Genomic DNA, 57,671 nt, shown 5'->3' with positions numbered 1-57,671 from the left:
GGCACAAATTCGCTGGGAACGAACGATATTAATATCAGCACCAACGGAGCATTTGAAACATTGTATGACGTCAGCAATAGCACCGGGAACCTGTTCCTCAGCGGCCAGATGTATCTGCATCAAAACGACACCTTCAAAAGCCTCTTTATAAATGGCGCTCCACTGGCAGTCGGCACTTATTCGTTTGCGCAACTCAACACGACGTATCCGACGAATTTCCCGGCGACGTGGATTGGGCATTATGGCGCGACTACCATCACTAATGGTTCCGGCAGTATTACGGTGCTGGTGCAGCCGGCTCCGCAAATATCGCAACAACCCACGCCAGCATCCATCCAGGTTTATCCCGGCCAGCCGTTTCAAATCAGCGCGGCAGCCCAAGGCAATTTGCCTTTGGGTTATCGCTGGCGTCAGAACGGAAATTTCCTGGCAGACAACAGCAACATTTCCGGTTCGCAGACGCCGGGGTTGAATGTCGCCGCGACGGTGGCAACCAACGGCGGCAATTACGATGTAGTTGTGACGAATTCAGTTGGTTCAGTGACGAGTTCGATAGTTGTGGTCACCGTTCTGCCGACCGGCCCGGCGACAAACCTGACGCTCGACTTCGGTGGCACTCCGGTTCAACAGCCGCAAGGTTCGGATTGGAACACTCCGACGAACTGGAGCGACGGCAATCCGGCTTCGGTCTCAGCGTTCTCGAACCCGGGCAGCACGTATGAAGTTGTGCCCGGAGCGCGTCTGCGCAATCCCGCGACAAACCTGGTATCCACATTCCCCGGTGGTCTGCTGACCATTGACGGTGATGGCGTATTTGTCAATGGACCGGGAGTGGGAGCAACAACGGCTGAACTTCGTTTCAAGCATCCGGCGGTGGCCAACATTAACTTCCCGAAACTGGTCATGAACGGCGGCCAGATTGATAACGGGGATAACGGCACAGCCATTGTCGGTGGTGAAATGGATATTCTGGCCAGCACGGCAATTTATACGGATTCGACCGCAGGGGTGGATCGCCCGATTCAAATTGATTCATTCCTGACCGGAACGGGAACCATTACGTATCAGGCGTTCGACGCCACGTTCCAAGGAAACCTTAACGTCACCTGCAGCTCGAACACCTATTCGGGTCAATGGAATGTGTTGCAAGGTGTGTTGCTGGGCAGCGGGGCGAATTCGCTCGGCACCAACTCCATTACCCTGGCCAACACCGCCGCGCTGGAGACGACTTATGATATTCATAGTCCCAGCGCGGACCTCGTGGTCAACGGGCAGGTATTCCTGCATCAAAATGACACCTTCAATACGCTGACAGTTAATGGCGTGAGCGTGGCGTCCGGAACTTACACGTTTGCCCAACTGAACACCGCTTATCCCACGAACTTCCCCGCTGCCTGGCCGTTGCAGTTGGGTTCGGCGGTTAATGCGGGTTCGGGCAGCATTACGGTGGTGGGATCGCAAGGCGGATCCGGCGGCACGCCGATGCCGATTGGATTCACGACTTCTGCGGGAAGCCTGACGTTGAATTGGTCGCAAGGCACGTTGCAGGAAACCACCAATTTCATCGGGTCAGGTACCGTGTGGACGGACGTTCCCGGTGCCATGTCTCCGTTGATGGTCGTGCCCAACGATCCTCAGCACTACTATCGCGTCAGACCGTAAGGATTATCAGAGGGGCGTGTGACTGTGGGTCGCACGCCCCTTTTTCTTTAGTATTTTCGCCGGCTGGAATGACAGAAAGATGAAGTATTATTTTAGCTCTCTCGTATTGCTGCTCGGCCTCGTTTGGTTTTCTGCGGATGCCGTTGCCGGAGCCAGTTTAACCACCACCAGCGTTGAAGCAGCGGGCACGGATTGGACTGCCGCCATTTGGAAAACCAACGGGACAGGAACGGCGGTTTCGCCGGTTTCCGGAAATACTTACACGGCGATTTCAAACGGTGTGTCCATCGGCAACGGCACGTCAAACACGCGCATCCGCAATCCGGCCAATTCGGGCGTGCAGACTTTTCCCGGCGATTCGCTCACGCTTAATACAAATTCAGAGTTGCGGGCCAAGCAACCGGGGGCGACTTTAAATTTTCCCGGCGTCTCGGGAAATCCAGGGCTGATTTTAAATGGCGGAATGCTCAACGGCGGAGACGATGCCATCTTTCCGGTAACGGGAGTGATCAAGGTGGCGGGACAAAGTTATATTTCCCACGGCGCGAATGGCGGCGGCGGCGGTATTTCTCCCAATCGCGCCTTTAAAATTTCCGGCATCCTCACGGGTTCAAATAATATCGTGATCATCAATTCGGGCACGACCTTTCCGCAGCAAATCGCCGGGAATTCAAATACATTCACCGGCCAATGGATTGTTCAATGCGGATGGTTGCAGGGCTCGGGTTTTAATTCGCTGGGCACAAACAGTATTACCGTTGATCCGAATTATACCGGTTATCTGGCGGCGATGCCGAATGCGAGTTCGCCAATCGGGCCTGCGTGGATCGAGCCTGATTACGATCTGAACAGCGCGGGCGCGCTAATTTTGACGAATGGCGCAGTGATGATTTTGCATCAGAACTGCGTATTCAGTTCGGTGAAAATCGAAGGCGTCAGTTTGAGCGCGGGAACGCATTATTACCCGGAACTGGCGGCGAATTTTCCGGTGAACTTTGCGAGCGGCGGTTCGGGAAGTTTGACCGTGCAGCCGTTCGGATCGCCGCCGTTGTTTGCGCCGACGATTGGCGTTCAACCGATGTCCACGACATTGAATGCGGGAACGGCCGCGCAGTTGTTCGCGGGAGTTTCGGGCGCGACGCCGCTGGTTTATCAATGGCAGAAAGGCACGAATGGAATTTATGTTTCCGCAACGGACACCGGCGACGTGAGCGGCTCCAAAACGAACGTGCTGAATTTTGGCGCGCTCGCGGCGGCGGACGCGGCAGATTACCGATTGATCGTGACCAATGCAGGGGGCGCGGTCACGAGCCAGGTGGCGACGGTCACGGTGATCGTACCGGATTCAACCAAGCCAAAGGTGGCGTCGCTGAGTCCCGCAGCGGGTTCGACGATCAATGCGTTTTCACAACTTCAGGTTAATTTTAGTGAGAACGTAGTGGGCGTGGATGCTTCCGATTTATTGATCAATGGCATTCCCGCGAATACGGTTTCGGGTTCCGGTTCCAATTATGTTTTTAATTTCAGCCAGCCGCTGGCGGGCACGATTTTGGTTTATTGGGATGTGGACAGCGGCATCACTGACAATTCGGGAAATTATTTTGATACTTCGATTTCGTGGACTTACACGCTGGTTGATAATATTCCGCCGACGGTAGTTTCGACTGTGCCCACTGGCGGCGCGATCGTGAGCCAGTTGACGCAGGCGCAGGTAAATTTCAGCGAAGCTGTAACGAACGTCGTTGCGGGTGATTTGTTGATCAATGGCGCGCCGGCCACGGGCGTGACGGGAAGCGGCGCGGGGCCTTACGTTTTTCAATTTGTTTCACCCGCGCAAGGAACGGTGCAATTAGCGTGGGCAGCAGGAAATACTATCGCGGATATTTCACCGATGGGAAATCGTTTCGCCGGGGGAAGCTGGACAGTGCGGTTGGACACGGCCAATGCTGACGCGGCATTGACCAACGTGGTCATCAATGAATTTCTTGCGTCGAATGTGAATACCAATGGCTTGAGGGATGAAGATTCCGAGCTGGATGATTGGATTGAAATTTATAATCGCGGAAATACATCGGTGAATTTGGCGGGGTGGTCACTGACTGATGCAGCCGATCAGCCGGGCGAATGGATTTTTCCGGCGACGAATATCGCAGCCGGGCAATACATGGTTATTTTTGCGTCGGGAAAAAATCGCACGGTTCCGGGCGCGAATCTGCACACCAGTTTTTCGTTGAGCACTTCTCCCGGTTACCTGGGTTTGTATAATGCCGACTACCCACCGCGCGTGGCTTACGAATATGCGCCGAGCTATCCGCAGCAGCATAGCGATGATTCATACGGAATAAATAACGTAAACGGATTGAGTTATTTTGCGGTGCAAACGCCTGGTGGACCCAATAGTGCGAACACGTTAAACGGTCTGGTGGACGACGTACATTTCACGGTTCCGCACGGCTTCTTCAGCCAGCCTTTCAATCTGTTGCTGACCACGGCGACGCCGGGAGCAACGATTGTTTATACCACCAATGGCAGCGCGCCGAGCATCAGCGGCGGGACCACGAACGGAATTATTTATGCGGGGCCGCTTGCGATCAATCAAACGACGGCTTTGCGCGCGGCGGCGTTTGCCCCGGGGTTGTTGCCGTCGGTTGTCGGTTCGCAGACTTATCTTTTTGTCGAGAGCATCATCCGACAGCCAAACAATCCGCCCGGCTATCCGACTGGTAACGTGTGGACGCCGACGCCCTCGCAGGTGGTGAATGGTTCGCGGGCCTATTACGAAATGGATCCGACCATCGTCAATGATCCGCAATACACCAACGCCGTGCGTGCCGGGTTGACGGCGCTGCCGACGCTCTCGATCATGACTTCGATTGACGACATGTTTGGGCCGGCGAATGGCATTTACACGCACACGTCCGATGCCACATCGGATTCGTACCGCGGGCCGCTTTGGGAACGTGATTGCTCGATGGAGCTGATTTATCCTGATGGTTCTTCGGGCGGGATACAGTTGGATTGCGGTATCGAGATACAAGGCGGGTCGCAACGCGATCCCGCGAAAAATGCCAAGCATTCGTTTCGGTTGAAATTCACCAGCCAATACGGCCCGGGTAAGTTGAACTTTCCGTTCTATCCTGATTCGCCAGTGCAGAGTTTCAACACGCTCGTGGTGGACAGCGGCATCAATTATTGGTGGCATTACGTCGGCGGCAGCGTTCCCGAAGACCAGCGTTATCGCGCGCAGTGTGTTCGAGATCAATTTACCAGCGACCTGATGCTCGCGCTGGGGCACCCCTCGTTTCACGGGAAATTTGTTCATCTGTATCTCAACGGTCTTTATTGGGGAATTCAATATTTGCACGAACGGCCGGACGATGATTTTGCGGCGAGTTATTTTGGCGGCGCCAATACGGATTATGACGTGCTTAAGAACACGACGTTCGGTTTGGAATTGTTGAGCGGAGATGCGAATGCGTGGAATACGGCGCTGGCGTTGTCCAATACCGGCCTTACCAACAATGCGCAGTATGAGCAGCTTCAGCAATACGTGGATGTGGATAACCTGATTGATTACATGATCGTCAATCACTGGGCGGGCAATGACGATTGGCCGCAGCATAATTGGTACGTCATCCGCAATCGCAACACGACCGATGGATTCAAGTTCATCGTATGGGACGCCGAACATGTTTTGAAAAGCGTGACGGAAAATGTGACCACGGTGAATGCCGACGGCAGCCCGGCGCAAATTTATCTGGCGCTCGCGAACAATGCCGAGTTTCGCCTGCGCTACGCCGACCATTTGCAAAAATTATTTTTCAATGGTGGGTTGTTTTATATCAATCCTACGAATTCGTTTTGGGATCCGGCGCATCCGCAGAATAATCTCGCGGCTTCGTATTACATGAAGCGCATCACGGAGATCACCAATGCAATCGTGGATGAATCGGCGCGCTGGGGCGGATACCTGTTGACGACTAATTACACGCGAAATAATCACTGGCTGCGCGAACTGAACAATCTTTTGGGTTTCGCCACCAATGCGCCGCTAAACACGACAAATTATTTTCCGATTCGCTCGGCGAATGTGTTGAATCAATATCGGGCGATCGGACTTTTCCCCAACGTCAGTGCGCCGGTGTTCAGCCAGCAGGGGGGAAATGTGCCGGTAGGTTTTGGGTTGACGATGACGAATCTCAATTCCAGTGGCATCATATATTATACGACCAATGGAACGGACCCGCGCGCTTATGGTTCGGGGTCGGTGTCGCCGAGCGCATTTGCGTACCACAATGGAACGCCGTTGGTGTTGAGTGGTTCGACGGTGGTTAAGGCGCGGGTGCTCAATGGCGCGTGGAGTGCGCTTAATGAAGGGGATTTTGGCGTGGCGCTGCTGGGTGTGCCGATTCGCATTACCGAGTTGATGTATGAACCGAACGGCGGCAGTTCTTTTGAATTTATTGAATTGCAAAATATCGGGCCGACCAATGTGGACATGAGCGGCTACAGTTTCGGCGGTGTGACTTATGTTTTTCCGAACGGAACGATTTTGGCGCCCGGTGGCGTGATGGTCATCAGTTCGTCGGGCAATCCGGCGGCATTTGCGGCGCGTTATCCGGGATTGGTGGTTGCGGGCATGTACGGTGGTTCATTATCGAACAGCGGGCAGCGGGTCGCTTTGCTGGACCAGAATGGCAATACGGTCATCGCGGTTAATTATAACAACGCGGCCGGCTGGCCGGTGGGCGCGGCGGGCGGCGGTTATTCGTTGGAGATCATCAATCCGAATGGCGATCCCGATGACCCGGCCAACTGGCGCGCAAGTACGGCGATTAATGGTTCGCCGGGAATCGTCACGACGGTTACGGCGAGCAACAATATTCGGTTCAACGAAATCATGGCGGAGAACGATGGCGCGGTCACCAACGGCGGCACGTTTCCCGATTGGCTGGAATTGTATAATCCGAGTTCCAACGCGGTGAACATCGCGAACTGGAGTTTGAGCAACAGCGGCAACGCGAGAAAATATATTTTCCCGGGCGGTACGACGCTTGCAGCGGGCGGTTACCTGGTGGTTTGGTGCGATAGCGATACCACTGCGCCGGGACTTCACAGCGGTTTCAATCTCAGCAAAAATGGCGAGAATCTTTTCCTGTACGATGCTTCGACCAATCGTGTGGATGCGTTCAGTTTCGGTTTGCAATTAGCCAATTTCAGCATCGGACGTGTGGGCGCAGCGGGAACCTGGCAATTAACTTTTGCGACGCCGGGCGCGGCCAATCTGCCTGCACTAACCGGCGGGGCGACGAATCTGTTCATCAACGAATGGCTGGCGAATTCCCCCGCCGGTGGCAGCGATTGGATGGAATTGTATAACGCTTCCAATTTGCCAGTGGCGCTTACTGGACTTTATCTAGGGACGAGCAATGAACTGTTTGAGATACGTTCGGTGTCGTTCATTCCAGCCAATGGTTTTGTGCAACTGTTTGCGGATAAATTGGCGGGGCCGGATCATCTCGATTTCAAACTGACGGCGGCAGGCGACGCGATTGTGCTCTATGACTATTCGGGACAGCAAATTGATCGAGTGAGTTTTGTGAACCAGCTTGAAAGTGTTTCGGAAGGCCGATTGCCCGATGGGGCGTCGAACATCGTAAGTTTTCCCGGCACGGCAAGCCCCGATGCGAGTAATTATGTCAGCACTTACTCGGGGCCGATCCTGAATGAGTTGATGGCGCGAAATACTTCCGCGGTTTACGACGCATTCGGCAATCATCCCGATTGGCTGGAGTTATATAATCCAGGCGCGACGAGTTTTGATTTGTCCGGCATGAGCTTGAGCGTGGGCCAAAACCAATGGGTTATCCCAGGCGGCGTGAGCATCATTGCGAATGGTTATCTGGTGATCTGGTGCGATAATTCACGTGCGGCTTCGACAAGTGTCGAGACGGATTTGAATACGGGGTTCGCGCTGCCGGGAGATGGGAGCACGGTGACATTATTTAACACTAATGGGCAGACGGTGGATTCGGTTGCGTTCGGTTTTCAGATTGCCAATGTATCTATCGGCAAGATTGGCGGGACGTGGAACTTATTGAGTGCGCCGACGCCCGGCGCGGCGAATTCGGCGGCGGCCACGCTGGGGAATGCGACGGCCTTGCGCATCAATGAATGGATGGCCAATCCGGTTTCCGGCAACGATTGGTTTGAACTTTATAATCCGAATGCGCAACCGGTATCGCTGGGCGGACTTTATTTGACCGATGATCCGTCCATCACGGACATGACGCAATTTTTGGTTCCCGCGTTGAGTTTCATTGGCGGTCATGGCTGGGTTGAATATCAGGCGGACGGACATCCCAGTAACGGTCCGAACCACACTGGCTTCAGTTTGAACAAAGACGGTGAAACGATTCATCTCTACAACGAAGATTTGAGTCAAATTGATGAAGTGGATTTTGGGATTCAAGCAGAGGGAGTTTCACAGGGGCGCTTGCCGGATGGTGGGAGCAATCTCGTGAGTTTTGTTTCGACGCCTACGCCGGACGCGTCCAATTTTCTACCGCTTCCAAATGTCCTCATCAATGAAGTGTTGACGCACGCCAGCTTGCCATTTGAAGACGCCATCGAGTTATATAATTTTTCGAGCAATAGTGTCGCCGTGGGCGGATGGTTTATCAGCGATGTCGCGACGAATTTTGGAAAGTATCGCATTCCTGACGGCACGGTTTTGGCGGCGGGCGGTTACCAGGTTTTTTATCAAGATCAATTTGATACCACGAATAGTTCGCCGTTCGTGTTGGATGCGGTGAACGGTGGAAATATTTTTCTTTCGCAAGCGGACGCACAGGGGAATCTTTCCGGTTATCGCGCGCAGGTTTCGTTTGGTGCGGCCGAGAACAATGTTTCGTTCGGGCGCTTCGTGACGAGCGACAGCGTGGATTTTGTGGCGATGAGCAACCACACTTTTGGCGCGGACAGCCCGGCGACCGTCGCGCAATTTCGCACGGGGACGGGTCTTGCCAATGCTTATCCTAAAGTCGGGCCGGTGGTCTTCAACGAAATCATGTATTATCCCGTGACGATTTCGGGCGGCGTGCCGACGGAAAATGTGAACGAGGAATATCTCGAGCTTTTTAACACCACATCGGATGAAGTCACTCTCTACGATCCGGTATTTGCCGCGAACTGCTGGAAGATTGACGGCGATGTTCAATATACGTTCCCTCGCGGCGTGACGCTGCCGCCAGGTGGTTATTTGCTGGTGGTGGGATTTGACCCGGTGAATGACTCGGCTTCGCTGGCGAACTTCAGGACAAAGTATGGTATTACTAATAACGTGGCTATCTATGGGCCTTATAAGGGTTCGCTGGATGATGGCGGCGCGACGATTGAATTACTCAAGCCGGGCACGCCAGAAATGGCGCCTAGTCCGGACGCGGGATTTGTTCCTTATGTTTTGGTGGAGAGCGTGAGTTATAGCAGCGCGGGTTTGTGGCCGGGCGCGGCGGCGGGCACGGGGATGTCACTGCAGAGACGCGCGTTGGGGAGTTATGGCAACGAGCCGTTGAATTGGATCGCGTGCAATCCAAATCCGGGCAGCCGGAATTGCATCAATGATACGGACGGCGATGGTTTGCCGGACGATTGGGAATTGGCGCATGGTTTGAATCCATATTCTGCCGCGGGCGACGACGGAGCGAATGGCGACCCGGATCACGACGGCTTGAGCAATTTGCAGGAGTATCTCGCGGGGACTGATCCGCACGATGCGCAGAGCGTATTCAAAATTGCGGCGGTGTCGGTATCGCCCAATAGCGTGAACTTCCAGTTCACGGGGGTGGGTGGACATAGTTATATTATTCAATATTCAGACAGCCTGGCGTCGGGTGTGTGGCAGACGCTGACGAACATTCCGGCGTCGGCGACTAATACGACGGTGCAAGTCAAAGATTCTCCCAATACAAATGGCGCGGTGCGATTCTATCGGCTGGTCACACCGGGTGGGTCATGATGGAGAGTTGGGTGTATTTGTGTGCGAGACTAGCGGCGTGGGAGCGCCGCTCTACCTTGGAAGCATCGAGTTTTGCCGGGAGAAATTGTATGGTGTGGCTGGGTGCGATGATGGTGGTTTTGATTTTTTTGAGTTTGCCGACGATGGCGGTAGAGGTGGTTCGTGACGGAAAGGCGCTGGCTTCCATTGTTGTTCCGCAAAATCCTTTGCGAGTTGAGTCGTATGCGGCGAAGGAGTTGCAATATCACATCGAGTGCGCGACGGGTGCAAAATTGCCAATCGTGGTGGAGAATTTGACGGCGGGTGGCGCGCATATTTATCTGGGAAATTGTGCGGTCACGGTGGCGGCGAAGATCAATCCTGCTAACCTTCCGGGAAATGCCTATGTTATTCACGCCACGGAAACCGATTTGTATATCGCGGGTAATGATTCGCGGGACGATCCGCTGGACATTGATACGCACGAAGGCACGCTCTTTGGTGTTTATGAATTTTTGGAAAATAAAATGGGCGTGCGCTGGCTTTGGCCGGGGAAGCTGGGCGAGATCATTCCGACGGAGAAAAATTTGTCTTTGGCTCCTGCGGATGCCACGGTGAAGCCATTGCTCTGGTTTAAAAATTGGCGCGAAGCCGCGACGACTGGTGAAAAAATCTGGCTGAAACGGCAACGCTTCGGCAGGAGTATCCAACCGCAATATGGGCATTCCTTCGGCGAATATTGGGCGCGCTTTGGCAAGACGCATCCGGAGTATTTTGCGATGCTGCCGGATGGCACACGGCGGCTGGATCCCGGTTCCGATTCGGATCCGCAGTATGTTCATATATGTCCTTCGGAGCCGGCGCTGGTGAATCAAATCATTTCGGATTGGCAGGCGAAGGGTGCGCGCGAATTTTTGAATGTCTGCGAAAACGACGGCTGGGCCGGGTGCGCGTGTCCGCGATGTTTATCGTGGGATGAGCCCGACCCGGATAATCCCGTGCCGTTTGACCAAAGATTGGACGCCGCCAAGCGGGCTTTCGCGGGCGAGGAGGGCAGGCGGGACGAGTGGATGCTTCAACTGGGTTCGATGTCGGATCGTTACGCGCGCTTTTGGAAAATCGTGGCTGATGAAGCCGTCAAAACCCGGCCGGATGTAAAAGTCGTCAGTTATGTTTATGACAATTATCGCAAGCCGCCAGTGAAGGCGAAGCTGAGTCAAAACGTGCTTTGCGGAGTGGTCCCGCAGGAAAGCATTTTTGGGTATAGCAAAACCGATTCGGCGGTGTTCCGCCAGGATTGGAGTGGGTGGGAAAAAACTGGTTGCCAATTATTTCTGCGCCCCAATTACACGCTTCAAGCGCCGAACTTTCCATCTTTTTATGCGCATACTTTGGGTGAAGACCTCAAGTTTGCGATGGCGCATGGATTGAGGGGAACGGATTTTGATTCGCTCACTGGAAAATATTCCGTGCAGGGGCCTTCGCTTTATATGCTGGCGGCTATGCTGAATCATCCCGACGCTTCTCCCGACGCGATCCTTGATGAATTTTATAATGCCTTCGGTCCAGCCAAATCATCCGTCAAAGAATATTTTGAACTTTGGGAATCCATTTATCCAAATTATTCGGCTGCGGAACAGGCTGATAAAATCAAAGCCAAACGGAAATATAGCGCCGGGCTTTACGGGCCGTATTATTTGCTCGCGGATGAAATTTATACTCCTGGAGTGATGGGGCGCGCGTGGGCGATTTTGTCGCAGGCGCGCGAGCAGGCGATGGGGCAACCTTTGGCTTTGGCGCGCGTTGAATGGCTCGAAAAAGGTCTTAAACAATCCGACTTGATGCTGGCGACGGGGAAGGCTTTTGAGCATGGGATTGATAGCGGGGATGAAAGTGGTTTCCTGGCGGCGCGACAGGCGCTGGTGGATTTTCGCAAGGTCAATGCGGATTATGATCGCGCGAATTTTGCCGGGCTGTCGGGGGATGAGAAGAAGTGGTTTAAGGAGAAGCGGTGAGGTGGTCTCTATTTGCGGTGTTTTTCGTGCCTTGAGAGCGCGGCGGAGCGGTGGCTCCGTCCTACCGGGTGTGTGGAACTTCGTTCAGGTGTTTGCACGGCTTGACACTCCCATTCGCCGCCCGTACAGAAAGGCGCGCGGAAGGCGTGTTCTTCGATGAAGCTATCGTACCTCATCATTTTGATCGGGATGAATTTTCTTTGGGCGGGCTCTTTGTCCATTTACAAGGCGCTGGCGGAGCATCTCGCGCCAGGGAGCATCGTCACGCTGCGGTTCGGGGTGGCGGCGGTGTTGCTGATGGCGTTGTGGCCGTGGCTGCCGGGAAAGGCGCCGCGCGGCGCGGACCTGGTCAAGACGGTGATCATGGGGTTCATCGTTTTCACACTGGGCCATCGGTTGCAAGTTTGGGGAACGAAATTGAGTTCGGCGGGGAATGCTTCGGTGTTGATGGCGGTGGAACCGATTCTCACATCGGTGGCGGCGGCGATTTTTTTGCGGGAATATATCGGGCCGCGACGCTGGCTGGGTTTTGTGCTGGGGATGTTTGGCGTGGTATTGCTCAATGGCTTTCTGCGCGGCGGATTTCAATGGGCCGGTTTGTGGGCGAGCCTGATTTTCGTTTCGTCATTTTTTTGCGAGTCGGTGTATTCGATCATGGGCAAACCATTGATTGAACGGTCGGGGATGGTCAAGATTCTCGCGCTTGCGCTTTTGTTCGGGACGGTGGTGAATCTGGTGTTTGATGGGGCGGCAACTTTGGCCGCAGTGCGCGTGATGCCGTTAAGACTGTGGTGGATGGTGCTTTACCTGGCGGTGATTTGCACGGCGGTGGGTTATGCGATTTGGTTTGTGGTCATCAAGGAGACGGATGTCAATATTGTGGCGCTCACGGTTTTCGCGCAACCGGTGGCGGGGGTGTTGATCGCGTGGCTGTGGCTGGGCGAGGCTTTGAACTGGGGGCAACTGTGGGGCAGCCTGGCCATCGTGGCCGGATTGGTGGTGGGACTATCGCGCCAAGTCAAGACCCCGGCGGCGGGTTGAAGGTTACGGGAAAAAGGAGGAAATATTTTAGCGCAGAATGCTTGTTCGCGCACATTTTTCTTGCGAAAGAAAATTGGGTGAAGCACATTGTGGCCAGCTTAACCAAACGCCGTATAAACCCGGTTAGGCATTATAAAGAAAGTGTAGGACGCGAATGAATTCTATCCGTCGGTTTTCGTTTTTTCAATCCCTCCGGCTTTTTTAACCATAGGGTTTGAGCATCAGCCCGCCCGGGAAATCCATTTCAGGTGAGCGATTTTGCTCACCGTAGATAATTTCCCGGATATGCAAGCGTGGCGGATGCACTGAGCCCGACTCACCTGTGATTAAAAAACCCGACTTTTTCATCGTCGGTGCGCCGAAAAGCGGCACGACGGCCTTGGATAAATACCTTTCGCTACGTCCGGATATTTTCATGGCGCGCAAGGAAATGCACTTTTTCGGCGCGGACCTGGGTTTCGCCCCGCAATTTTACCGGCGTAATCTCGACGCGTATTTGGCGGAGTTTGACGGTCAAAACGGTCAAAAGCGCGCCGGTGAAGCTTCGGTGTGGTACTTGCGCTCGCAAGTGGCGGCGACGGAAATCAAGGCCTTCAATCCCGATGCTCGCATCATTATCATGCTACGCGATCCGATCGAGATGCTGCATTCGCTTTATTATACTTTTCGCTGGGATGGCAATGAGCATTTGCCGACGTTTGCCGAGGCGTTGGAAGCGCAGGATGATCGGCGCGCGGGACAGCGCATCACGCGGCAGACTTATTTCGCGCCGGGGTTGGTATATTATGAGGCCGTTCGTTATACCGAGCAAGTTCGCCGCTATTTCAATATTTTTGGGCGCGACCGCGTGCATGTGGTCATCTATGAAGACTTCGCCGCGAATGTCGCTGAGACTTGCCGCCAAGTGCTGGAATTTTTGGAAGTGGACCCGACGCAAATCCCGGATAATTTCAAACCGGTCAATTCCAATAAATTTGTCAAAAGCCGTTTCCTGCGCGCCATGTTGAGTGATCGTTTTGTGCGTTCATCGGTGCTGGCGATTCGCCCGTTGCTGCCGCGCGCGGTTTTCGGCGCCATGCAAAAAGTGGATGCGCGCATCCGCAAATTCAACAGCCGACACGGTGGACGGCCGCCGCTCGATCCCGAATTGTGCCAACGGCTCAAGCGCGAATTTGCCCCCGAGGTCGAGCGCCTGAGCATCCTGCTGGGCCGCGATCTTTCCCGCTGGAAACATGACTATGCCCAGTTGGATGACCTCCCGCCTTCGCGTCCGCGGATTCCCACCAACGTCGCGCCCGCGACGGCACCCACCGCCCGTGTGGAAAATGTCGTCGTCTGATCCATGACGCTGCCTGAGTTCATCCTGTGGATTTAAAATCTTCATTTCCCGCCGGGCGGGCGAGCAAACAGTTAGGTGTGATGTTTCTGCTGCTCGCATTCATCATCACCTGCCTGTTCGGCCTAACGTGGCTGCCGAGCCACACGCTTTTTTCAAATGACGGTCCGCTGGCGCGGCTGGTTTCCCAATGCCATCATTTGCCGGAAGCATTTTCCGGCGTGTGGGAAGATCTCAATACCATCGGCTATCGCGAACAGGGCGCGCTCCCCAACATCACTTACGGACTTCGCCTGGTGGCCGGCCCGGTGCTCTTCTCAAAATTTTATGTGCCGCTCGCGCTGATGGTACTTGGCCTGGGGGCGTGGTCTTTTTTCCGGCAATGCGGATTGTCCCCGGCGGCGTGCGTATTGGGCGGGCTGGCGGCGATGCTCAATTCGGATTTCTTTTCCACTGCGTGCTGGGGGATCGCGGCGAATCCGCTGGTCGTAGGCATGAGTTACTTCGCGCTCGCGGCATTGATGCGAACGACCGCCTGGCGCGGCTGGGCCCGGGCGATGCTCGCCGGTTTTGCTGTCGGCATGGGATTGGCCGAAGGTGCGGACGTGGGAGCGATTTTCAGTTTGTATGTCGCGGCTTTCGTCATTTACCAGGCGTGGATTGCGGACGGGCCACGCGTGAAAAATCTGGTGATGGGAGTGGGTCGTGTGAGTGTGGTGGCGATTTTCGCGGCGTTTCTCGCGGCACAGGCGATTTTTGCGTTGGTCAATACCCAGATCGAAGGCGTGCATGGCATGGAGCAGGACACGCAGACGCGCGAAAGCCGCTGGGCGTGGGCCACGCAATGGAGCCTGCCCAAAAACGAAACCCTTAGTCTGGTCGTGCCCGGGTTGTTTGGTTATCGCATGGACACGACGGACGGCGGCAATTATTGGGGTTCGATTGGCCGCGATGTTGCCTGGGACAAATATTTTGCCGGTGGCCAGCAAGGAACGGCGCCGCGTACGCTCATCCGCCAAACGGGCAGCGGGCTTTACGCGGGCGTGGCGGTGGTGCTGCTGGCGGTGTGGGCGGCGGTGCAATCGTTTCGCAAAAAAAATTCGGTTTTCAATCTGACACAGCGACGATGGCTTTGGTTTTGGATCGTCGTGGCGTTCATTTCATTGCTATTTGGCTACGGCCATCACGCGCCGTTTTATCGGATGCTTTATGCGCTGCCGTATTTTTCGACGATTCGCAATCCGATCAAATTTCTCAGCATCGTTAATTTTGCGCTGGTCATCCTGTTTGCTTACGGCGTGGATGGGCTTTGGCGGACGTATCTCGAACGCGTGCGAGTCGGACAACCCCGTCCGTCGGCGAACCAAGGGCGGTTCAATCGCATTTGGATTTACAGCTGCCTCGGCGTGCTGGCACTCAGCCTCGTGGGGTGGGGGATTTATTATAATTCGCGCGCGGCGCTGATTGAAAATTTGTTGAACACTCAGTTCGCCGAGACCAAAGCGCATGTGACTGCGGATTTCAGCATCGCGCAAGTCGGCTGGTTTGTTTTATTTTTCATCATCGCCGCCGGGTTGATGGCGGCGATCCTGCGCGGAATGTTTGCCAATAACGGCGGCTGGGCGGTGGCGCTGCTCGGTTTGCTGGTGGTGGTGGATTTGGGACGCGCAAATTTGCCGTGGATCATTGATTGGAATTACGAAGAAAAATACGCGAGCAATCCGGTCATTGATCTGTTGCGGGACAAACCTTACGAACATCGAGTGGCGCTGGAACCGTTCCGCGCGGCGGCCGCGCACGGGTTGTTGGATGAGCTTTATCATTACGAATGGGCGCAACAACACTTTCAATATTATAATATTGAATCGCTCGACATCGTCCAACTGCCGCGCACGCCGCAGGATTTGTTGAACTTCCAGCACGCGACGCAATTCGACGGCACAATCGCCTCCGCCCCGAAAATTGTCCGCCGCTGGGAACTCACCAATACCCGTTATTTGATGGGCGCGGCGGAATATATCCGCGCTTACAACGAACAATTCGATCCCGTGAAAAAACGCGTGCGCATCGCCGCGCGCTTCAAGATCGTGCCGCGTCCCAACGCGACATCGCCACGGCGGCTTGAGCGCGTGACGGCGCAGTTCGCGCCGGATGGCGATTATGCAATTTTTGAATTCACCGGCGGCTTGCCGCGCGCCAAGTTGTATTCAAACTGGCAGATCAATACGAACAATGAGGCGATTCTGCCGTTGCTCATTGCCCCGTCATTCGATGTCACGCACAGTATTTTTGTAAATGGCGGTTTGCCGGCCGGCGTCGGTAGTCCCGACACCAATGAGAACACGGGCACGGTTGATTTTGCCAGTTACGCGTCGAAGGACATTGTGCTCAATGCGCATGCGGCGAACAATTCCGTGCTGCTGCTCAATGACCGTTACGATTCCAACTGGAAAGTATTCGTGGATGGAAAATCAGCGCCGCTGCTCAAGTGCAATTATTTGATGCGCGGCGTGTATCTGGAGCCGGGTGATCATAAGGTAGAGTTCCGTTTTCTACCGCCAGTGGGGGCGTTGTATGTCAGTCTCGCGGCGCTGGGTGCGGCCCTGGTGTTGATCGGGATCGTTTTGATGCCGCAATCGCAAAGCAAAAAGGCTCCGGAAAAAAATCAAAGCGCGCCGTCCGCTTCAACACCCACTGTTCCGCGTCCACAACCGGTGATTGCGGTTGCCTCTCAGACCAGTCCAAAACCTGGCAAACAAAAACGTGCCGGGGCAAAGTCGAAGCGTTGAAGAAATTTTCGTTGGAAAGATTTGCGACACAAAGGCTCGCAATGCCGTTCCCCGCTGGTTTTGTAATCACTAGCCAAATCCATATTGCAAAGCGCAGGCTTGTGCATTAACCTGCGCCAGCTTTCATTAACGATTAACTATATGGAAACTTCAAATCCTCTGTTGAAACGGGCGGATGTATTTGCCCAGGAAACGACCGATAACATGACGTTCGATGGCGCGTTGTTCAAGACCGCCATATTGTTGGTCATTTGCGTGGTATCCGCGTGCTTCGCGTGGGTCGCGCCGGCTGCCCTGCAACTTCCGCTCATGATCGTCGGGATGTTGGGCGGTCTGGCGATGGTGCTCGTGACGATGTTCAAATCATCTTTGTCGCCGATTTGCGCGCCCGCGTACGCGGCGCTGGAAGGCCTTGCACTTGGCGTTATTTCATCCATGTTTGAAACAGCGTATCACGGCATCGTGCTCAATGCGGTGGTTCTGACCTTCGGAGTGCTGGCGTTGATGTTGCTTTTGTTCACCTCGCGCGCGATTCGCGTGACGCCCGGTTTCCGAGTCGGCGTCATCGCCATGACTGGCGCGATTGTGCTGGTCTATATCGTGGACATGGTCATGCGCCTGTTTGGTGTCCATGTGCCGTTCATCAATGACAGTGGCCCGGTGGGTATCGCCATTAGCCTGGTCATCAGCGCGGTCGCCGCTTTCAATCTGCTCTTGGATTTTGATGCCATCGAACAAGGTGTTCGCGCTCGCGCGCCAAAATATCTGGAATGGTATTGCGGCCTTTCGCTGCTGGTGACTTTGGTGTGGCTGTATCTCGAACTGCTTCGCCTGCTCTCGAAACTGCAACGCCGGTAATTCGGCGGTTGTTTATTTAAGTTTTACGACGGCGCTCAATGGGCGCCGTTTTGCTTTTGGCGATGGGCGAGGGGAGGAATCAGCGTTAGGTGCTTTCCAGAATTGCCACCGCAGTCGCGTGCTGTTCGGTGTGGCTGAGGCTGATTAATACTACGCGTCCGCCGCGCGACTTGAGCAATTCCTGGCCACGCCCGTGCAGGATGACCCACGGTTCGCCGGAATCACGCCGAGCGACTTCCATATCCTGCCACGACAGTTGCGCTCCGATGCCGGTGCCGAACGCCTTCGAGATGGCTTCCTTCGCGGCGAATCGCGCTGCTAAAAATGGCGCGGGAAATTTGTGCGAGAGGCAGTAAGCAATTTCGTTCGGCAGAAGGATGCGATTGAGAAACCGTTCGCCGAATTTTTCGTGGGAGCTTTTGATGCGCGCAACTTCGATGATGTCTATGCCCACTCCCAAAATCATAGCGAGTCCAGTCTAATTTCCCGCGTAGCCTTCCATCAGGCGCAACATTTCGCGTACTGCGGTTGCCATGCCCACTGTGAGGGCGCGGCTCACGATGCTGTGCCCGATATTCAATTCAATCATGTGGGGGACAGCGTGCAGCGACGGCAGGTTTTCGTAATTCAAACCGTGTCCGGCATTTACCTGTAAACCCACCGCGTGCGCCTGTTTTGCGGCGATGATCAATCGTTCCAGCTCAACATCGCCCTCGCGTTTCTGCTGGAAATGTTCAGCGAATGCGCCCGTATGCAACTCGACAAATTGCGCGCCGGTCTTTGCCGACGCTTCAATTTGTGCGGGATCAGGTGTGATGAATAAACTCACTTCGATACCTGCATCCTTCATTTTTTTGCACGTCTCAGTGAGTGACGCCAAATTTCCCGCGACGTCGAGACCGCCTTCTGTCGTCACTTCCTGGCGGCGTTCGGGCACGAGGCAGACGATCTCCGGTTTTAATTTTAAGGCGATCGCAACTATTTCCGGCGCGTTGGCCATTTCGAAATTGAGACGTGTCTTAATGCTTTCGCGCAAGCGCCAGACATCGCGATCCTGAATGTGTCGGCGGTCTTCGCGAAGGTGGGCGGTGATGCCGTGCGCGCCCGCTTCTTCACAAAGCAACGCTGCGGCAACCGGATCGGGTTCGCCATGTCCAACGCCGCGATACCGCGCCTCGCGCAAAGTAGCGACGTGATCAATATTGACGCCGAGCTTGAGCATGGTTAGTGAGCGGCCGGCGGAAACATGCCCGGCCGGCTCGAAATATGCGGATAGATTGCGTGCAAGGGAAACTCAGGCGAGTCGAGCCAGTATTCGAGCACATTCATTTCAAAGCCAGTAAGGCCGATAGGGCTGTTGCGCACGAGGGTCAATTCATTGGGAGCAGTCAGCGAAATCTCAGTTCCGCAATTTCCCATTAATTTTCCCGCGGCACGAATCCATTTTTGCGCGGACAAATCTCCCCGCGGCATCGGCAGCGTGGAGGCGATGAGGTAAACCTGCATGATATTTTGCCACTGGTCGGCGCGCGCCTGATTTATTTCCCAATCATAATAAAGGAGCTTGGGCTTGGACGCAATTTCTCGCATGAGTTCAGGCGGCACGGGTTTTGCGCCCGGTTGCAGACGGCTGGGGAAAAGGCCGCCAAAAAGATAATCACCGGTAGGGTCGTGAATGGCGCGCAAGTAGGGAGCAAGAAAAGGAATCTGCCGGATCATCACTTCATTATTTGTCCACACGGCTTCGCCGGGGACGGCGCGTTTGGACAGACTCGCGTTCAGTTCAGCCATTAATCCAGGAGCGATGTGCGCAAGATAATTGCTCGCCATTGGAACCGGAATGGAGAGGTGAGTCTCAAATGGAACCTTGTCCACCGCCCAGGTGGTGAACTGGTTCGGAACCGGATTCGCGCGCAACGGTTTCATTTCCGGCACTTGCCCGAGCCAGGACGCAAGGCCTCGCGCGGCGGTAAAGCTGACGATGGTATTGGGAATAGCGTTCGTGGGAATCTTCCACGGCTCGAGCGTGATGCCAAGGGGCGCGGGATAGGACATCACCAAGGTCGGGCGGATGTAATCTTTTCGTCCCTCAACAGCGAGATGCATCTTCGGTAATTTTGCGGGCAGCAATGATGGCAAGTCCATCGTGTGGCTTGCCTGATAAGCGGGGAAATCCAAAACCGCATCCATCCAATCGTCCTTGGGGAAATTCGCAGTCAGGCGTTTCTGTTTGATGAGTTGCAGGAAGCGCGGCTGAAGACGCAGATCCTCCCAACCCCACCCAAAGAGCGCCCAATCCCCCGCACGCAAATAGCGGATGACATTCGGATCGTGATGTTTTTTGAGTTCCCAACCTGTAAAGCCCTCGCCGCGAATCGGTTGCACGGAAATGCCCGTCCACGCCGCCAGGATCGTCGCCAAATTTGTCTCCCACGCAGCGGCCCGCGCATTGTTTAGTTGCACCGCGAGCAATAATTCAGGCACCGCATTCGTTGGCCCGCGCACTTCCGTGTAAGATTCATTATGCAACAAATCGTTCAGCAACGATTCGAGCAGATTGGTATAACTGTTTTTGTTTTGACCGTACAGTTTGTGCTCGAGCAAACGGAAAGGCGCGCTGGCGGCTTTGGCCATTAAATTATCGCGCAGCACGGCGGTTTCAGGGAGCGCGCCGAGTTCCTTAAGCTTGGTCGCCTTCGGATCGGCAGCAATGCGGTCAATGCCCACGAAATGAAATTTGCCGATGGTATCGCCGTCGAGTTTGGCGAGCGCCTCATCCGCGCGCGCGTTGCGCGAACCTCCCGAAAAAATCGCCATCGCGAACAGAAACAATAAAATTTGATTACGCATAGGAGCCGACTTTTGTGCCACAGCGACGCGTTTTTGGCAATGGAAACCGAATGAGCGCGCCGGATAAAAGTTGCGCTGCGGCGTCAAATCTGGTTTTGATGCCGCGTGCTCAAGTTTCGTGGTTTTATTTTTTATTGGTTGCCGGTCATCATTTGGATGTGCGCGATCTTTACGGCGTCGGGAGACACCGCTTCCTACAAGCATTCTTCGCGCATCATCGAGCCGCTGATGCACTGGCTTTTTCCCAATGCGTCGGAGCATACCGTTAATTTGGTCGTGCTGCTGGTTCGCAAATGCGCGCACCTGACCGAGTATGGAATTCTCGCTGTGCTTGTATGGCGCGCGCGGCGAAAACCGTTTCGCGGCGACCGGCGTCCGTGGCGCTGGTCGGAAGCCGCCGAAGGGCTCTGGGTAAATGTCTTCTACGCGACCACGGATGAATTTCACCAGACGTTTATTCCTTCGCGCGAAGGTTGCATCCGCGACGTGTTGATTGACAGCACCGGCGCGGTTTTTGGTTTGTTACTGTTGTGGCTGATCGGCCGCTGGCGCAAATGGTGGTGAACGAATGCCGGCAATGATTTCAAGGAGTTCATTTCACGACATTGAATGAGACAACGCCCGCTCATTCCGGTGGCGTTGTTTTATGTTGCGGGAATTCTGCTGGCGGCGATGCCGATATCGCTGGCGCCTTTGTTTGGGCTCACGTTCGCCGCGGTGCTGATGGCGCTGCTTTGGGAAAAAGCGCGGCGCTGGCTGCTGTGCGCTTCATTGATTTTGGCGGGCTGGTCGAACATGGCCATTCACACAGCCGTTATCTCCCCGATTGATCTGCGAAATGAATTCATGCGACCGGAGGAAATCGTCACCTTGCGCGGAATGCTCGCGGAAACGCCGTACCATCGCGTGCATGAAATCAAGAATATCGAGACGTGGAGTTCGATGGCGCGGCTGCAAGTTTCGCACGCGCAGCGCAAAGGGGAGGATTGGATTCCAGCCGTTGGCGAAGTCATTTCAAGCACGAAAGAATTTTTGCCGACAAATTTCTTCGCGGGGCAAACGGTCGAGGTAAGCGGTGTTCTTCGACAGGCGCGGGGGCCGGTGGCGGAAGGATTGTTCGACTACCGCAATTTTCTGCGGCGGCAGGAAATTTATTATCAATTTGAAATCAAAAAAGTTTCTGACTGGCAGATTGTGGCATCGCCATCACGACCACCACTCGCGGATCGTTTTTGCGCGTGGGCCAGGAAATCGCTGGCGCTGGGCTTGCCTGATGAAGACGAATCGCTTCGGCTCGAATGGGCAATGTCGCTTGGCTGGAAAGCGGCGCTGACGGACGAGGTCGAAGCGCCCTTTATGAAAAGTGCCACGTTTCATATATTCGCCGTAGATGGGCTGCGCGTGGCGATCATCGGGGCGATTCTGCTGGGGTTGGTGAGCCTGCTCGGTGTGCCGCGAGAATGGCGCGGGTTGGCGGTGATGCCGTTTCTGTTGTTTTATGCCGCCATGACCGGTTGGCCGGCTTCGGCGATTCGCGCCATTGTCATGATCGCGGTGATTTTTGGCGGATGGGCGCTCGCGCGGCCCAGCGATTTCATCAATTCACTCTTCGCCGCCGCGCTGATCATTTTGCTATGGCAACCCAACCAGCTTTTTCAGGCGGGCTTCCAACTTTCGTTTTGCGTGGTGTTATCCATCATTCTGATCTCGCCGTTTTTCAAGCGCGTCGGCGAATGGATTCTCCGCACTGATCCATTGCGGCCGGAATCGTTGCAACCGTGGTGGGAAAAAATTCTTCGCGGCGGCTTGCGCGGCGTGGTGGATTTATTTCTGGCGTCCCTCGCGGCGTGGCTCGGTTCGATTCCCTTGGTCGCGCTCTATTTTCATTTGTTCACGCCGGTGAGCGGCCCGGCAAATCTCATTGCCGTGCCTTTGTGCATGCTCGTCCTTATTTGCAACATGACAAGCCTGCTGTTTGTAAGCTGGCTGCCGTGGCTGGCGATTATTTTTAATCACGCGGGCTGGTTCTTCATGGAGTGCATTCGTGCGACGAGTAATTGGTCGGCAAATTTGCCGGGCGCATTTTTTTACGTCGCGATGCCGGGCCTGTTCACCATTGCGCTTTATTATTTTATCCTCATCGGTGCATTGAGCGGGTGGTTTTTTCGCGAGCGTTGGAAATGGAAAGTATCGGTTGCCGGATTAATGATTTTTGTGTGGTGCGGAATGTTGGTGAAAGAAAATGCAACCGCCCGCGTGACCGTGCTTCCGCTCAACGGCGGGCACGCGGTGTATCTCGCGGGCTGGGATGATTGGCTGATTGATTGCGGAAATGAACCGTCCGTGGATGCGGTGACGACACCGTTTCTCGAAGCGCAGGGAGTGAATCGCCTGGCCCACTTCATCATCACGCATGGCGAGATCGGTTATTCCGGCGGCGCGAAGGACGTGCTGAAAGAGTTTCGTCCGCGAGACATTCGCATAAGCCCGATTCGATTTCGCTCGCCGGAATATCGGGAGTTCACGGAACAACATTCGTCCATGCTCGATGCTTCATTGCGACCGAACCTGCACATTCACCCCTGGACCGTTCCTTATCCGCCGCCGGATACACCGTTCCCAAAGGCGGACGACAATTGCGTGGTGTTGCTGGGCAATATTCAAGGCACGCGACTGCTATTGCTCTCTGATCTCAGCCATACCGGCCAAAATGCGCTGCTGAATTCCGCCCGCGAAAAACTCCGCGCCGACATCGTCGTGGCCGCATTGCCCGGTGAAGGCGAAGGCGAGCCGCTCGGCGATGCGTTGCTCGATGCCATTCACCCGGCGGTCATCATCATTGCCGATTCGATACAACCCGCGATCAAACGGGCAGGGGAGAAGTTGAAAGTGCGTCTCGCGACCCGCGGCGCGCCCGTGATTTATATGAGCGCGAGTGACGCCGTTACCGTCTCCAGCAGCTTTGGCCACTGGCGAATTACAGCGATGGACGGGCAAATTATTTCAGGCACGAACAACGGCGCGTCACGTTAAGTAGGTAACGTCACTCTGCAAAATTGACCGGAGAGGTAAGCCGCCGACTGAAAGCGGAAGTGCAAAAAATTCTTGGCATTATTGAAGAAAGCAAAACCTGATTATTCCTTTTCTAGTTTCGCTTTCGCATCCGCAATATAGGAAATCGGTTCCTCGCGACAAAGCTTCCTAAATTCGTGATTCCGCTTAGCAAGTTCCAATGTGAATTGACCAATTTCGATACCAAGAGCCGTCGAGAATGTAGCGATTTTCTCAATCGTTGAACCGAAGAGAGCAGAAAGGAATGACGCGCCCAAACAACTGGCAGTCAGCTTTGAACTGAGGACGAACGACATCGCTTTCAGCTTCGTTTCAAAACCCCACGATTTCACAACTTCGTTGTAATCGTTCATTCGCCTCAACAAGTCATCCGCAACATAGGACTTGTCCTTACCGACATAAGCATCATAAACAAATAGCCTAAAGCGTCTCATTTTTACCATCGAATGCTTATCTTTCCTGAACTCCATGATTTTCTTAAGAGTAACTGAACCTGTATCAATCATTTTAATCTCACTGAAATTGATGGTAGGCGTGACATCTTTATTTTGTGGGCTGCCAAAAAATATCGGCTGACACTCTATATGAGAACCATTAAGGCTATATTTTTTTAATATGCACTCATAATCTCTGCGCAAGCTGCCAGTGGTGGCGTTTGCTTGTTCGCCCAATCGCGCCTTGAACGAATCCAAAGCGTGGTTGTCATCTAACTTCAAGGATTTCATAATCCGCAACATGTAGAAACCCATCAGCCCTATGTCGAAGGCATATAATTCCTTAATGAAAGCCATACTTTGCCTTAAGTCCGGACGAAGCGTCGAAAACATATCGTTCACGCTTTCATTGAACTTCTCCTTTGTACCTTGTTCCTCTAGTATTGGTAATATCTTTGCGATGTCTTCTTTGCTCGTAGCTTGCGGTGGAAGCAATGTCGAAAGTGCGACGGCGGTGGGTCGCATCGGGATGACATAATCAAAATAGAGCAAGGCATCCTTTGGATTAACGAAGGTGATGGCAGTTGTGTTGTATTCTGACATACATCGCTTTTTATCATTTCCGCATCCACTTCGCAATCCGCAAAATATTACAGCGTTTTTAAATATTTCTTAATATCTATATCTATGAAGAATAAAAAACAGAGAACCAGCGAGGAGTGGATGCAACTCGGTATTCCAAAAAAAATTATCAAGAAATTGCCGATTACTGCCGCTCGGAAGGCTACGCGATATGCCGCTGGGTAGTCAAGGTTACGACAAACGCAATCAACAAGAAAGACTGATATGGCCGGAAGACGAATGATAAAAAATGGAAAGTCCACAACCACCGCTGCAATCAATAAAGCACTTTGGGTAAAATGGAAAATTTACTGCCACGATAATCATCACAACCCAACGGACTTGGCGGAATCGTTGTTATGGCGATGGGTGAAAGGCGCACAATGATTCTTGCAATATCAATCGCATAAACGGTGGGCATTTTGATTGGATGGTTTATAACCAGCAGACATTATGAAAACATTTGAAGTGAAACTGCAAGTGAAGGTAATGGAGGATGGTAAAGTCATTTCGCATACGAAAATATCATATCTGGCGGGGGCGTAAATTTTGATGCGCCCGCAAACGTGAGCAATGCCCTTGTCTTCTGAATCAGCTGTAAGCCAGCGGCCAATTAAAGCGATGGACGGGCAAATCATTTCAGGCACGAACAATGACGCTTCACGTTAATTTGCGACGCCGCGAAAATTAAACTTTCAACACCGCCTCATGCATGAAAAGGGAGATCCATTCTTTCGCGGTGGTGAAATCCTGCGCCTGGCCGCCGCGCAATTCGGTCGCGCCATCCGGCGTGCGGATTAATTTTGCCTGGCCGAAGTGGGTGATAAGTTGGTCACGTTTGGCCCCGTGACGAGGCTTGATACGATTATTCATGCGCCCACTGTGCGGGAGCGCATGAGACAAAGGGTGTCCAGGCCAGGAATTCTCTTAAACGAAAAAATTAATCCAAATCCTCAAAACGCTCAGGTGTCGGCGCGATTTGTTCGGGAGTATTGGCCTCAACCTCTTCAGGAGATTCCACCGGTGCCGGTTGCGGTTGTGGCTGTGACGCCACCGTGGGAATGGGCTTGGGTTGCAAGCTCGGCAACATACTGCGCGGGCTTCTCGAATAGCTCGGTCCGCGATGCAGCGAAGCCAGCGAATCTTTCAAAGTTTCGATTTCATCTTCGGAAGCATTTTTCTCGCGTTCGATTTGGTCGAGCAGTTTGAGCACTTCCTCCATGTCCTCCAACGTGCGCTTGAGGTCCACGCGGATCTGTTCGACTTGCTCCATCGCGCGGCCAATGCTGCCGGCGGGTTGACGAAATTGACGGTCACCACGATCACCGCGGTTGCCACGGTCATCGCGGTCGCTGTTCGGGCGGGGTGAATCAGCGCTTGCCGGTTCGCCGCGCTCATTGCGGTCACGGTCGCCCCGGTCATTGCGTTCGCCGCCGCGATTGTCGCCGCGGTTGTCGCGTTCACCACGGTCGTTGCGTCCGCGCCCAAAGCGTCCGCGTCCCCCGCGTCCACGGCGGCGGCGGTCGTTCGGTGGTCCGCCCGGCGGCCGGTTGGATGATTCCCCGGAAGGCCCATTTGCTGGCGCCGCCGCGGGTGCTGTTTCGGACGACGGCCTTTCCGCAGCCGGTGTCTCGGACACTGGCTTTTCCTGACTTTCAATATTTTGTTCTGAATCCATTGCTTCCCTCCCCGCAAACTTCTGCTTCTCCGCTGGGAAAATCAATGCAATAAATTCGAGAAATGGAAGTATTCATTGCGCCTCGCTGAAGTGTCTCCTTGCAAAATGCCACGGCGGTACGCCCATGCGCAATGTAACTATGGTCAAAACGGCAAAATCAATTATAGTCACCAGACATGCATACAATGTATTGCGGCACGGCTGGGGAAGGGAACATCGCTTGAAAAATTACCTGCGCAGGGGAGTGGGGGCGCTGGCGCTCATAATTGTATGTATTTGTTTTGCGACGGTCGCGCGCGGTCAGACGCCTGCGCCGAGCGCTTCGACAAATCTGCCGGTGGCCGAACGCGTCGTGCTTCCGAAGTCCGTTCCCGATCCCATCGAACCGGTGAACCGCGTCATTTGGGGATTCAATAAAGTATTCATGTCCGCGTTGATTGACCCGACCGCGCGAATTTATCGCGCGATTGTCGCTAAGCCGATTCGCAATGGCATCAATAAGATGCACAAGAACATCACGTATCCCGACCGCCTGATAAATAATTTGTTACAAGGCAAATTCGGTGGCGCGCGAGACGAGACTTACCGGTTCCTGTGCAACACGACCATTGGTCTCGTGGGATTTTACGATCCGGCGGCGGCGAAATTTAAAATCCAGCCGTCCGAAGCGGATTTCGGCCAGACCTTCGGCCAATGGGGCTGGGAGCCGAGTTGCTTTTTGATGCTGCCGGTCTTCGGCCCGAGCAACGAACGCGATGCCCTTGGTCTCGCCGCCGATACCGCCGCGAACCCGCTACTTTATTTTTCGCCATATAGTCTCGAATTGGAAAATCCTCTCACCTACATTAGTCCGTATAGTTATTTTTCCTACGGCGCAACTTACAACGACCTTTCCGACAGTGTGGTGGATTACGTCCGCTTCAGCCGCGCGGAAATGGATCCGTATTCCGAGATTCAATATGCCTGGACTTTCACCCGTCAAAATCGCGTCGCTGATTTTCAGGTAAAGGGCAAACAGGACAAAGCCTCGCTGGAAACCATCGAATCCGTTTTCTTCACATATAAAGACCGCGATTTTCCCGACCACGGGCTGACCCGTTCGGTGGTAATCCCTTCGACCGGCAAGAGTCTGGATTTCACGTTTTGGTTGCAGCGCAAAAAAGCGCCGGTGGTTTATATCGTGCCCGGGTTGGGTTCGCATCGGCTCGCGCAAACATCCGTCGCGCTGGCGGAGTTGATGTATAAAAATGGTTTTTCCGCGGTGTGCATCAGCAGCCCGTTCGATTCCGAATTCATGGAGAACGCTTCGACCGCGAATCTTCCCGCTTACCTCCCGGTGGACGGCAACGATCTGCACGTCGCGCTCACGCTGATTGATCAACACCTGAACCAGCTTTATCCCAATCACCTCGCCGCGAAAGCACTGATGGGCTATTCGATGGGCGCACTTGAAACGCTGTACATTGCCTCGACCGAATCCACCAATCAATCGGGGTTGTTGAAGTTCGACCGTTACATGTCCATCAGCAGCCCGGTCAGCTTGCGCCGCGGCATCGGCGAACTGGACGCGTTTTATAATGCGCCGTTGAAATGGCCCAGCGCGCAACGCACGGACAATCTGGACAATACGTTCCTGAAAGTCGCCGCGCTAAGCAAAGGCACGCTCACGCCGCAAACGACGCTGCCGTTTGACGCCGTCGAATCGCAATTCCTGATCGGCCTGACGTTCCGGCTGGCGTTGCGCGACATCATCTACAGCAGCCAAAGCCGCCACAACCAGGGCATCCTCCACGAACCCATTCGCCACTTGCGCCGCAAGGCAATTTATGATGACATCCTTCAATACTCGTACAAGGATTATTTTGAGAAATTCGTGACGCCATATTATCAGGCGAAAAATATCGGACCGTCCACGGCGGACGCATTGGAAAAGGCCGGCAATTTGCGCAATTACGAAGCCGGGCTGCGCGCGAACCCAAACATCCGCCTGATCGCCAATCAAAATGATTTCCTGCTGACGAAGGATGACATTGCGTGGCTGCGTTCCACTTTTCCCGCCGAGCAGATGACCATCTTCGCGGAAGGTGGACATCTGGGCAATCTCTCCAACACTAACGTGCAGAGCACGATTCTTGGCGATCTCCAGGATTTGCATCCGCTACCGCAAAAAAAGAAATAGTTCCACCATTGCAAAATGCGGCGGATAGGACGAATACGATCTATCCGCCGGATGAGCCATGCAGAATTTAGGCGGCGATCAAAAAATTTCTTTCGTCATGAGATAGCCACACGGCTGTCACCACTTCGTTGAAATTCGGGAGAAAGAATTACGCACGCGTAATTTATTTTTTTGTCTCGCCGAAAATTTCTTCACATTTTTCCATAAAGTTCTTGCGTGCGAAAAAAATAACTCGTACCTCTTGGTTCCGTTCGTACAGCTGTTGGTCGTTTTCAAATCAACCACAAACGTAATGCAACGCAAACCACTCCCCTATGAAACACTCCACGCCGTCCTTTTGTACCCGTAAGTTGTTTCCCTCCGTCCTCAGCGCCGCCGCGCTTCTCTTCTCGGTCCTGTCATCGTCTGCCACCATCAACGCCTCCCTCCAAATGCAGTTGGGCAATCCCACGGGAGCGACCGCCAACACCAACAACCATGATCATTATTTGATACAGCGCACCGTTGAGGCGATTGATTTCAGCGACAATTTGGGCGAACCGAATTGGGCGAGTTGGGATTTGACCGCGAGCGACATCGGCAGCAGCGGACGCAACTCGACATTTTATACCGATACCAATTTGCCCGCGAATTTTTACCATGTGACCACTGGCGATTACACCGACTCCGGTTTTGACCGCGGCCACATGTGCGATTCGGACGACCGCACCGACAACACGAACGACAACAAACTTGTCTTCTTCATGTCGAACATCGTTCCGCAAACGCCTGATAACAACGAAGGCCCGTGGGAAGTGCTCGAGGCTTATTGCCGCACGCGCGCGCAGGCGGGGGACGAATTACTGATCATCTGCGGGCCAAGTGATTTCAATGGCTCGCGCATTTCGCCGAGCGGCAAGGCCTCCATTCCCGGTTACACCTGGAAAATCGCGGTGGATGTTCCCGGCGGTAGCGGCACGGCCTTGAGCCGCATCACCACGTCCACGCCGGTGATTGCGGTGCGCGTGCCGAATATTGCGGGCATCCGCTCGGTCAACTGGTCGAACTACATCACTTCGGTCAATGCCATCCAAACCGATACCGGATATAATTTCTTCAGCGCGCTTTCGCCGACCATCGCGACCGTCTTGCGCGCGAAAGTGTATGGCACGCCAGCTCCGACGCTGACGAGCTTTTCGCCGACGAGCGGCGCGGTGGGCACGAGCGTGACGATTAATGGCACTGGATTTACCAATGTTGCCAGCGTGACATTCAACGGCACAGCGGCGACTTTTTCGGTGGTTTCTTCAATCAAAATCACTGCCACCGTGCCGTCGGGCGCAACGTCGGGAACTATAGCGGTTATTGCGGCGGGCGGCATCGCTACCAGTTCGACGAGTTTCACGGTGACGACCGGTGGTGGCGGTGGCACGGGCGGCCTTACGATCAGCCAGGTTTACGGCGGCGGCGGCAACAGCGGCGCGACTTACAAGAATGACTTCATCGAGTTATACAACGCCGGATCATCATCGGTGAGTCTTAGCACTTACGCAGTTCAATACGCCAGTTCGACCGGCAGTTCGTGGCAGGAAACGACACTCACCGGCACGCTTTTGCCGGGACATCATTATCTCATCCAGGAAGCAGCGGGAACGGGCGGCACCACTTCGCTGCCCACGCCCGAAGCAACCGGCACGATCAGCATGTCTGCCACGGCGGGCAAGGTCGCGCTCACCAAGACCACCACGGTCCTGGCGGTGGACAATCCCGTCGGCAGCGCGAATGTCGTGGACTTTGTCGGTTACGGCAGCGCGGATGCCTTTGAAGGCACGGGTCCCGCGCCAGCGCCATCGAACACGACTGCCGACCTGCGCGCGGGCGCGGGCGCAACGGACACGAATAATAATGCCGCCGACTTTTCGACCGGCGCCGCCAATCCGCGCAATAATTAAATAATTCCTCCGGGTTGTGGCATCGCGCAGCCCGGAGCCGTGAATCCATCATGAACATCACCGCCAAATCTGGATGGTTGCCCGCCGCGTTTATGGCGGCGGCGAGCATTCTGTTGGCGGTGGTGTTGATCGGTTTTAATTTGAAGCCTGGCGTTTCCACGGAGACGCCTACGACGAAACAAGCTGAGGAAAAAATGTCTGCGCCGAAAGAAGCCCGTGTTACGGGATTAGAAAATGGGCGCGTGGATTATCGTTCCGCATTGGAAGAAGCCTTGCGCGAGACGGATCCGCAAAAACGCGGAATCGCATTTGGAACGGCGTTCGCGCGCTGGCTGGATGACGATGTCGAGGGCGCGCTGGGTTACGTGCGCGGCATGGGGCAGGGGCCGCAGTATGACGAAGCCCTGTTCATGGTTCTCAAGCGCATCTCAAAAAAAGATCCTGCGCGCGCGCTGTCGCTGGCTGGCGAAATGGCCACGACCGCCGAGCAGCGGGAAATTTATCATCCGCTGATGGTCCAAATGGCCTCGTATAATTTACTTGCCGCTGTGGATTTGATTCCGACCATCCCGGCGGGCGAGAGCCGCGACAACGCCATCTCCACCGTGGCTTCGATGTGGTCGGACAAAGACAGCAATGCGGCGCTCGCGTGGGCGCAATCGCTAAGCGATGACGCGGAGCGAAAAATCGCGCTGGAAGTTTGCGCGTGTTCACTCGCCAGTGAGGATCCGCAACACGCATTCAGCGTCGCCACCGAATCGCTAAGTGGAGACGCGCTCGAACGGGTTGCGGACATTGGCTTACAACGAATGCTTCAAACCAATCCCGAAGCCGCGAGCAAAATTGTTCCACAACTTCCCGAGGGAGAATTGCAATTACATGTTGCTATGAACGTCGCGCGCGCGCTGGCGAATGAGGGAACCGATACCGCGCTGGCGTGGCTGCCTTCGCTTCCCGCCGGGCCCGTGCGACAGGCCGCGCTCAACAATGTCCTCGACATCTGGCAACAGCAGAACCCGGCGGACGCCGCCGCATACGTCGCGCAGATGCCCGCGGGTGATGATCAAAATGCCGCTGTCGCCCACATCTCGCACGCGCTGGGCGCAGCCGACCCGGATTATGCGATGCAGTGGATACAAACCTTGCCGAGCGACGACGCCCGCCGTGCTGCGGTTGAAAATATTGTTTCCGGCTGGGCGGAACACGATCCCGCCGGCGCGACTTTGTGGGCACAAGGTCTGCCCGCCGATTCGCCGAACCGCATCGAAGTTTTGCGCAGCGCTTATTCTTACTGGCAACTGATAGACGCCCATGAGGCGGCTGCCTTCGCCGCCAGCTTGCCCGCGGCGGACGGCCAGCAATTAGCTGGCCAGTGATTTTTCGTCGCGCCGATACGCAAATGAAATATTTCAGGAGCGACTGAAGGATTTCAGCCGGTGAATTTTCGGGAATCGTGAACAGTGTCGCGATAAGTGAGCAGGGGCGCGATTTCATGCGCGGCGCGCAGGCCGCTTTCGAAGGCGCCGAAGACAGTTCCGGTTTGAGCGTCGCTCACGGTCGCTTCGCCAGCGAAGAAAAGGGTTTCGGCGATGGGGGCGGCAAGGAGTTTGGGCAGGTCGAGTCCGTTGACCGGAATATAACTGTAAGCGCCCAGGGCGCAGGGATCGGAGGCCCAATGATGGTGATAGGTGGCGACCAGTTGCGAGCGCAGCACTGCGGGGTTCTCACCGTAAATACCGCTGAGGATTTCCAACGCCAGCATTTCAAGATTTCGGACGTGCGAAAGGAGGTCGGCTTTTGGGCCGCCCGCCCAGCCGGTAAGGACGGGCCCGCGCGGATCGGTCCACCAAGTCGGGATCAATTCACCGGGAGCCTGGACGAAACCCATGTCTTTGGGCCACCAACGCTCGCGAAAAACCAGGCCGATTTTTATCACGTTGCCGAATTCCAGTTCGCGCACGACCGATTGTTTTTCAGAAAGAAGCGGATTGAACGTGACAGTGTGCGCTTTCCAAATTCCAAGCGGCAAGGTGACGAGCGCGCCGGTCGAAATAAAATTTTTAGTTTTGCGTTCGTGCGAGGCGATGACTTCCACGTGGCCGGTTTTCCAGCGAACTTCACGCACGGTCGCGCCTTTGATAAGGCGTCCGCCTCTCGCCTGGATTTCGCGCGCGAGAAAATGCACGAGCGCCATGTAGCCCACGTCTATCCGCCCTTGCCAATCACCATCCATCTGGTCGGCGGAGAAATGGGCGCGCAACAGGGAATGCGCGCTGATGCGGTCGGGATACGCCGCGTCAAAACCTTCGACGAAGCCCGTGACCAGTTGACTGGTGCGGGCATCGAGATTTTGCGTGGCGAGGAATTGGTCAAAGGCTACATCCGGCGCGCGCGGATCCACTTTGGCGATGACTTTGTTCACCATGTCCCACAGTTTCACGGTCTTGAATGCGCCGTCTTCAAAATGCTCGTAGCGGCTGGAAACGCGATGCGTCGTGAGTCCCGCCGCGCCGATGGCCTCGATCAGCAAAGGACTGCGGCCATGGACAAATTCCGCGCCAAGTTCAATGGGAAGGGACTTGTGCTGCACTGTGAGGATGCGTCCGCCGAAGTCAGGTTTTGCTTCGAGTACGGTCACTGACACGCCATTTCGCGCAAGTTCCCATGCCGCGGCGAGACCTGAGATGCCGCCGCCGATAATGGTGATAGAGATATTCAAGATTTGCCGGTGCGATTGGTGTTTAGCTTGCCGCTTGCCACATAAAACGGGGATTAATGCACATATAAGACGGTTTTGAATTTAGCATTTTCGCAATTTGCAAAAGGTTTTGTGGCAAGTTGCGGCAAATAAATGCTTATCAGCGATCAAGGGGTGAAAGCTCATACTGGCATGATATCCGCTAAAATCTGGCGAGATACTTACTGAACCATGAAAACGATGATCGAAAAATTGAAGCCCTACGCGGAAAAAAACAAATGCGTGAACGTGATCGTGGAAACGCCGAAGGGCAGCCGCGTGAAATACGCGTACGATCCCGAGACCGGTTTTTTTATTTTGAGCAAGGCGCTGCCGGAGGGAATGATGTTTCCGTTTAATTTTGGTTTCGTTCCCAACACCCTCGCGGAAGATGGCGACCCGCTGGACATTTTGGTCTTGAATGAGGAGCCACTGATTTCGGGATGCCTGCTAAAGGTGCAACCAATCGCGATCATCAAAGCGACGCAAACCGAAGACGATGGTGAAGTGCGCAATGACCGCATCATCGGCCAGGCGTTAAGCAAAGAGACGCCGCTGGAATTTCAGGAGGAAAGTTTTGACAAGCGGATGGCGTCGCAGATCGGATTTTTCTTCACGAGTTACAACAAGCTTTACGGTAAGAAATTTAAAATTCTGGGGATCGGCGGAAAGCATAAGGCGTTCGAGATGATTGATCGCTCGATCAAACGCTTTCGGGATAAAAAAGGATCCGAGTAGTGATTTCTACCGCCAGGGGCCAAGCAAAATGGCGGCGTTCATCTGGATCAAATCACCGTGATGAAAGGCGAGTTTTTGAAATTCAGCGCGCCGGGCGTGGACATGCCGGTGGAGCCGTGATGAGCCGTGGTGAAGTTCTTTTGTCAGGAGCACCAAGTCGTGGTCGTTGCCCAGATACTTTCCCAATTCCTTGATTTGGCGCGCCAGTTTGTCGGCGGACTTTGGCCCGATTTTTTTGATCAATAATAACTCGTAATAAAGATTTTTTGCGCGTTTGCGCCAGGTGTGAAGATTTTCGTCGCCGGGCGACTGCACCGCCAAGTGGCGCGCCTTCACTAATTTTTGATAGCCGCGCTCGATGCCAAATTTTATGTCGCGTCTCTTCAGATTTTTGAATGGCCAACGGTTGATCTGGCGCAACGTGTCGCGGAATTGGGATTTTGATAACTGCTTGGATTTGGAAGTGTTCCGCTTTTTTTCGATCAGGCGATTTTCCAGATCGGAAATGTCGTCCGCGGAAAGTTGGTGGCAATGGCGGCGAAGTTTGCGCAGCGTGGCCAGTTGGACGGCGGCATCGCGCGAGGGCGAAAGGCAATGAGCGAGAGCGCGCAACGAGTGGTGCTGCCGGCGATAGAATTTCCGGCCGAAACCATCGCGGATCAGGCGCAGCAACGCGCGAAGTTTTTTTATCGCCATGCGGATTTCGTGGATCGTTTCGGAACCAGGTTCGCGATTGAGAAGTTTTACGCGCTTGCGAATATGGCGGACGAGCTTCGCGGCGATTCGCGCGATTTCGCCGGCAAGTTTTTTCCCGGATTTGACTTGAAAGCGCATAAAAGCAAAACACCAGTGCGGACTAAAAGCCGCACTGGTGTCGCCGGGATCTTTCTTTTATTTGGCTGCCATTGCAGAGTGGAAGCTCGCTTCGTCGTCGGCGTCCAGCCAGGCGAACAGTGTGGCGTTGTCAAAATCCAAGCCAAGTTTTTCGCAATTTTGCCGGGCTTCCTTTTGTTTGTCCGGCGCCTTCATCGAAGGCACGTCCTTCAACTTCAGTTGTTCGACCTTTTCCGACCAGGCTTCGATTTCCTCCGGGGATTTCGCAGTCCCGTTTTTGTTCACCCATTCGGCCACGTCTTCGTAATTTTTAGACGCAGTCACGGCGGTCTTGAATTGCTCGCCGGTGATGCCTTTGAAACCGAAAAGCATATTATCGAGCGGACAATCAAAATGATATTCGCCGAGTTTGCCAGAGATGCTGGCTTTGCACTTGTCCACGGTCCGGCCAATGATCGCGAAACCGCCAAAACGGTCGTGCGGACTATGGGGCGGTTGTTTGGTGAGATCGCGATTTTCAATAGGTGTTTTCATAATTTTATTTGTGTTGGAATGGCGCGGGCACGCAGGCGCGCATCCATCGCCATGATTTAAAAAAAAAACGGAAAGGCAAAATTCAGTTTATCGGTCTGGCTGACGTTGTTTCACGGGCTGTTCCTTCGTAGCTCGCCAGCTTTCCCTGACTTTCCGACTCGCCTTTCCAAAGGAGTATTGTAGCTCTTGGCATGCCAGCGCCAGGAAAGCGGTGCATCTATCAGCGACCCAACGAAATGATGAACGCCGTCACAAAAGAAGATGGAAGGGACATTGCATTTTGCGTAATGAGTCCCGCAAAAAGCCAAGCTTTGGTGTTCTAAGAAATTATATAACTATCGCGGGGTTGTTGCTCGCTAAGATTTCAGATTTGACGCATTGTCTCGCGGGTGGCGGCTGGGTTTTTGAGGACAAATGCGAAACGGATCATTAATTATTGCCAGTTCAATCGTGGTGCTTTGCGCCGTAAAATCTTTTGCGGCTTCCGGCGGCGCTGACACGAATACGGTGATCGCGGCGAGTAGCGAAGCGCAACAGAACTGGAATTGGCATGCGCAAAACACGGACATCGTGCAGGGCGATCCGTCGTTTCCCGCAAACTATTCAGGGCCGAACAGTCTCCACAATCACGGCGAGGTGCGGGAGAGCGTGTCGGTGGATTTAATGGGCGGCGCGCGTTTGTGGCGGGGAGCGGAGGCGCATCTGGACGGTTTGATGTGGCAGGGCTTTGGTTTGAGCCGGACGCTGGGTGTGGAAAGTTTTCCCAATGGCGAAGCGTTTCGTGTGGGGACGGACGTGCCGCATGTGAATCTGGCGCGGGTATTGATTCGGCAAACGATTGGTTTGGGTGGCGACGAGGAAACGGTCGAGGACGATCAGTTTCAACTGGCGGGCAAGCGAGATATTTCGCGGGTGACATTCACGGTGGGTCGCATGAGCGCGAAAGATATTTTCGACAATAATTCCTACGCCAACGATCCCCGCACGCAATTCATGAGCTGGGGATTGATGGCGAATGAGGCATGGGATTATCCGGCGGACAGCCTTGGTTTCATGACGGGCGCGGCGGTGGAATTGAATGAGCCCGGCTGGGCGGCGCGGTATGGATTTTTTCAAGTGCCGAAAGTAGCGAATGGCACGGCGCTGGATTCACATTTTCTCGAGGCGTGGGCAATGGTGACGGAATTGGAACGGCGTTTCAGCATCCAAGGGCATCCGGGCGCGGTGCGACTGCTCGGCTATTTGAATCGCGCGCATATGGGAAATTATTCGGCGGCGTTGTCAGCGCCGGGAGTGGACATCACCCAGACGCGCGCTTATCGCTACAAATATGGTTTTGGCCTGAACGCGGAGCAGGAGATCGTAAAAGACCTTGGCGTCTTCACGCGGCTGGGTTGGAGCGACGGAAAAAACGAAGGCTGGATGTTCAGCGACGTGGATTACGCGATGTCCGCGGGCTTGAGCGTGAAGGGGGAATTATGGAATCGCGCGAACGATACGTTTGGGCTGGCGGGAGTGTTCAGCGGAATTTCAGGAACGCATCAGCAATTTCTCGCAAACGGTGGCGTGGGAATTTTGGCGGGTGATGGGGCGTTGAGTTACGGATGGGAGAAAACGCTGGAGACTTATTATGATTTTCAAATCTGGAAAACCATTCACGCGACGCTGGATTATCAATTCATCTCGGACCCAGCGTTCAACCGCGATCGCGGCCCGGTGAACGTGTTCGCAGCGCGGCTGCACTGGGAATTTTAGGCCAGCGTATTGAGGATATTGCTGCTGAGGCTGGAGGGCGTGGCGGGAGTGGCGCTGCCGCCTTGCTGGTAAGTCACCCACGATTCGAGCAATGAACTGCTCAGGCCGGTTGTGCTGCCGGAGTCGCTGCTTCCACCGAGCAAGGTTCCAATCAATGAACCGTCACTCGAACTGTTTCCAAATAAGTCGCTGAGGATGGTTTGGTCGGTCGAGGCTTTGTTCTGAGCGATGATTTGCGCGGTGGAATTGGCGCTGGTTGAAAGGCTGACGCCGTCGTTATTGAGATCGCTTTTTACTTTTGACCACGCGCTTTGGGCGGCGTCCGTTTGGTTGTTGGAAACAGCGGCGGCCAAGGTTTGAAAATCCTGGCTGATCGGGTCCGACGATTGCGAAGAACTGCTGGAACTGGCGGCGTATTGCGGGTTTTGCTGAATGAAAGTCGTCAGCAAAGAATTGGCGGTGGTCATGTCACCGTTTTGGATCGCATTGCCGATGTTCGTCAGGCTCCGTTTTAAAGCGGATGACTGGGCAAGTTGAGTTGCATAACTGACCGCCGAACTCGTGGCGCTGGAAACCGTGCTCATGATATAATATGCCTCGGCCCGATCAGGGGCTTCTGGTTGTATCGGCATGGGTGCAGAGGAACTTTAGCGAGCCTGCATTATGAGGACGACTCCGATGAGGATGAGGCCGCAATAGACGGCGCGGAAAAAGCCGGTTCCGTCCAGGCGGTGGTTGATCATTCGGCCGATCATGATGCCCACAAATACTCCGGGGAGTGACAGGACAAAATATCGCGTGATGGCGGGAACCCATAATCCCACGGCTGCGTAGCCGAGCAGTCCGAGCAGGCTGGCGGGCAGGAAATAGCCTTGAAGCGTCGCACGAAAATGTTGGGGCGACCAGCGCCGAAGCGCTCCGTAGATGGCCAGGGGCGGACCATTCATGCCGTAAGCGCCACCGAGAATTCCCGAACAAAAACCGGAACCCAGCAGCCACATCGGGTGGTCTTTTTTCAGGTGCAATTTATTTTTGGCCGTGAGCGAGTAGATCGCAAACAGGGCGATGACGCTGCCGAGGATTATTTTTACCGTGCGTTCATTTACGCGCGTTAGCAGCAGCAATCCCAACGGAATGCCGAAGAGGGCGGAAATCACCAGCCAGGTGGCGCTGCGCAATTCAATCTTCCGCCAGTCCTGAGCTATGATCACTCCGGCCACGAGGACAGACACCAGCACGGCGAGCGGCGCGGCCACGGTCACCGGAATGCGCAACGCCAGTAGGGGAACCGCGACGAGCGCCTCGCCAAATCCGAGCGCGGAGCGAATCAGCGTGGCAGCGAAAATCACAGCTATTACGTAAATCGTAATCGAATCCATCAGGCGCGCGTCGTTCGAGCCGATGATTTTATTTGTGCGTAAGACGAATACATCAACGACGGAAGTTTGGGGCGCGTGGAGTTAAATTCAAGTCCCGGGTTTGCAAGGAAAGTGGAGCACCTATGCCGATGCGCTTTGGACGTATGATAAAGTTACGGTTCGCGTGGTCGCTCGCCCCCGCAGCTATTTTTCTCATTTCGCCTTGCGTTTGGGTAACCTCATAATATTATTGCCGGATTGGTGCGGGGTCGTAGCTCAGTTGGTAGAGCGTCTCGTTCGCAATGAGAAGGTCAGGGGTTCGATTCCCCTCGGCTCCACCATTAGGAATCTTCGAGGCAGTCGTCACGAAGATTGGTAAAGCGCAGGGAGGTTGGCGATGTATTGCAGGAGAGTTCACGGATAACATCACACAAAAAAACACGTTATGAAAAAAATGATGCTCGTTTCGTTTTCGGCTGCCGCATTTTTGGCGGTGGGAGTTTTTAGTGCATTTTCGGCATCGCCGGATGGGGGAGGGGCGAATGCGGCCCAGGCGAATTTTACGGTGGACCTGATCAAGACGAATGTGTTGGAGGGCGAGTGGAGCGGGCTTGAAGTTACGCAGGGACAGGCGGGGCCGGCCACGCTGACGGTCAAGGGAAATACTTTGGAGTTTCATGGGGCGGGTGCGGATGATTGGCTCAAGGGGACGTTTGAATTGCACGACGGCGCGACGCCGAAGGAGCTTCTCGGCGTTGTCACAGATTGCGTATCGGCTGATGCCATTGGCAAAAAAATTTATGCGATTTACCGGATCGAGGATGGCGCGATAACTATCGAGGGAAATCCGCCGGGCAGCACGAGTTTTCCTACAGAGTTTGGACAGGCGGGTGGCCGCCAGTTTGTTTTCAAGCATGCGACCCAGACGAATCTTAAAGCGGATGTGACCAAGACGAATGCGTTTGAAGGCGAATGGAGCGGGGTCGAAATCACGCAGGGACAGGAAGGGCCGGCGACGATGTCGGTGAAGGGGAATACGATTGAGTTTCACGGCACGGACTCGAACGATTGGCTCAAGGGGACGTTTGAATTGCATGACGGCGTGAAACCGAAGGAATTTCTCGGCGTGGTTACGGATTGCGCATCAGCGGACATGATCGGCAAAAAAATATATGCGATTTATCGGATTGAGGACGGCTCGATAACGATTGCGGGGAATCCGCCGGGAAGCACGAGTTATCCGGCGACGTTTGGGCTGGCGGATTGCCGCGAGTTTGTGTTTAAGCCTAAGAAATAGCGGAGAAAATTTTTGGACTTTACAGGGGGCGGGGTTGGGAACACTTTTGGCCATGCATTTCCATCTTCGCTGCAAGGCGCTTTTCACGAAAATTATGGTCGCGGGTTTTTTGGTGAGTGGGTTGGCCGTCGCGCGGGCGCAGATGCCGGGGGACGATAAATTTTACAAGATCGGGCCGGACTCGCTACCGCAGGAAGGCGTGCCGCACGGGGAATTGCGCGGGCCGTTCGTTTTGCCGAGCCAGGTTTTTCCAGGAACGCAACATACCTATTGGGTTTATGTGCCGGCGCAATACGACCCGAAGCAGGCTGCGGCTTTGATGATTTTTCAGGATGGGCAGGCGATGATTGATACGAATGGCAGCGTCCGCATGCCGAACGTGATTGATAACCTGACGTGGCGCCGCGAGATACCGGTGATCATCACGGTATATATTAATCCGGGCCGCACGCCGGAGCAGCCGGAGCCGACGCCCAAGGATTGGGGCGATAAAAATACCAATCGCCCGGAAGAATATAATCGGATCAATGATAAGTATGCGCGCGTCCTCATCGAGGAACTCATGCCAGTGCTGGCGAAGGAATATAATATTTCGACGGACCCGGACATGCACGCGATTGCGGGAACGAGTTCGGGGGCGATTGCGGCGTTTACGGTTGCGTGGGAACGACCTGACCAGTTTCACAAGGTGTTAAGTATTGTGGGCAGTTTCACGGATATTCGCGGCGGGTATGTTTTTCCCGAGAAGGTCATGGAGAGTGAGCGCAAGCCGATCCGGGTGTTTCTGGCGGACGGCGTGAATGATCTGCGCGCGTTGCGCAAGGATGGCACTTACGATAAAAACCGCGATTGGCATTATCAGAATGTGCGGCTGGAGGAGGCGCTGACGAAGAAGGGTTACGATTTGAATTATTGCTGGGGCATCGGTGTGCATGGGCAGAAACAGGGCGGAATGATGATGCCGGAGATGATGCGCTGGTTGTGGCGGGACTATCCGCGCTCGGCGGATGTGCATGATATGGTGGAACGCTCGTATCGCGGCGCGGCGATGACGAATGCGCCAGCGGCTGGCGATAAGTAAGTTTGAGAAACGGTTGAAAACCGTTTTCTTGTGCGCGCGGGCGTTGTTCCCCCAACTGAAGTTGAGGTTAATGAAAAGTTTTGGGCGAGTGATTGGACGCTGGTTCCAAAGCGAGGATTTCTTTCGTCCTTGCGGGACTCGCTCGAAGGGGGAAATTCAACCCAGCAATAAATTGCTGGGCTAATATCTGCCGTCCCTGCGGGACTTTGGCGGAGCAGTGGTTTTGCGCTATCATGTCATAGAATAATCGAATGATAGGAGCATGCCTGAGCACTCTCTTTATTCCGCACTCCGCACTCGCCGCTCCGCACTGGAATCAGGTTTTGCCGCCGACCAGTTGCTGATATTCAGGCAGGGGATGGAGGGGGGCGAAGCGCTGGTCGTTGCGGATGTTCAGCAGGAGATTGGAAGCTTTGGGATCCTGACTGAGCCGGGCGCTGTTTTCCTCGAGCGTGCGGCGTAGATCCTGCAAGGCTTGATTGGTCTTGCCGAGGACGGAGCGCATGGCGGCGAGGTCGCACCACGCTTCGGGTGAATGCGGTTCCAGTTGCGTCAGCTTGGAGAGCGCGGCTTCCAGTTTTGGATAATTCCGCATCTGCACGTAAGCGCCGGCGAGGAACATGACGGCGTTCTGGTCCACCTTGGGATTGTCCAAAACCTGATCGAGGATTTGCAGCGCGCGCTGCTCCTGATGGGCTTGAATGTAATCGGCGGCAAGGCTGAAGGCGGCCTGAAAATTGGTTGGATTGTCGGCCACTTCTTTTTCCAACTGTTGAAGATTCGCTTGCGGCTGGGCAGGGGTGCTGTGCTGGCTCTTCAATTCGCCAAGCTGGCGGACGAGGCCTTCGACATTGGCATTGTTGGGATCAAGCTTGAAGCAGATTTGCGCAATGGTGAGCGCGTCGTCTATGCGGCCGGTGGTAAGCAGGAGGTTCACGTAGCGGAAGACGGCTTCCGGGCTGTAAGGGCAATAGGCGAAGGATTGGCGATAGGCAAAATCAGCTTCCTTCAACATGCGCATCTGGTCGGGGCCGTCATGGGCATGGCGGAAACGCCAGTCGTAGATGCCGCCGATGGCGCTGCGAAGTTTTGAGAAGGCTTTTTGCGCTTCGTCATCGCGGATAAATTTGCGGTCGCCCTTGAAGCCGGTAAAATCGTGCTGGATATAAACGCGGTCCACGAAGGCGGCGATGTCCTTGACGCTGGTATCGTAAGTGATCCAGTTGCCGATCAAGCGGTCGGAATAACGGCTCCAGAATTCATGGTCCTGGGAGATGTTATTTGTCGGGACGGTTTCCAGCGGAGTGCGATTAATCTTCATGATGACACCGAAGGGCGTCAGGTATGGATACATCCAATCGAGCGGGAAACTTTCCTCGACATAGAATTCATTGTCAGGATTGTGGTCGAAGATGACTTTGGTCAACAGGCCGTTGATGGACATGACGGCGACCTGGCCGGAGACTTGGACTTTGTTATCACCCGGATTCAAATGGACGTCTTCGCCAGGCTTGATCTGTTTGGGTTCCTTGGGGAAACGCATGTCGTGATCGAGGCGTTGCTGCGCGTCGAGCATGTATTCGGAAAAGCATTGGGACGAATCTTCTGCGGTCGGGCAATAAATTTCCTTGGGCGGATAAACGCCTTCGGCGCGGCGACGATCTTCAACCTTGCGGCCCCATTTGGTGAGCGGCTCATCGAGCATTGAATACGCCATGCGGGCGAGGAAATTCGTCGTGTAATTCTGCTGGACTTCCGTGCTGCCGCGCAGCAATTCCTGGAAGAATGGCGGGTCAATCTGCGTGCTGCGATTGTATTGGGCGCGGATGTATTCGAGATACGTGGGATCGGCAAGCGCATTCTGCGTGATGATATAAACATCGCGGCGATCAAAGTGCTGATCCTGCTTAGGCTGATCTTGATGCGGGGTGAAGCTCTCGCAGAAGATCATGTACGTTGGGCAGAAGCGGCCGGGATCAGTGCCGCCGAACAAAATGGCGTTGCGCGCCATTTCCGGGTAAATCAGGTGTCCGCTAGTTCCGTTGGCCGCCTGCAATTTCGTTTTGTCGTAAGTGAGTTTGCCATCCGAGCCAACAAACGGCGGCGTGAACATGTCATGGCCGAACCAATAGCCGAACCAATGATTGCGCTCTTCACTCGGCCCCCAATGAATCAGACCGGAGTAAACCGGCATGATGGCAAAAAGGCCGAGCGTGACGGCCAACGGCGCTCGCTCGCGATAAGCGAATACGGCGCCGAGAAAAATAAACGGCAACACCAGCAAGACGAGGCTCGCGAGAATCGGCAACCCGCCCTGATTGGCGCCGAACGCCTGGGCAATGAGATGCGGCATTTCCCCAAGGCCAAGGCTGCCGGTGGGCCCATAGTAATGGATGCGCGTGGTATCGTATAAACTATAGAGCACCAACACGGCCGCGAAGCCTCCGCCCATCAGTCCCCATTGACGGAAGCGCTTATAATGGGTGGCCATCACCGCCGCCGTGAGCGACATCCCATAACCGAAAAAGATGGCGACGACCCCGTGCGACGAGCCGAAGAAAACCTTGTGCAAATCTGTGCTCGCCTTGTCATCGCCCGGATTCATGAGAATCACCAAGAGCGGCCCGATGCATAAATAAGTCACAGCCAGGCAAATCATCCATGATCGCTCTCGTTTTCGCATCCTCATGAAGAAGAGGAGCGGAATGATGGCCATGAAGAAGAGAATCCAATTTGAATCTTCCACGATGTGGCCAATCAGCCAGCCGACTTGCACGACGAATTTGCCAGGTTCATGGATGATGTCGGTGGGATTGGCTTTTTCATATTGGCCGCGGCTGAGGGCGTGCCAGAAACCATCCACCGTGCGGGGATAACCCCATTCCATCGGGGGATTGGTCATGCCGGAAATCGGTTCGTAGAGATAGAACGCGGCGCCGCCCATCCACAGTCCGAGGCAGATGAAAGCCGTCAGCCATTCGAGGCCGATCTTGCGCGTCTTCCAGGCCATGTAAACGAAGGCGATGAAACTCGCCAGTGACAGGAAGCCGAAAATCGGGCCGCTGCTGACCGCGAGCACCGCGAACAAAAGGAAACCCGCGAGCGCGCCGTCCAGGCAAAATTCGTCAAAGGTTTCCTTGGTGATAATTGCAAACGCGATATAGGCGGCAATCGAGGCGAGACCGACCGAAAAGAAAATCAGCAGCAGTGTGGCGGCCGTATCCAGCGCCGTGGTGATGTGGGTTAGATGCGCGATCAACCCGCCGATGAAGATGATGCTATTGCCAAGAAAAAAAGTTCGCGCCAGCCGCGGTTGGGCGCAGGCGACGGCGGCTTCAATGCCCAAGGCGACGACGAGCAGCGTCTGGTGAATGGTCGCGCAGAGGCCGAAGAAGAACATCGCAAAAAATAAATAGCGCAACTGTCTCGGTGCATAAATCCAGCGCATCAGGCAGAGCAGGACGGCCATCACCCAAGGCACGCCGAAGAGAGAAATACGATTGATGGCCACCGATTCATTCCACATCGTCCCGCCCAAACCGAGCAACAGACCCGCCGTTGCGCCGCAGACCAGACAGATGATGCTTTCCCATTTGCTGCCAACGAGATCTTTAAGTTCCTCAATGCCTTCGATGAGCATGCTGCTGCCGCGGGAGACGATCAACGCCACCATGCCGCAAGCGATGGCTTCGGCGGTCGCTTCGCCCACTTCCACGCGCCAGGCGATGTTGCCGACCGGGAGCAGCACCGTCCAAAGCCAGGAGTAAATCGCCCAAAACGGGTAACCCGGCGGATGCGGAATGCCCGCGTAAAAAGAGCCAGTGACCAATTCGCCGGAATCTTCGAGCGTCACTTCGGGCGCGAGCGTGGAGAAATAGATGACCCAGATGACCGCGAAAGCGATGGCGAGGGCGAGCCAGTCAATTTTGCGGAAGAGCGAGGGGACCTTGCCAGAGAGGGCGGAGGGTGGAGTGGGTTTTGCCGGAGCGGATTTGTCCACCGATTTGTTTTTTTCCATTTTGTCTTTCAAATTATCTGCACTCATTCATCAAAGCTTCTGAATATTGGTTTTTCCTAATGGAAAAGAGCCTGTAGTTGATAGGGTATGGGCGGGTTTTGTCCAATCAAAAGTAACTTCGCGCCAGACGTTCTGCCGCTGGCCGCGCAGGTCGGTCGAGCAGGCGGTAATGATATTCGAGGACAAACTGGCCAAAATATTGGAATCCCCGGACACGGCGAGGTAGGCCGTCCGTTCGTGGCGCGGCACACAGAACACCAGCGCCAGCATGAAAGCGCAGGCTACCGGGGCGAATTTCAGCCACGTCGGCAGAAGCGCCAGCGGGGCGGCATCCGCCACGGGCGCGGATGGAAAAAGGCGCTGTTTAAGTTTCGCCGACGGGGCGCGCGGGGTCCAGGATTGCAATTCCCTCTCCAATGGAGTCGAGTCGTTCATAATTTTCCTCTTTTAAGCAGGCACGCAGTTTTTGCAGGCCGTAGCGATAGCGTCCCGCGACGGTGTTCGCGGACATATCGAGCAGGCGGCTGATTTCATCAAACGTGTATTCATGCCAGATCTTCAAAACAATGACTTCGCGTTGCCCGGCGGGCAGAACGGCGAGGCAACGCATCGCGGCGCGTTCGTGGGGTGTCTCGGAGGAGCTGCGCTCGAACCAGCGGTGTGATTCCAATTCGCGGGTCAGCCGCCGCCACAAGCCGCGGCGGTAATTGAGAGCCCGGTTGCGAAAACTTCGCACGCAATAATGTTCGGGTTCCTCCGGCGGCGCGGGTTTTTGCATCAACGCGAGAAAAGTTTCCTGCAACACGTCCTCGGCTTCGCCGTGGCTCAGGCCCAGCGCGCGGCCATACAGCAGCAGGCCAGCCGTTTTGGCTTCGTAAATGCGCTCGCACCAGGTTGTTTCGGACTTGTCCACGGGTACTATTTACTGAATAGACACTAGCAGGGCGCTTTTTTGTATAAATTTCTTGGAAAAAATGAGCGGGCTGGCGGCAGGGATGGATTTGGCCGGAAGAATGGCGAAGAAGGGACGAATCTCCAAGCGATTCAGATTTATCCATTTGCGGGTTGCGGATTGGGCATTCCGCGGCCATAGTCTGCCGTCGTTCGGATAACAACATCGAACGGAGTGAATCAGCAGCGGCAACTTATCAACCGATATGCAAATCACCAAGCAACTCGCCATTTTCCTCGATAACCGTCCCGGCATGCTCGCCCGCGTTTGTGACGCGCTTAGCGAGGCCAAGATCAGCATTTATGCCATCACGACCAGCGACACGGTGGATCACAGTGTCATCCGCATGGTGGTCAGCGATACGGCCAAGGCGATGGCCGTGTTCGAGGAGCATCAATCGTTTGTGGTGGAAGATGACGTTCTGATGCTGGAAGGCGATAACAAATCCGGTTCGCTGGCGCGCATTGCGCACAAGCTCGCGGAGGCGGGGGTGAATATTGAGTATTGCTACAGCGCGACCAGTCCCAGCGCCAAGAAGGGGCTGATGATTTTGCGGACGTCCAATCCGCAAAAGGCGTTGAAGGTGTTGAACAGTTAGGACGGGGTTTAGTATGGGTGAGATGGCGCGGGCGAGAGGGCGTTCGCGCGCGTTTGACGGCCTCCTGGCCGCAAGCGGTGTCGTGTAAGGAGCTTCTTCGAATTTTCCGGGAACATTTTTTTGAGTCAATGCTCTTAATCGCATGAACTCTGGAAAATGCGGGCGGTCAACGCTTTATAATTTAGGATAAAGTTTTTTCCCCGCATCGCATGGCAAAAACTGAATCCTGAACCCTTGAAACTTTCGTCGTGAAGCCACTTCGTCATGTGGCCGCATTGATGCTTGCCGCCAGCGCTGCGGCGTTTGCGCTATTGCTTAATTCCTGCTCTACGGTGGACCGCGCGGCGGTCGAGCCGTTGCAAATCGAGGGAGCTACGTTCGTCGGCGACAAGGCTTGCGCTGATTGTCATGCGAATATCACCCGAGTTTTTCCGGCGAGTCCGCATGCGCGGTTGCATCTGGACGATGGACGCATGGCCGGGCAGCACGGTTGCGAATCCTGCCACGGTCCGGGCAGCAAACATATCGCGATGGGCGGACGCGGTGGTTTGGATAAATTCATCATCAATCCCGGCCGCCAGCCGGAGGCGTGCCTCAAGTGCCATATTGATACTGAGGCGGAATTTCATTTGCCGCAGCATCATCCGGTTCTCGAAGGCAAAATGAATTGTGTCCAGTGCCACGACCCGCACGGCGCGGACATCATGAAACCTTCCGGCGGTTCGGCGATGGCGCGCTTGAACGAGAATTGCGCGACGTGCCATCGCGAGCAAACGAAGCCGGTGATCTTCGAGCATGCGGCGATGCGGGAAGGCTGCACCACCTGTCACAATCCGCATGGTTCCATCAATCAAAAGTTGCTGACCATTCGCGATTCAAATCTGTGCGTGCGCTGCCATGCACAAACCGCGCAGCCGGGCACGACGGGCGCGTCTATTTATTTCGGCAACATTGATCACACCGGATTTCTTCATTACGGCACTTGCTGGACGGCGGGTTGTCACACGGCGGTTCATGGTTCCAACACCCAACCCTATTTCTTCTATTGAAGCTGCGACGCCATAGAAATTTCATCGCGAGTATGACGCGGAGGAGGGGAGTGTATTTCTTCGCGCTGTCGTTTGCGGGTTGCTTTGGAATGTTCGCGGCGGACGTGGATGAATCGAAATTGCCGCCCGCGGCTCCGGTTAAAATTGATTTCGCGCGTGACATCCAGCCGATCTTTGAAAACTCCTGCCTGCGCTGCCACGGCCCGGAGAAAACCAAAAGCAAATTCCGCCTCGACAACCGCGTTTCCGCAATCAAGGGCGGCGAAAAAGGCGTGGACATTCTTCCCGGCAATAGCGCGAAGAGCCCGCTCATCCATTATGTCGCCGGATTGGTCGAGGACATGCAAATGCCGCCGGAAGGCAAGGGCGATGCGCTCACCACGAATCAAGTAGCGCTCTTGCGCGCGTGGATTGATCAGGGCGCGAAAATGGATGGCGCGCCGCCGACGAACAATTTTGCGTTCTCGATCACTCCGATCATTGGCGTCACTGGCGTGAAGGGTGATGCACAAAAATTTCGCGAGCATTATTGGCAGAAGGAAGGCGCGAATGGCGGACTTGAGGAATTTCAGTTGTACGAACAACTCGATCCGAACACGAAATACCTTCTGTCCGGCCACGCGTTGCAGGATGATTATAACATCACGCTCGACGTGGACCGCAACGACATCGGGTTTGTCCATACCGGCTGGCAACAGTATCGCAAATATTTTGACGATACCGGCGGTTATTATCCTGCGCATGATGGCCCGTCCTCATTAAAGCTCGGGCAGGATTTGCATTTGGACATCGGCAAGGCGTGGATTGATTTCGGCCTCACGCTGCCGGATTGGCCGAAGCTCGTGCTCGGTTATGAATACGATTTCAAGCAAGGTGACGAGGCGGAAACGGGGTGGAGCGCGGCCTCGCCCTCGCAACCGAACATCGCGCCCGTCGCGCGGAGCCTCAATGAAGGCACGCACATTCTTAAGCTGGACATTGATTATGAACTCGACGGCCTCATGATCGAGGACCAATTTCGCGGGGAGTTTTACCGGCTGGACGAGAGTTATCATCAGGCCGATTCGCGCACGACCCTCACCGAATCCGTGGCGCAGGGGACAACCTATTTTCAGGGTGCGAATACGCTGCGGCTCGAGAAAAAATTCAGCGATTGGTTCTTTGGCTCCGCGGGTTATCTTTATAGCAAGCTCAACTCCGAAGCGAATTTTACTGACAGTTTTGCGCTCGGCTTTGTTTCCGCCGTGCCGGACATCAGCCTCGAAAAAGAATCGCACGTTTTCAATATCAATGGATTGTTGGGGCCTTTTCATGGCTTGTCGCTTTCGACTGGCGTGCAAAGCGAATGGACGCGCCAGCAGGGTTTTGGCAGCGGCGCGCTCAATCCCGCCAACACGGACATTCCGCTTTCCGTGCTCGCTCCGATTCCCACGACCTTGTCCTCCGATTACGACGACAGCTCGTTTTCAGAAAATGTCGCATTACGATATACGGCGATTCCCTGGACGGTGCTTTTTGCCGAGGGGCGTTTGCGGCAGGAACGCATCGGGGAAACGGAATTGGACAACCAACCGGACAACGCCGCGTTTGGAAATTATTTGTTGAACACGGATTTGGGCAGCCAGATGACCGACATGCGCGTCGGCTTCAGCACATCACCGTGGCAAAGTGTTTCGTTGAGCGCGCATTATCGCCGTTACGAAAATGATAGCCATTATAACAGCGACGCCAATTCGCTGCCGGTCGGCGCTTACCCCGGCTTTCTGCAATCGCGCGACATCCTCACCGACGAAGCTGAGGCGAAACTCGTGCTGCACCCGATTAACTGGCTGAAGACCACGTTCTCGTATCAATATTTAACCAGCGATTATCGCGATTCAACGGGGCCGGTTGCGGGCATTTCTCCCGGGGGCGACGTGCTGGCGGGTGAATCCATCACCAAGATTTATTCGATCAACGCGGTCGTCACTCCTTGGCGGCGGCTGTATCTCTCAACGACGTTTGCGTACCAGCCTTCGGTAACTATCACGGAGGACAATGGGTTCAATGGCATCGCGCCGTATCGCGGGCATACCTACAGCCTTCTGGCCAATGCGACCTATGTGCTGGATCAAAAAACCGATTTGTCCGCCAGCTATTCATTTTCCGAAGCGGATTTCGGCCAGAATAATATTCTCAACGGTTTGCCCGTCGGCATGGAGTATCAGATGAACTCCATTCAAATCGCTTTGACCCGCCGGTTGACGAAACAGCTCTCCGCGAAGGTGCTCTATTCGTTTAACAAGTACGAAGAGCCCAGCGAAGGCAATGCGCTGAATTACGAAGCGCATACGATTTTTGCCTCACTCTCTTTCAAGCTTCGCTGAGTTTACACGTTGGTGGCCGCGCCGCGAAGATGGGCGTCCACGCGAGCCGTCACTATATTAAATATTTCCCCAAATTTTAGCGGGAACAATTTTCTTCACTGCCGCCTCATAGAAACAGCAAGCATTCGTCCGTGGGCTCTTCGTAACGCTACCGCGAGGTGGCGGACACGATTCATGCCTGAAGGTTCAGACTCTATCGCTTATGCGCTTATGAAAAAAATATTCCATCGCTTCTCGATCCGGCTGGCTATGATTATTGTTGCGGCTTTTGCCCTGCAACAAAGTGTTTCCATGGCAGACACCGTTGTCGTTGGTTTCGGCGCCAACTTTGCCTTTACCCCGAAGATCATCAACATCAACATCGGTGACACGATCATCTTTTCAAATAACTCCGCAGGCTTCGAACACACAGTGACGGGCACGGGCGCTGAACCCATGTGTGGCGCTTCGATCTTTACAACGCTGGGTTCCGGTTGCTCGCATACATTCACGACGGCCGGGTCGTTTCCGTTCCAATGCAATTTCCATGCGGTGAGTTTTAACATGACCGGTCTCGTGAATGTCGCCTCAGTAGTCGTTCCGCCGCCGACGATTTCAATCAGCAGTCCGACAAATGGCGCGGTCTTTGCCGAACCCGCGAGCATTGCCCTGGCGGCGATTGTGGGAGGCGGCACGGTAACGAATGTCACGTTCTTCGCCGGCACTAATCAGATCGGAACTGTGACCAATGCACCGTTCACGCTGCGATCCACGCCACTGGCGGCGGGGACTTACGCCTTGACGGCGGTGGCGTCGGCCGGAGGTGTTTCCGCAACTTCAGCGGTGGTGAATGTGACGGCCGTTACGCCCTTGCCGATTTCGGCCAGCACTCCGCTCATCACGAATGGCCAATTTTCGTTTCTGTATTCCGCAAATCCCGGACTCAATTATGTGATCCAAAATTCATCCAATCTGACGACGTGGCTGTCCTTGGCAACCAATACCGCCGCGACCAATCCGGTCTTGTTTACGGATACGCTTAATACGAATACAAATGCCGCCAGTTTCTATCGCGTTGGCCTGTCACCAAATCCTTAACGCCATTCCAAATTTTGGACAAAACGGCGCTGGGAACGACTGTGGCGCTGGCAAAAAATAGCTGCGAATAATTACTTCAAAAAATATCTTCTACACGCGCGGATGGATTTCGCTAAATGCGAATCCATCCGTTTTTATTTCCGCCTTTTTGAGTCCTTTGCAGATCATTCAACACAATAGAGTTGTGAGTCATTCGCAAAGTGCAAAAGAGCATTACCCATCCGTTGATGCTTTGTAGGAAAAATCCTACTTATATATCAGCCTTCTGGTCGTCGGTTTTTTTTCAAGCCGGAGACTAAGATGCTTTCATCCACCCGTGATCAATTTAATTAAAAACATAAAAAATATATTCGGGTATCCATTGCAACGCGCCGTTCGTATAGCTATAAAAGTGCGCCGCAAAATTTCTCTATTGGGTGTGGATTACGGCATGGGTCTATTGAAAACTTCAATCTCGATGATGCTCCTGGCGGGGCTTGTTTGCAGCTCTGCCATGACTCCGCGGCTCCACGCGGAACCCGCGCCCAGACGGCTGAATGTTTTCACGGTCAAGCGCGACGGCGTGATTCATTTTTATGTTCAAAATCTCGGGCTCGCGTCCATCACCGCGACGCTCGACATGGACATGACGAATCTTCAGGGCAACACCACCTTTCCTTATACCACAACGCTGGGCGGCAATGTAACCGTCGAAGCTTTCGCGCTCTCGCGAATTGAAACCAACGCGCCGTGGAATTATCGTTATGAAAATTCCTGTGTGATCGGCAGCGCGACTGCGGTGCCGGATGAAAACTACTCTTACCAGTTGCCCTATGCGCCTGGCAGTTCGTTTCCGGTAAGCCAGGGTTATCATGGCAGTTTCAGCCATTGCGGTCCCGATGAATTTGCCATTGATTGGAAAATGCCGGTGGGCACGCCGGTCCATGCGGCGCGTGGGGGCGTCGTTGTGCAGTCCAAGGACGACATGAACCGCGGCGGGCCTGATCGCAAGTTCGAGAAGGATGCCAACTGCGTCCTGATTCAACATTCCGACGGTACGATCGGCATTTATGGCCATCTCAAACACGGTGGCAACAAAGTCAAGGTGGGCGACCACGTCAACGCTGGAGATATTATCGCGCTTTCCGGCAACACTGGTTTCAGCAATGGCGCGCATCTGCACTTCGCGGTTTTCAAAGCGAAGAACGGAAAAGAAAGATTGAGCCTTCCGGTGAAATTCCGCGATGCCAGCCAGCAGATGGTCACGCTCGAAATGGGGCATACTTATACAGCGGCGCCCCTGGATATTTTTCCGGGGGAAACGCCAGCGTTGGCGGTTGCCGGACATCCGGCGGCGCCTATTACTGCGGCAAAGATGCTGCAATAATGGTATCAGCTTGAAAATTTCAACCCGTAGCGGCGGTCTATGACCGCCCTTTTTTTTGGGTTCAGAGGTCACAGATCGCCACTACAACTCACAGGAATGGATACCGCTTCGTAATGAAGCGCGACATTTTTTCTCATCCAAGGCGGAACGGCGCGTTTTGAACATGCAAACTGCCTTAACCAGTTTGGCGATGAGTTGCAGGATGCACGCCGGGAAGCCTTCTTCTTCTTCGTAAGGCATTGTAAATCAGACATTCAGTAGTCTTTTAGCCTCATGGCACGCGGCAAGCAATAGAGAGTGTCAGAAGATGCGAGGGCTCGGAGAGTTCTCAGCCAATCGCGTAAGCAACCAAAAAACTAAGAGAAAGACAACAGTATGAAAATCAATCATCGCATATTAGTCTTCACTGCCGCGGCTGCTCTGCTCGCCGGTTGTGCCACTGACCGCAATAACTCCGGCGCGATGGGTAACGACACCGAAAACGGCGTCGGCTCTGCGCAAAGCAGTGACGTGCCCGAGCCTTATACTCCGGCTCCTGCGCCTAACGCTCCGACTGGTGACAATGGCTCCGTTGGCCGTGGCAACCCGTTCGGCGCTGGTGACAGCGGCTTGCAAAGTCAATAGCGCAACACCTTTGGCCGTTTGCGGATAAACTGTCCGCCCCGGCCATACCATCAGGCAATCGAAACACTTCGGTTGCCTGATTTTTTTTGGGGAGGAAGAGTTGTCAGAGAAGCGTATTTGTATCCTATGGAAGGGTGGACTGCATTTGGAGAATATGGCATGGTGGAGGCGGTTCTTTGAAATATAGGACAGAGAGGAGAAATGGACGAACCTGATGCCAGGCGAGCCAAAGGATGAAAATTGGTTCGCAAAAGTTCGCCTGAGTTCGCGTTGGCTCGGATAAGTTCGGATAAGTTCGCTTAACGGCGAGAAAAAAAATTATGGGCCAAATGGTGCGGGGGCTAGACTGGTTGCCGCGGCAGTCCTCTGGTGCGTCCTTCTTTAAAGGCAAGGCGCTGTTATGCTTGCGCGGTTGGGCCAGAACTGGTAACGGTTAGCGCATCCCATGAATCACCCGCTGCTTTTTGAGATCAATACGCGTTGCTGGTTGCGGTTGCTTTCGGAACAAGCAGGCAGGGAGGTCACGCTTGCAGACGTGCCGGACAGCGAATTCGTTCGCTGGCAGCAACTGGGATTTACGCATATCTGGGCCATGGGCGTTTGGACGACGGGTCCACGTTGCCGGTTGATGTGCTTTGACGGTGGCAATATGGAAGCCACGTTCAATCGGCTCGTTCCCGGTTGGAAAAAAGAGGATGTGCCGGGTTCGCCGTATGCCATTGCCGAATACAAAGTCTCCGCTGCGCTCGGCGGCGAAGCCGGGCTCAAGGCCTTTCGCAAAAAACTTCACGCGCATGGAATGAAACTGCTGCTGGATTTCGTTCCCAATCACATGGGACTCGACCATCCGTGGGCCACGAAGGAGCCGGATCATTTCATGCAGAGTCCGGGGCCGGGTGCGGGAGTTTTCGAGCAGGAAACCGTTCTCGGCCCACGATGGCTAGCGCATGGCAAGGATCCGAACTTTGCCGCTTGGCCCGATACCATCCAGATGAACTATCGCCGGCCCGAGACCCGCGCGGCGATGATTGAAATTCTGAAATCTGTGGCGGAGCGCTGCGACGGCGTGCGTTGCGATATGTCCATGTTGTTGCTCAATGACGTGTTTGCGCGCACCTGGGCGCATCTTCCCGATGCTTCGCCCGCGCCGAAAACGGAATTTTGGCCTGAGGCCATTGGAGCGGTGAAGCAGGCGCATCCGCAGTTCATTTTCCTGGCTGAAGCGTATTGGGGACTTGAAGGGCGGTTGCAATCGCTCGGCTTTGACTACACTTACAACAAGACGGTTTACGATCTGTTGGCGAACCGGCATTACGGCGAGGTGCAGCCCAATTTGCTTTCGTGCCCCCCGGAGTACCTTGCGGCCAGCGCGCATTTTCTCGAGAACCACGATGAGCCACGCATCGCGCCCATTCTTTCGCCCGCTGAAAATCGCGCCGCGGCATTGCTGGTGCTCGGGCTGCCGGGCATGCGGTTTCTTTACGAAGGACAGCTCGACGGGCGGCGTTCGCAAATCCCCGTTCAGCTTGGCCGCTGGCCGGACGAACTGGTGAATGAGGAAATCGCGACGGCGTATGAGCAACTTCTTACCACGATCAAAGATTCGTGCGTCGGCCGAAGCATGGCCACGCTGCTCCGGCCCAATGGCTGGCCGGACAATCAATCGTCGCGAAACATTGTCGCCGTTCTTTGGCAAAAATCGCCGGTTGAATTTGACTTGGTCGTGGTTAATCTTGCGCCGCATACCAGCCAAGGGGTGGTTGTGCTTCCGGTGTCGGATTTGGCTTCCAAGCACTGGCAGATGCGCGATCTGCTTGGGACGGAGAAATACCAGCGGCCCGGGTCGGAACTTGCGGCCAATGGTCTTTACCTGGATCTGGCTCCCCATCACGCGCAGTTATTTCGTTTCGAGCCTCATACTCATTAAACGGCCCGTTTACTACGGATTTAGGACCTTCGACAAACGTCAATTTTCAATCATTCGTCGGAATTGTTTACGGTTTGAATTTTGAAATACTTTCGGGCCATTGCTATTAAATATCTTTGATTACTGGCATTAATTTTTATTAAAAACGTCGGATTTCTTTACGATTTTCATTATTGAGTGTGATTCGTTTATTTAGTTCGGCAGTTTTGTAACGAATTATCCTACATAATGTTACAGTCCTGTAAAGTTTCCGAAACATCGGTGGCACACCCTAAGCTTGCAAAATGCAGTTCCTTCATGGCCTGTGCGATGTGCACCCAAATCCGGAAATTTGGCCAGCTATTGATGGAGCATAAAAGAACCAGGCAACCATGAAAGTCTCAAAGCTAAACCTCTTGTTGGGCACGGCCCTCGTGTTATGCAGTTTGGGCGCGTTGCTCACGGCGCCATCCGCTCGCGCGGTTTTACTGATGATCGCCTCTGCCCTTACGGTCAGCGGCTATCAACTCTACGCGCGCGAACGCAAGGCTCCCGCACCTGCCCGGGGCCGCCGCCGCCAGCCGGTCGTCGTCCGCCGCCGTCCGCGTAATTGGTAGGCGGCCATTCCTAAAGTGTTGTAAAATTACCTCCGGGCGCTCGCTTCGGCGTGGCGCCTTTTTTGGTGGACAATCTTGATTTTTTTTCTGGCAGATTTTTTGGAGGGTTCCCGCGACTCGCCGAAACCGGTTTGATTTTCCGACCTCGATGTCTTCGGCGTTGATCTCAGTCTGAATCTCATTGATGCACAAATCGTTTACTTACTGTACACTGGCTACAGTATCAATTTCTATTCACACTGAATTATGGAAATCAGCAAACGAGATTATTTCGCGGCTCAGGCGCTCACCGGTTTGCTCGCCCGGCCAACCGGCCCCAGCCAGGGACTCAATGTTCACGCCAACCTTGCCGCCGAGGCTTTCCTTTACGCCGACGAAATGTTGAAGCTTTCCAAAACGCTGCTTAATCCGGTCGAAATTGATCCCGACAAACTCAGCGTAGAAGAAGAACAGGTCCAAAGCCTGCGCGACAAAAAAGAGCCTCAGCGTCCTTAAAACTGGCTCAATGTATTTTCGCATCCACGTTTTCAGATTTCTTCGTTCATAACGGGGTTATCGTCGCTCCTCGACCGCTTGCTGAAAACTTGGAACTTGAAACTGAAAACTTTTCCTATACTTCTCATCCATGACCCACGCTGAATTTCTAGCCCGCGCGCGGCAGGCGCTGTCCGACGCCGGATTTCATCCCGATTTTTCGCCGGAGATTATGCGGGAAACCACCGCGTCGCCAAAACTTGCCGCTGATTCACGAGATTTGCGTAAGTTGCTTTGGTCGTCCATTGACAACGAGAACTCCCGCGATTTGGATCAAGTTGAATACGTCGAAATGATTTCGCCGGGCTGCACGCGCCTGCTGGTGGGCGTCGCCGACGTGGATGCCATCGTGCCCCTCGGTTCGGCCACCGACCAGCACGCCGCGGCGGAAACCACTTCCGTCTATGCCGGCACGGTTATTTTCCCCATGCTCCCCGACGCGCTTTCGACCGATCGCACATCGTTGCTTCCCGATCAAGACCGTGCCGCCATCGTCATTGAGATGCACATTCGCGATACCGGCGAAGTCGCCTGTCATGATGTTTATCCGGCCACGCTCCGCAACCACGCGAAACTTGCCTATCGCTCCACCGGCGCGTGGCTCGAAGGACGCGGTCCGATGCCCGCGCCCATCGCCAATGTCCCCGGCATGGAAGCGCAACTTCGTCTGCAACTGGAAACCTCGAAAAAATTGCGGCAACTCCGCCGCGAACAAGGCGCGCTGGTTTTCAATTCCACCGAAGCCACGCCGATCATTGAAAATGGCGAACTCAAAACTCTGGCCTTCGCCGAACAAAACGCCGCGCAGGATATCATCGAAAGCTTCATGGTCGCCGCGAATGTTTCGATGGCGCAACATCTCAAGGAGCACAATTCCGTTTCCATCCGGCGCGTCGTCAAGACGCCGAAACGCTGGGATCGCATCCAGGTTCTCGCCAAACAATACGGGACGAAACTTCCCAATACGCCCGACCCGCGCGCCCTTTCCGAATTCCTTGAACAACGCAAAGCCGCCGACCTTTTGCACTTTCCCGATCTGTCGCTCGCAATCGTGAAAATGCTCGGCCCCGGCGAATATGTGGTCGAGCCCGTCGGCCGCGAACACGAAGGACATTTCGGTCTTGCCGTTCGGGACTACGCTCATTCCACCGCGCCGAATCGGCGTTACGTGGATCTCGTCACGCAACGACTTTTGAAAGCTGTGATTGCCGACGCACCCGCGCCTTACCTAGAACAACAACTTGCCGATGTGGCTAAACATTGCACCGAGCGCGAGGACGCCGCCAAAAAAGTCGAACGGCTCATGAGCAAGGTCATCGCCGCAAATCTGCTAAGCCATCAGGTCGGGCAAACCTTCGACGGCCTCGTCACCGGCGCATCGGACAAGGGAACCTATGTTCGCCTGCTGAAATTTCCTGCCGAAGGCAAAGTCATTCGTGGCGCGCAAGGTCTCGACGTGGGCGACAAAACCACGGTTCGCCTGGTCGGCGTGGATGTGAATCGTGGCTTTATTGACTTTGAACGGAAGTAGATGGATTACGAAATTTGTGCATCTAACTCTATTGAATAACTTCAACCAGAAAATCTGTTGGCTTGTGACTAGTAGAACGGCTTGGTTACAATATCAGGCACTATGGTAACTCAGGCACAAATCGCCCGAAAACTCGGAGTGTCGCGCCAACTGGTCACATTTGCCCTGTCAGGCTATCCGCAAATTTCCCAGGAATCGCGTGAGCGCATTTTGGCGGCCGCCCAGGCGATGGGTTAT

Annotated in this window: 41 protein-coding genes and 1 tRNA gene (2 of these 42 cut by a window edge); 28 read left to right on the top strand and 14 right to left on the bottom strand. The window is 54.5% G+C overall.

Annotated elements, in window-relative coordinates; translation table 11 throughout:
• From VH413_16680 to VH413_16650, 7 genes are all read left to right on the top strand, one after another.
• Nucleotides 1-1,662, top strand: partial view of an immunoglobulin domain-containing protein gene (locus tag VH413_16680; protein HEX3800332.1) — the end only. The gene continues 2,949 nt to the left of window position 1, outside the view; the window shows 1,662 of its 4,611 coding nt (coding positions 2,950-4,611); the start codon falls outside the window, past its left edge; the stop codon is at nt 1,660-1,662.
• A gap of 79 nt (nt 1,663-1,741) precedes the next feature.
• The gene (locus tag VH413_16675; GenBank protein HEX3800331.1) at nt 1,742-9,679 is read left to right on the top strand and encodes a lamin tail domain-containing protein; all 7,938 of its coding nucleotides are present in this window, start codon (nt 1,742-1,744) and stop codon (nt 9,677-9,679) included.
• An 89-nt stretch (nt 9,680-9,768) separates the two neighbouring features.
• A complete protein-coding gene (locus VH413_16670; protein HEX3800330.1) occupies nt 9,769-11,673 on the top strand; it encodes a DUF4838 domain-containing protein in 1,905 nt (634 codons plus the stop codon).
• Nucleotides 11,674-11,829: 156 nt separating this feature from the next.
• The gene (locus tag VH413_16665) at nt 11,830-12,714 is read left to right on the top strand and encodes a DMT family transporter (protein ID HEX3800329.1); all 885 of its coding nucleotides are present in this window, start codon (nt 11,830-11,832) and stop codon (nt 12,712-12,714) included.
• A gap of 322 nt (nt 12,715-13,036) precedes the next feature.
• Nucleotides 13,037-14,053, top strand: coding sequence for a sulfotransferase (locus VH413_16660; protein HEX3800328.1), 1,017 nt, complete (start codon nt 13,037-13,039; stop codon nt 14,051-14,053).
• Nucleotides 14,054-14,079: 26 nt separating this feature from the next.
• Nucleotides 14,080-16,839 carry a YfhO family protein gene (locus VH413_16655; protein HEX3800327.1) on the top strand — a complete coding sequence of 920 codons (2,760 nt, stop codon included), beginning with the start codon at nt 14,080-14,082 and terminating at the stop codon, nt 16,837-16,839.
• Nucleotides 16,840-16,980: 141 nt separating this feature from the next.
• Nucleotides 16,981-17,697, top strand: a complete 717-nt coding sequence (locus VH413_16650) for a Bax inhibitor-1/YccA family protein (protein ID HEX3800326.1) — start codon at nt 16,981-16,983, stop codon at nt 17,695-17,697.
• Between the two features lie 85 nt (nt 17,698-17,782).
• Here the strand turns inward: VH413_16650 and acpS are convergent, their stop codons facing one another.
• The 3 genes from acpS to VH413_16635 are packed head-to-tail and all read right to left on the bottom strand — an operon-like array spanning nt 17,783 to nt 20,547.
• The gene (gene acpS / locus VH413_16645; protein HEX3800325.1) at nt 17,783-18,160 is read right to left on the bottom strand and encodes a holo-ACP synthase; all 378 of its coding nucleotides are present in this window, start codon (nt 18,158-18,160) and stop codon (nt 17,783-17,785) included.
• Nucleotides 18,161-18,175: 15 nt separating this feature from the next.
• Complete coding sequence (locus tag VH413_16640; GenBank protein ID HEX3800324.1) at nt 18,176-18,919, bottom strand: pyridoxine 5'-phosphate synthase; 744 nt, start codon at nt 18,917-18,919, stop codon at nt 18,176-18,178.
• A 2-nt stretch (nt 18,920-18,921) separates the two neighbouring features.
• Nucleotides 18,922-20,547 carry a hypothetical protein gene (locus VH413_16635; protein HEX3800323.1) on the bottom strand — a complete coding sequence of 542 codons (1,626 nt, stop codon included), beginning with the start codon at nt 20,545-20,547 and terminating at the stop codon, nt 18,922-18,924.
• A gap of 105 nt (nt 20,548-20,652) precedes the next feature.
• On the opposite strand from VH413_16635, the gene VH413_16630 reads away from it, so the two are divergent.
• The gene (locus tag VH413_16630) at nt 20,653-21,111 is read left to right on the top strand and encodes a VanZ family protein (protein ID HEX3800322.1); all 459 of its coding nucleotides are present in this window, start codon (nt 20,653-20,655) and stop codon (nt 21,109-21,111) included.
• 45 nt (nt 21,112-21,156) lie between these two features.
• The gene (locus tag VH413_16625; protein HEX3800321.1) at nt 21,157-23,580 is read left to right on the top strand and encodes a ComEC/Rec2 family competence protein; all 2,424 of its coding nucleotides are present in this window, start codon (nt 21,157-21,159) and stop codon (nt 23,578-23,580) included.
• Between the two features lie 101 nt (nt 23,581-23,681).
• Here the strand turns inward: VH413_16625 and VH413_16620 are convergent, their stop codons facing one another.
• The 3 genes from VH413_16620 to VH413_16610 form a co-directional block, all read right to left on the bottom strand.
• Complete coding sequence (locus VH413_16620; GenBank protein ID HEX3800320.1) at nt 23,682-24,656, bottom strand: hypothetical protein; 975 nt, start codon at nt 24,654-24,656, stop codon at nt 23,682-23,684.
• Between the two features lie 705 nt (nt 24,657-25,361).
• Nucleotides 25,362-25,547, bottom strand: a complete 186-nt coding sequence (locus VH413_16615; GenBank protein ID HEX3800319.1) for a hypothetical protein — start codon at nt 25,545-25,547, stop codon at nt 25,362-25,364.
• A 67-nt stretch (nt 25,548-25,614) separates the two neighbouring features.
• Nucleotides 25,615-26,352: a hypothetical protein gene (locus VH413_16610; protein ID HEX3800318.1), complete on the bottom strand. Its 738-nt coding sequence runs from the start codon at nt 26,350-26,352 to the stop codon at nt 25,615-25,617.
• A gap of 220 nt (nt 26,353-26,572) precedes the next feature.
• Between VH413_16610 and VH413_16605 the strand changes: the two genes are divergently transcribed.
• The 3 genes from VH413_16605 (at nt 26,573) to VH413_16595 (ending at nt 31,838) form a co-directional block, all read left to right on the top strand.
• Complete coding sequence (locus VH413_16605; protein HEX3800317.1) at nt 26,573-28,531, top strand: VacJ family lipoprotein; 1,959 nt, start codon at nt 26,573-26,575, stop codon at nt 28,529-28,531.
• 314 nt (nt 28,532-28,845) lie between these two features.
• Nucleotides 28,846-30,462: a DNA/RNA non-specific endonuclease gene (locus tag VH413_16600; protein HEX3800316.1), complete on the top strand. Its 1,617-nt coding sequence runs from the start codon at nt 28,846-28,848 to the stop codon at nt 30,460-30,462.
• A 50-nt stretch (nt 30,463-30,512) separates the two neighbouring features.
• A complete protein-coding gene (locus tag VH413_16595) occupies nt 30,513-31,838 on the top strand; it encodes a hypothetical protein (protein ID HEX3800315.1) in 1,326 nt (441 codons plus the stop codon).
• Nucleotides 31,839-31,891: 53 nt separating this feature from the next.
• Here VH413_16595 and VH413_16590 read toward each other — a convergent pair whose 3' ends face one another.
• Nucleotides 31,892-33,181, bottom strand: coding sequence for an NAD(P)/FAD-dependent oxidoreductase (locus VH413_16590; protein ID HEX3800314.1), 1,290 nt, complete (start codon nt 33,179-33,181; stop codon nt 31,892-31,894).
• Nucleotides 33,182-33,391: 210 nt separating this feature from the next.
• Between VH413_16590 and VH413_16585 the strand changes: the two genes are divergently transcribed.
• Nucleotides 33,392-33,937, top strand: coding sequence for an inorganic diphosphatase (locus tag VH413_16585; protein ID HEX3800313.1), 546 nt, complete (start codon nt 33,392-33,394; stop codon nt 33,935-33,937).
• A 6-nt stretch (nt 33,938-33,943) separates the two neighbouring features.
• Here the strand turns inward: VH413_16585 and VH413_16580 are convergent, their stop codons facing one another.
• Both VH413_16580 and VH413_16575 read right to left on the bottom strand, forming a co-directional pair.
• Nucleotides 33,944-34,771, bottom strand: coding sequence for a CHAD domain-containing protein (locus VH413_16580; protein ID HEX3800312.1), 828 nt, complete (start codon nt 34,769-34,771; stop codon nt 33,944-33,946).
• Nucleotides 34,772-34,828: 57 nt separating this feature from the next.
• Nucleotides 34,829-35,305, bottom strand: coding sequence for a DUF5069 domain-containing protein (locus tag VH413_16575; GenBank protein ID HEX3800311.1), 477 nt, complete (start codon nt 35,303-35,305; stop codon nt 34,829-34,831).
• A 414-nt stretch (nt 35,306-35,719) separates the two neighbouring features.
• On the opposite strand from VH413_16575, the gene VH413_16570 reads away from it, so the two are divergent.
• Nucleotides 35,720-37,060, top strand: a complete 1,341-nt coding sequence (locus tag VH413_16570) for a carbohydrate porin (GenBank protein ID HEX3800310.1) — start codon at nt 35,720-35,722, stop codon at nt 37,058-37,060.
• Here the strand turns inward: VH413_16570 and VH413_16565 are convergent.
• A complete protein-coding gene (locus VH413_16565) occupies nt 37,057-37,644 on the bottom strand; it encodes a hypothetical protein (protein ID HEX3800309.1) in 588 nt (195 codons plus the stop codon). The two genes, VH413_16570 and VH413_16565, sit on opposite strands and share 4 nt — an antisense overlap.
• Before the next feature lie 63 nt (nt 37,645-37,707).
• Nucleotides 37,708-38,409, bottom strand: coding sequence for a sulfite exporter TauE/SafE family protein (locus VH413_16560; GenBank protein ID HEX3800308.1), 702 nt, complete (start codon nt 38,407-38,409; stop codon nt 37,708-37,710).
• Between the two features lie 274 nt (nt 38,410-38,683).
• Here VH413_16560 and VH413_16555 point away from each other — a divergent pair.
• The 3 genes from VH413_16555 to VH413_16545 all read left to right on the top strand — a co-directional run bounded on the left by VH413_16555 (nt 38,684) and on the right by VH413_16545 (nt 40,796).
• Nucleotides 38,684-38,759 (top strand) — tRNA-Ala (locus VH413_16555).
• Between the two features lie 104 nt (nt 38,760-38,863).
• Nucleotides 38,864-39,715, top strand: coding sequence for a hypothetical protein (locus tag VH413_16550; protein HEX3800307.1), 852 nt, complete (start codon nt 38,864-38,866; stop codon nt 39,713-39,715).
• Nucleotides 39,716-39,809: 94 nt separating this feature from the next.
• Nucleotides 39,810-40,796, top strand: a complete 987-nt coding sequence (locus tag VH413_16545; protein ID HEX3800306.1) for an alpha/beta hydrolase-fold protein — start codon at nt 39,810-39,812, stop codon at nt 40,794-40,796.
• A 316-nt stretch (nt 40,797-41,112) separates the two neighbouring features.
• Here VH413_16545 and VH413_16540 read toward each other — a convergent pair whose 3' ends face one another.
• Genes VH413_16540 through VH413_16530 form a run of 3 tightly spaced genes read right to left on the bottom strand, consistent with a single transcriptional unit; the run spans nt 41,113 to nt 45,727 of the window.
• Nucleotides 41,113-44,841, bottom strand: a complete 3,729-nt coding sequence (locus VH413_16540) for a DUF2723 domain-containing protein (GenBank protein ID HEX3800305.1) — start codon at nt 44,839-44,841, stop codon at nt 41,113-41,115.
• Nucleotides 44,842-44,844: 3 nt separating this feature from the next.
• Nucleotides 44,845-45,153 carry a hypothetical protein gene (locus VH413_16535; protein ID HEX3800304.1) on the bottom strand — a complete coding sequence of 103 codons (309 nt, stop codon included), beginning with the start codon at nt 45,151-45,153 and terminating at the stop codon, nt 44,845-44,847.
• Nucleotides 45,154-45,178: 25 nt separating this feature from the next.
• Nucleotides 45,179-45,727 carry a sigma-70 family RNA polymerase sigma factor gene (locus VH413_16530; GenBank protein ID HEX3800303.1) on the bottom strand — a complete coding sequence of 183 codons (549 nt, stop codon included), beginning with the start codon at nt 45,725-45,727 and terminating at the stop codon, nt 45,179-45,181.
• Between the two features lie 244 nt (nt 45,728-45,971).
• Between VH413_16530 and VH413_16525 the strand changes: the two genes are divergently transcribed.
• The 11 genes from VH413_16525 to VH413_16475 all read left to right on the top strand — a co-directional run.
• Nucleotides 45,972-46,364 (top strand): ACT domain-containing protein, encoded by a 393-nt coding sequence (locus VH413_16525; protein ID HEX3800302.1) that lies wholly within the window; start codon nt 45,972-45,974, stop codon nt 46,362-46,364.
• A gap of 248 nt (nt 46,365-46,612) precedes the next feature.
• Nucleotides 46,613-47,413 carry a cytochrome c3 family protein gene (locus VH413_16520; GenBank protein HEX3800301.1) on the top strand — a complete coding sequence of 267 codons (801 nt, stop codon included), beginning with the start codon at nt 46,613-46,615 and terminating at the stop codon, nt 47,411-47,413.
• Nucleotides 47,414-47,445: 32 nt separating this feature from the next.
• Nucleotides 47,446-49,779, top strand: a complete 2,334-nt coding sequence (locus VH413_16515) for a c-type cytochrome domain-containing protein (GenBank protein HEX3800300.1) — start codon at nt 47,446-47,448, stop codon at nt 49,777-49,779.
• A 210-nt stretch (nt 49,780-49,989) separates the two neighbouring features.
• Nucleotides 49,990-50,856, top strand: coding sequence for an Ig-like domain-containing protein (locus tag VH413_16510; protein ID HEX3800299.1), 867 nt, complete (start codon nt 49,990-49,992; stop codon nt 50,854-50,856).
• A 493-nt stretch (nt 50,857-51,349) separates the two neighbouring features.
• Entirely contained in the window at nt 51,350-52,222 is an 873-nt protein-coding gene (locus VH413_16505; GenBank protein ID HEX3800298.1) for a M23 family metallopeptidase, read from the top strand.
• Nucleotides 52,223-52,597: 375 nt separating this feature from the next.
• Nucleotides 52,598-52,846, top strand: coding sequence for a hypothetical protein (locus VH413_16500; GenBank protein HEX3800297.1), 249 nt, complete (start codon nt 52,598-52,600; stop codon nt 52,844-52,846).
• Between the two features lie 445 nt (nt 52,847-53,291).
• A complete protein-coding gene (locus VH413_16495) occupies nt 53,292-54,773 on the top strand; it encodes an alpha-amylase family glycosyl hydrolase (protein ID HEX3800296.1) in 1,482 nt (493 codons plus the stop codon).
• Between the two features lie 371 nt (nt 54,774-55,144).
• A complete protein-coding gene (locus VH413_16490; protein HEX3800295.1) occupies nt 55,145-55,369 on the top strand; it encodes a hypothetical protein in 225 nt (74 codons plus the stop codon).
• A gap of 246 nt (nt 55,370-55,615) precedes the next feature.
• Entirely contained in the window at nt 55,616-55,864 is a 249-nt protein-coding gene (locus tag VH413_16485; protein HEX3800294.1) for a hypothetical protein, read from the top strand.
• 130 nt (nt 55,865-55,994) lie between these two features.
• Nucleotides 55,995-57,434: an RNB domain-containing ribonuclease gene (locus tag VH413_16480; protein ID HEX3800293.1), complete on the top strand. Its 1,440-nt coding sequence runs from the start codon at nt 55,995-55,997 to the stop codon at nt 57,432-57,434.
• 102 nt (nt 57,435-57,536) lie between these two features.
• Nucleotides 57,537-57,671, top strand: partial view of a LacI family DNA-binding transcriptional regulator gene (locus tag VH413_16475; protein HEX3800292.1) — the beginning only. The gene runs 876 nt beyond the window's last position; 135 of the gene's 1,011 nt are visible here — the first part of the coding sequence; the start codon lies at nt 57,537-57,539; its stop codon lies off the right edge, out of view.

The organism is Verrucomicrobiia bacterium, assembly GCA_036268055.1.
GTDB lineage: Bacteria > Verrucomicrobiota > Verrucomicrobiia > Limisphaerales > Pedosphaeraceae > DATAUW01.
Note: the sequence above shows the minus strand (reverse complement) of the source record. Positions and strands in the feature narration are given on the sequence as shown.

What these genes read in the sequence shown, in the direction of transcription:
- VH413_16585 (HEX3800313.1), top strand. Translation starts at nt 33,392, where the DNA reads ATGAAAACGATGATCGAAAAATTGAAGCCCTACGCGGAAAAAAACAAA.
- VH413_16580 (HEX3800312.1), bottom strand. Translation starts at nt 34,771, where the DNA reads ATGCGCTTTCAAGTCAAATCCGGGAAAAAACTTGCCGGCGAAATCGCG.
- VH413_16545 (HEX3800306.1), top strand. Translation starts at nt 39,810, where the DNA reads ATGGTCGCGGGTTTTTTGGTGAGTGGGTTGGCCGTCGCGCGGGCGCAG.
- VH413_16615 (HEX3800319.1), bottom strand. Translation starts at nt 25,547, where the DNA reads ATGAATAATCGTATCAAGCCTCGTCACGGGGCCAAACGTGACCAACTT.
- VH413_16505 (HEX3800298.1), top strand. Translation starts at nt 51,350, where the DNA reads ATGACTCCGCGGCTCCACGCGGAACCCGCGCCCAGACGGCTGAATGTT.
- VH413_16565 (HEX3800309.1), bottom strand. Translation starts at nt 37,644, where the DNA reads ATGAGCACGGTTTCCAGCGCCACGAGTTCGGCGGTCAGTTATGCAACT.
- VH413_16500 (HEX3800297.1), top strand. Translation starts at nt 52,598, where the DNA reads ATGAAAATCAATCATCGCATATTAGTCTTCACTGCCGCGGCTGCTCTG.
- VH413_16495 (HEX3800296.1), top strand. Translation starts at nt 53,292, where the DNA reads ATGAATCACCCGCTGCTTTTTGAGATCAATACGCGTTGCTGGTTGCGG.
- VH413_16675 (HEX3800331.1), top strand. Translation starts at nt 1,742, where the DNA reads ATGAAGTATTATTTTAGCTCTCTCGTATTGCTGCTCGGCCTCGTTTGG.
- VH413_16650 (HEX3800326.1), top strand. Translation starts at nt 16,981, where the DNA reads ATGGAAACTTCAAATCCTCTGTTGAAACGGGCGGATGTATTTGCCCAG.
- VH413_16595 (HEX3800315.1), top strand. Translation starts at nt 30,513, where the DNA reads ATGAACATCACCGCCAAATCTGGATGGTTGCCCGCCGCGTTTATGGCG.
- VH413_16640 (HEX3800324.1), bottom strand. Translation starts at nt 18,919, where the DNA reads ATGCTCAAGCTCGGCGTCAATATTGATCACGTCGCTACTTTGCGCGAG.
- VH413_16515 (HEX3800300.1), top strand. Translation starts at nt 47,446, where the DNA reads ATGACGCGGAGGAGGGGAGTGTATTTCTTCGCGCTGTCGTTTGCGGGT.
- VH413_16620 (HEX3800320.1), bottom strand. Translation starts at nt 24,656, where the DNA reads ATGTCAGAATACAACACAACTGCCATCACCTTCGTTAATCCAAAGGAT.
- VH413_16525 (HEX3800302.1), top strand. Translation starts at nt 45,972, where the DNA reads ATGCAAATCACCAAGCAACTCGCCATTTTCCTCGATAACCGTCCCGGC.
- VH413_16665 (HEX3800329.1), top strand. Translation starts at nt 11,830, where the DNA reads ATGAAGCTATCGTACCTCATCATTTTGATCGGGATGAATTTTCTTTGG.
- VH413_16480 (HEX3800293.1), top strand. Translation starts at nt 55,995, where the DNA reads ATGACCCACGCTGAATTTCTAGCCCGCGCGCGGCAGGCGCTGTCCGAC.
- VH413_16490 (HEX3800295.1), top strand. Translation starts at nt 55,145, where the DNA reads ATGAAAGTCTCAAAGCTAAACCTCTTGTTGGGCACGGCCCTCGTGTTA.
- VH413_16570 (HEX3800310.1), top strand. Translation starts at nt 35,720, where the DNA reads ATGCGAAACGGATCATTAATTATTGCCAGTTCAATCGTGGTGCTTTGC.
- VH413_16635 (HEX3800323.1), bottom strand. Translation starts at nt 20,547, where the DNA reads ATGCGTAATCAAATTTTATTGTTTCTGTTCGCGATGGCGATTTTTTCG.
- VH413_16670 (HEX3800330.1), top strand. Translation starts at nt 9,769, where the DNA reads ATGGTGTGGCTGGGTGCGATGATGGTGGTTTTGATTTTTTTGAGTTTG.
- VH413_16485 (HEX3800294.1), top strand. Translation starts at nt 55,616, where the DNA reads ATGGAAATCAGCAAACGAGATTATTTCGCGGCTCAGGCGCTCACCGGT.
- VH413_16550 (HEX3800307.1), top strand. Translation starts at nt 38,864, where the DNA reads ATGAAAAAAATGATGCTCGTTTCGTTTTCGGCTGCCGCATTTTTGGCG.
- VH413_16510 (HEX3800299.1), top strand. Translation starts at nt 49,990, where the DNA reads ATGAAAAAAATATTCCATCGCTTCTCGATCCGGCTGGCTATGATTATT.
- VH413_16575 (HEX3800311.1), bottom strand. Translation starts at nt 35,305, where the DNA reads ATGAAAACACCTATTGAAAATCGCGATCTCACCAAACAACCGCCCCAT.
- VH413_16610 (HEX3800318.1), bottom strand. Translation starts at nt 26,352, where the DNA reads ATGGATTCAGAACAAAATATTGAAAGTCAGGAAAAGCCAGTGTCCGAG.
- VH413_16600 (HEX3800316.1), top strand. Translation starts at nt 28,846, where the DNA reads ATGAAACACTCCACGCCGTCCTTTTGTACCCGTAAGTTGTTTCCCTCC.
- VH413_16625 (HEX3800321.1), top strand. Translation starts at nt 21,157, where the DNA reads ATGAGACAACGCCCGCTCATTCCGGTGGCGTTGTTTTATGTTGCGGGA.
- VH413_16540 (HEX3800305.1), bottom strand. Translation starts at nt 44,841, where the DNA reads ATGAGTGCAGATAATTTGAAAGACAAAATGGAAAAAAACAAATCGGTG.